This is a genomic window from Pseudomonas gregormendelii (assembly GCF_017114825.1).
GTDB classification, from domain to species: domain Bacteria; phylum Pseudomonadota; class Gammaproteobacteria; order Pseudomonadales; family Pseudomonadaceae; genus Aquipseudomonas; species Aquipseudomonas gregormendelii.
The window spans coordinates 1-55,131 of record NZ_JADEVO010000003.1; the positions used below are offsets into that span (position 1 = coordinate 1).

General features: G+C 58.9%; 55 protein-coding genes, 2 tRNA genes and 3 pseudogenes. 39 read left to right on the forward strand and 21 right to left on the reverse strand.

Annotated features, from left to right (window positions below):
- Positions 1-53 precede the first annotated feature (53 nt).
- Complete coding sequence (locus IMW75_RS03025) at positions 54-671, forward strand: TPM domain-containing protein (protein WP_205891840.1); 618 nt, start codon at positions 54-56, stop codon at positions 669-671.
- Between the two features lie 97 nt (positions 672-768).
- The gene (locus tag IMW75_RS03030) at positions 769-1,983 is read left to right on the forward strand and encodes a class I SAM-dependent methyltransferase (RefSeq protein WP_205891841.1); all 1,215 of its coding nucleotides are present in this window, start codon (positions 769-771) and stop codon (positions 1,981-1,983) included.
- Positions 1,984-2,086: 103 nt separating this feature from the next.
- Here the strand turns inward: IMW75_RS03030 and IMW75_RS03035 are convergent, their stop codons facing one another.
- Positions 2,087-2,977, reverse strand: coding sequence for a DMT family transporter (locus IMW75_RS03035; protein WP_205891842.1), 891 nt, complete (start codon positions 2,975-2,977; stop codon positions 2,087-2,089).
- A gap of 352 nt (positions 2,978-3,329) precedes the next feature.
- Between IMW75_RS03035 and IMW75_RS03040 the strand changes: the two genes are divergently transcribed.
- The 3 genes from IMW75_RS03040 (at position 3,330) to IMW75_RS03050 (ending at position 4,674) form a co-directional block, all read left to right on the forward strand.
- Positions 3,330-3,911: a DJ-1/PfpI family protein gene (locus IMW75_RS03040; protein ID WP_045060259.1), complete on the forward strand. Its 582-nt coding sequence runs from the start codon at positions 3,330-3,332 to the stop codon at positions 3,909-3,911.
- A gap of 14 nt (positions 3,912-3,925) precedes the next feature.
- Positions 3,926-4,231, forward strand: a complete 306-nt coding sequence (locus tag IMW75_RS03045; protein ID WP_045060258.1) for a ribbon-helix-helix domain-containing protein — start codon at positions 3,926-3,928, stop codon at positions 4,229-4,231.
- Between the two features lie 98 nt (positions 4,232-4,329).
- Positions 4,330-4,674, forward strand: a complete 345-nt coding sequence (locus IMW75_RS03050) for a YegP family protein (RefSeq protein WP_045060257.1) — start codon at positions 4,330-4,332, stop codon at positions 4,672-4,674.
- A gap of 75 nt (positions 4,675-4,749) precedes the next feature.
- Here the strand turns inward: IMW75_RS03050 and IMW75_RS03055 are convergent, their stop codons facing one another.
- Positions 4,750-5,769, reverse strand: coding sequence for a DUF4917 family protein (locus IMW75_RS03055; protein ID WP_205891843.1), 1,020 nt, complete (start codon positions 5,767-5,769; stop codon positions 4,750-4,752).
- Positions 5,770-5,925: 156 nt separating this feature from the next.
- Here IMW75_RS03055 and yiaY point away from each other — a divergent pair, with 156 nt between their 5' ends.
- The 4 genes from yiaY (at position 5,926) to IMW75_RS03075 (ending at position 9,980) form a co-directional block, all read left to right on the forward strand.
- On the forward strand, positions 5,926-7,074 hold the full coding sequence (yiaY, locus tag IMW75_RS03060) for an L-threonine dehydrogenase (protein ID WP_045060255.1): 1,149 nt from the start codon (positions 5,926-5,928) through the stop codon (positions 7,072-7,074).
- Positions 7,075-7,301: 227 nt separating this feature from the next.
- The gene (locus IMW75_RS03065) at positions 7,302-7,940 is read left to right on the forward strand and encodes a LysE family translocator (protein ID WP_205891844.1); all 639 of its coding nucleotides are present in this window, start codon (positions 7,302-7,304) and stop codon (positions 7,938-7,940) included.
- Positions 7,941-7,959: 19 nt separating this feature from the next.
- Positions 7,960-9,309, forward strand: coding sequence for a sensor domain-containing protein (locus IMW75_RS03070; RefSeq protein ID WP_205891845.1), 1,350 nt, complete (start codon positions 7,960-7,962; stop codon positions 9,307-9,309).
- Between the two features lie 167 nt (positions 9,310-9,476).
- Complete coding sequence (locus IMW75_RS03075; RefSeq protein WP_122837792.1) at positions 9,477-9,980, forward strand: DUF4142 domain-containing protein; 504 nt, start codon at positions 9,477-9,479, stop codon at positions 9,978-9,980.
- A gap of 48 nt (positions 9,981-10,028) precedes the next feature.
- Here IMW75_RS03075 and IMW75_RS03080 read toward each other — a convergent pair whose 3' ends face one another.
- Positions 10,029-10,439 (reverse strand): low affinity iron permease family protein, encoded by a 411-nt coding sequence (locus IMW75_RS03080; RefSeq protein WP_045060251.1) that lies wholly within the window; start codon positions 10,437-10,439, stop codon positions 10,029-10,031.
- A gap of 179 nt (positions 10,440-10,618) precedes the next feature.
- On the opposite strand from IMW75_RS03080, the gene IMW75_RS03085 reads away from it, so the two are divergent.
- Complete coding sequence (locus IMW75_RS03085) at positions 10,619-10,765, forward strand: hypothetical protein (protein ID WP_205891846.1); 147 nt, start codon at positions 10,619-10,621, stop codon at positions 10,763-10,765.
- A gap of 75 nt (positions 10,766-10,840) precedes the next feature.
- Positions 10,841-11,611, forward strand: coding sequence for a trans-aconitate 2-methyltransferase (gene tam / locus IMW75_RS03090; RefSeq protein WP_205891847.1), 771 nt, complete (start codon positions 10,841-10,843; stop codon positions 11,609-11,611).
- Positions 11,612-11,810: 199 nt separating this feature from the next.
- Here tam and IMW75_RS03095 read toward each other — a convergent pair whose 3' ends face one another.
- Positions 11,811-12,539: a class I SAM-dependent methyltransferase gene (locus IMW75_RS03095; protein ID WP_045060249.1), complete on the reverse strand. Its 729-nt coding sequence runs from the start codon at positions 12,537-12,539 to the stop codon at positions 11,811-11,813.
- Positions 12,540-12,822: 283 nt separating this feature from the next.
- On the opposite strand from IMW75_RS03095, the gene IMW75_RS03100 reads away from it, so the two are divergent.
- The 3 genes from IMW75_RS03100 to IMW75_RS03110 are packed head-to-tail and all read left to right on the forward strand — an operon-like array spanning position 12,823 to position 16,934.
- Positions 12,823-13,677 (forward strand): SH3 domain-containing protein, encoded by an 855-nt coding sequence (locus tag IMW75_RS03100; protein WP_205891848.1) that lies wholly within the window; start codon positions 12,823-12,825, stop codon positions 13,675-13,677.
- An 8-nt stretch (positions 13,678-13,685) separates the two neighbouring features.
- Positions 13,686-15,707, forward strand: coding sequence for a hypothetical protein (locus IMW75_RS03105; RefSeq protein WP_205891849.1), 2,022 nt, complete (start codon positions 13,686-13,688; stop codon positions 15,705-15,707).
- A 21-nt stretch (positions 15,708-15,728) separates the two neighbouring features.
- The gene (locus IMW75_RS03110) at positions 15,729-16,934 is read left to right on the forward strand and encodes a hypothetical protein (RefSeq protein WP_236695846.1); all 1,206 of its coding nucleotides are present in this window, start codon (positions 15,729-15,731) and stop codon (positions 16,932-16,934) included.
- A gap of 153 nt (positions 16,935-17,087) precedes the next feature.
- Here IMW75_RS03110 and IMW75_RS03115 read toward each other — a convergent pair.
- From IMW75_RS03115 to IMW75_RS03140, 6 genes and pseudogenes are all read right to left on the reverse strand, one after another.
- Positions 17,088-17,161, reverse strand: a tRNA-Gly gene (locus IMW75_RS03115).
- A gap of 165 nt (positions 17,162-17,326) precedes the next feature.
- The gene (locus tag IMW75_RS03120; protein WP_045058799.1) at positions 17,327-18,211 is read right to left on the reverse strand and encodes an alpha/beta fold hydrolase; all 885 of its coding nucleotides are present in this window, start codon (positions 18,209-18,211) and stop codon (positions 17,327-17,329) included.
- A 314-nt stretch (positions 18,212-18,525) separates the two neighbouring features.
- Positions 18,526-19,218, reverse strand: coding sequence for a pseudouridine synthase (locus IMW75_RS03125; protein ID WP_205891850.1), 693 nt, complete (start codon positions 19,216-19,218; stop codon positions 18,526-18,528).
- A 32-nt stretch (positions 19,219-19,250) separates the two neighbouring features.
- Positions 19,251-19,469 carry a cysteine-rich CWC family protein gene (locus IMW75_RS03130; RefSeq protein WP_045058797.1) on the reverse strand — a complete coding sequence of 73 codons (219 nt, stop codon included), beginning with the start codon at positions 19,467-19,469 and terminating at the stop codon, positions 19,251-19,253.
- Complete coding sequence (locus IMW75_RS03135; RefSeq protein WP_045058796.1) at positions 19,462-20,961, reverse strand: sensor domain-containing diguanylate cyclase; 1,500 nt, start codon at positions 20,959-20,961, stop codon at positions 19,462-19,464. Before IMW75_RS03135 ends, IMW75_RS03130 begins: the two co-directional genes overlap by 8 nt.
- Positions 20,962-21,133: 172 nt before the next feature.
- Positions 21,134-21,435 (reverse strand): annotated as a pseudogene (locus IMW75_RS03140) (allophanate hydrolase-related protein); the annotation flags it as partial.
- 151 nt (positions 21,436-21,586) lie between these two features.
- Here IMW75_RS03140 and IMW75_RS03145 point away from each other — a divergent pair.
- Positions 21,587-22,030 (forward strand): hypothetical protein, encoded by a 444-nt coding sequence (locus IMW75_RS03145; RefSeq protein WP_205891851.1) that lies wholly within the window; start codon positions 21,587-21,589, stop codon positions 22,028-22,030.
- A gap of 341 nt (positions 22,031-22,371) precedes the next feature.
- Here IMW75_RS03145 and IMW75_RS03150 read toward each other — a convergent pair whose 3' ends face one another.
- On the reverse strand, positions 22,372-23,484 hold the full coding sequence (locus tag IMW75_RS03150; protein WP_045058787.1) for an enoyl-CoA hydratase/isomerase family protein: 1,113 nt from the start codon (positions 23,482-23,484) through the stop codon (positions 22,372-22,374).
- Positions 23,485-23,616: 132 nt separating this feature from the next.
- On the opposite strand from IMW75_RS03150, the gene ung reads away from it, so the two are divergent.
- Positions 23,617-24,309 carry a uracil-DNA glycosylase gene (ung, locus tag IMW75_RS03155; protein WP_045058786.1) on the forward strand — a complete coding sequence of 231 codons (693 nt, stop codon included), beginning with the start codon at positions 23,617-23,619 and terminating at the stop codon, positions 24,307-24,309.
- Here ung and IMW75_RS03160 read toward each other — a convergent pair.
- The 4 genes and pseudogenes from IMW75_RS03160 to IMW75_RS03175 form a co-directional block, all read right to left on the reverse strand.
- A pseudogene (locus tag IMW75_RS03160) lies at positions 24,306-25,339 on the reverse strand (AbrB family transcriptional regulator). The gene ung and the pseudogene IMW75_RS03160 sit on opposite strands and share 4 nt — an antisense overlap.
- Positions 25,332-26,846: a tripartite tricarboxylate transporter permease gene (locus tag IMW75_RS03165; protein WP_205891852.1), complete on the reverse strand. Its 1,515-nt coding sequence runs from the start codon at positions 26,844-26,846 to the stop codon at positions 25,332-25,334. The pseudogene IMW75_RS03160 and the gene IMW75_RS03165 overlap by 8 nt, the downstream one beginning before the upstream one ends.
- 1 nt (position 26,847) lies before the next feature.
- A complete protein-coding gene (locus IMW75_RS03170; protein ID WP_045058783.1) occupies positions 26,848-27,306 on the reverse strand; it encodes a tripartite tricarboxylate transporter TctB family protein in 459 nt (152 codons plus the stop codon).
- A 56-nt stretch (positions 27,307-27,362) separates the two neighbouring features.
- Positions 27,363-28,340, reverse strand: a complete 978-nt coding sequence (locus IMW75_RS03175; protein ID WP_045058782.1) for a Bug family tripartite tricarboxylate transporter substrate binding protein — start codon at positions 28,338-28,340, stop codon at positions 27,363-27,365.
- 378 nt (positions 28,341-28,718) lie between these two features.
- On the opposite strand from IMW75_RS03175, the gene IMW75_RS03180 reads away from it, so the two are divergent.
- Together IMW75_RS03180 and IMW75_RS03185 are read left to right on the forward strand one after the other, a co-directional pair.
- Positions 28,719-29,390: a response regulator gene (locus tag IMW75_RS03180; protein WP_045058781.1), complete on the forward strand. Its 672-nt coding sequence runs from the start codon at positions 28,719-28,721 to the stop codon at positions 29,388-29,390.
- Entirely contained in the window at positions 29,383-30,768 is a 1,386-nt protein-coding gene (locus IMW75_RS03185; RefSeq protein WP_205891853.1) for a sensor histidine kinase, read from the forward strand. Before IMW75_RS03180 ends, IMW75_RS03185 begins: the two co-directional genes overlap by 8 nt.
- A gap of 38 nt (positions 30,769-30,806) precedes the next feature.
- On the opposite strand, the gene IMW75_RS03190 is transcribed toward IMW75_RS03185, so the two are convergent.
- Positions 30,807-31,628: an HDOD domain-containing protein gene (locus IMW75_RS03190; protein WP_045058779.1), complete on the reverse strand. Its 822-nt coding sequence runs from the start codon at positions 31,626-31,628 to the stop codon at positions 30,807-30,809.
- Positions 31,629-31,666: 38 nt separating this feature from the next.
- Positions 31,667-32,608: a CAF17-like 4Fe-4S cluster assembly/insertion protein YgfZ gene (gene ygfZ, locus IMW75_RS03195; RefSeq protein WP_205891854.1), complete on the reverse strand. Its 942-nt coding sequence runs from the start codon at positions 32,606-32,608 to the stop codon at positions 31,667-31,669.
- Positions 32,609-32,757: 149 nt separating this feature from the next.
- Between ygfZ and IMW75_RS03200 the strand changes: the two genes are divergently transcribed.
- Together IMW75_RS03200 and IMW75_RS03205 are read left to right on the forward strand one after the other, a co-directional pair.
- Positions 32,758-33,012 carry an FAD assembly factor SdhE gene (locus tag IMW75_RS03200; protein WP_045058777.1) on the forward strand — a complete coding sequence of 85 codons (255 nt, stop codon included), beginning with the start codon at positions 32,758-32,760 and terminating at the stop codon, positions 33,010-33,012.
- Positions 32,996-33,445: pseudogene (locus tag IMW75_RS03205) on the forward strand (protein YgfX); the annotation flags it as partial. The gene IMW75_RS03200 and the pseudogene IMW75_RS03205, both read left to right, overlap by 17 nt.
- Here the strand turns inward: IMW75_RS03205 and nadB are convergent.
- Positions 33,417-35,033, reverse strand: coding sequence for an L-aspartate oxidase (gene nadB / locus IMW75_RS03210; protein WP_205891855.1), 1,617 nt, complete (start codon positions 35,031-35,033; stop codon positions 33,417-33,419). The pseudogene IMW75_RS03205 and the gene nadB sit on opposite strands and share 29 nt — an antisense overlap.
- A 559-nt stretch (positions 35,034-35,592) precedes the next feature.
- Here nadB and rpoE point away from each other — a divergent pair.
- From rpoE to IMW75_RS03230, 4 genes are all read left to right on the forward strand, one after another.
- The gene (rpoE, locus tag IMW75_RS03215; protein ID WP_007944079.1) at positions 35,593-36,174 is read left to right on the forward strand and encodes an RNA polymerase sigma factor RpoE/AlgU; all 582 of its coding nucleotides are present in this window, start codon (positions 35,593-35,595) and stop codon (positions 36,172-36,174) included.
- 31 nt (positions 36,175-36,205) lie between these two features.
- Positions 36,206-36,793 carry a sigma-E factor negative regulatory protein gene (locus IMW75_RS03220; protein ID WP_045058775.1) on the forward strand — a complete coding sequence of 196 codons (588 nt, stop codon included), beginning with the start codon at positions 36,206-36,208 and terminating at the stop codon, positions 36,791-36,793.
- An 8-nt stretch (positions 36,794-36,801) separates the two neighbouring features.
- On the forward strand, positions 36,802-37,758 hold the full coding sequence (locus IMW75_RS03225; RefSeq protein ID WP_205891856.1) for a MucB/RseB C-terminal domain-containing protein: 957 nt from the start codon (positions 36,802-36,804) through the stop codon (positions 37,756-37,758).
- Between the two features lie 181 nt (positions 37,759-37,939).
- Complete coding sequence (locus IMW75_RS03230; protein WP_045058773.1) at positions 37,940-39,373, forward strand: DegQ family serine endoprotease; 1,434 nt, start codon at positions 37,940-37,942, stop codon at positions 39,371-39,373.
- 77 nt (positions 39,374-39,450) lie between these two features.
- Here IMW75_RS03230 and IMW75_RS03235 read toward each other — a convergent pair whose 3' ends face one another.
- Positions 39,451-40,884, reverse strand: coding sequence for a M48 family metalloprotease (locus IMW75_RS03235; protein ID WP_045058772.1), 1,434 nt, complete (start codon positions 40,882-40,884; stop codon positions 39,451-39,453).
- A gap of 98 nt (positions 40,885-40,982) precedes the next feature.
- Between IMW75_RS03235 and IMW75_RS03240 the strand changes: the two genes are divergently transcribed.
- Entirely contained in the window at positions 40,983-41,222 is a 240-nt protein-coding gene (locus IMW75_RS03240) for a sulfurtransferase TusA family protein (protein WP_205891857.1), read from the forward strand.
- 32 nt (positions 41,223-41,254) lie between these two features.
- On the forward strand, positions 41,255-42,325 hold the full coding sequence (locus tag IMW75_RS03245) for an AI-2E family transporter (protein ID WP_205891858.1): 1,071 nt from the start codon (positions 41,255-41,257) through the stop codon (positions 42,323-42,325).
- Between the two features lie 89 nt (positions 42,326-42,414).
- Here the strand turns inward: IMW75_RS03245 and IMW75_RS03250 are convergent, their stop codons facing one another.
- Both IMW75_RS03250 and IMW75_RS03255 read right to left on the reverse strand, forming a co-directional pair.
- Positions 42,415-42,888, reverse strand: coding sequence for a peroxiredoxin (locus IMW75_RS03250; RefSeq protein ID WP_045058769.1), 474 nt, complete (start codon positions 42,886-42,888; stop codon positions 42,415-42,417).
- A gap of 11 nt (positions 42,889-42,899) precedes the next feature.
- Entirely contained in the window at positions 42,900-43,460 is a 561-nt protein-coding gene (locus IMW75_RS03255) for a glycine cleavage system transcriptional repressor (protein WP_045058768.1), read from the reverse strand.
- A 326-nt stretch (positions 43,461-43,786) separates the two neighbouring features.
- Here IMW75_RS03255 and dapA point away from each other — a divergent pair, with 326 nt between their 5' ends.
- The 13 genes from dapA to IMW75_RS03320 all read left to right on the forward strand — a co-directional run bounded on the left by dapA (position 43,787) and on the right by IMW75_RS03320 (position 54,257).
- Positions 43,787-44,665 carry a 4-hydroxy-tetrahydrodipicolinate synthase gene (gene dapA, locus IMW75_RS03260; RefSeq protein ID WP_045058767.1) on the forward strand — a complete coding sequence of 293 codons (879 nt, stop codon included), beginning with the start codon at positions 43,787-43,789 and terminating at the stop codon, positions 44,663-44,665.
- A 17-nt stretch (positions 44,666-44,682) separates the two neighbouring features.
- Positions 44,683-45,798 (forward strand): outer membrane protein assembly factor BamC, encoded by a 1,116-nt coding sequence (bamC, locus tag IMW75_RS03265; RefSeq protein WP_045058766.1) that lies wholly within the window; start codon positions 44,683-44,685, stop codon positions 45,796-45,798.
- Positions 45,799-45,802: 4 nt separating this feature from the next.
- Complete coding sequence (locus IMW75_RS03270; RefSeq protein WP_045058765.1) at positions 45,803-46,561, forward strand: MBL fold metallo-hydrolase; 759 nt, start codon at positions 45,803-45,805, stop codon at positions 46,559-46,561.
- 28 nt (positions 46,562-46,589) lie between these two features.
- The gene (purC, locus tag IMW75_RS03275; protein WP_008034929.1) at positions 46,590-47,303 is read left to right on the forward strand and encodes a phosphoribosylaminoimidazolesuccinocarboxamide synthase; all 714 of its coding nucleotides are present in this window, start codon (positions 46,590-46,592) and stop codon (positions 47,301-47,303) included.
- Positions 47,304-47,386: 83 nt separating this feature from the next.
- Positions 47,387-47,476: transfer RNA gene (locus tag IMW75_RS03280), tRNA-Ser, on the forward strand.
- A gap of 1,080 nt (positions 47,477-48,556) precedes the next feature.
- Complete coding sequence (locus IMW75_RS03285; RefSeq protein ID WP_205891859.1) at positions 48,557-49,084, forward strand: hypothetical protein; 528 nt, start codon at positions 48,557-48,559, stop codon at positions 49,082-49,084.
- Positions 49,081-49,299 carry a hypothetical protein gene (locus tag IMW75_RS03290; RefSeq protein ID WP_205891860.1) on the forward strand — a complete coding sequence of 73 codons (219 nt, stop codon included), beginning with the start codon at positions 49,081-49,083 and terminating at the stop codon, positions 49,297-49,299. The genes IMW75_RS03285 and IMW75_RS03290 overlap by 4 nt, the downstream gene beginning before the upstream one ends.
- Positions 49,296-49,490, forward strand: coding sequence for a hypothetical protein (locus IMW75_RS03295; RefSeq protein ID WP_205891861.1), 195 nt, complete (start codon positions 49,296-49,298; stop codon positions 49,488-49,490). The genes IMW75_RS03290 and IMW75_RS03295 overlap by 4 nt, the downstream gene beginning before the upstream one ends.
- Positions 49,480-49,740: a hypothetical protein gene (locus IMW75_RS03300; protein WP_205891862.1), complete on the forward strand. Its 261-nt coding sequence runs from the start codon at positions 49,480-49,482 to the stop codon at positions 49,738-49,740. Before IMW75_RS03295 ends, IMW75_RS03300 begins: the two co-directional genes overlap by 11 nt.
- On the forward strand, positions 49,740-50,105 hold the full coding sequence (locus IMW75_RS03305) for a hypothetical protein (RefSeq protein WP_205891863.1): 366 nt from the start codon (positions 49,740-49,742) through the stop codon (positions 50,103-50,105). The genes IMW75_RS03300 and IMW75_RS03305 overlap by 1 nt, the downstream gene beginning before the upstream one ends.
- Positions 50,102-52,303, forward strand: coding sequence for a tape measure protein (locus tag IMW75_RS03310; protein ID WP_205891864.1), 2,202 nt, complete (start codon positions 50,102-50,104; stop codon positions 52,301-52,303). The genes IMW75_RS03305 and IMW75_RS03310 overlap by 4 nt, the downstream gene beginning before the upstream one ends.
- Positions 52,304-52,582, forward strand: coding sequence for a hypothetical protein (locus tag IMW75_RS03315; protein WP_205891865.1), 279 nt, complete (start codon positions 52,304-52,306; stop codon positions 52,580-52,582).
- 457 nt (positions 52,583-53,039) lie between these two features.
- Positions 53,040-54,257, forward strand: coding sequence for a hypothetical protein (locus IMW75_RS03320; protein WP_205891866.1), 1,218 nt, complete (start codon positions 53,040-53,042; stop codon positions 54,255-54,257).
- Positions 54,258-55,131: the final 874 nt, after the last annotated feature.

The following is a 55,131-nucleotide window of genomic DNA, read 5'->3' on the forward strand; positions in this document are numbered from 1 at the left end:
CAGTAATGCCATATCAGAAACGCTCGCTCAATAAGTGAGCGAGCGTTTCTGATATGGCATTACTGAATGAACACGAACAGCGCAAGGTCGCCGAAGCGATCGCGCGGGTGGAGCGCGAGACCGACGCCGAACTGGTCACCGTGCTCGCCGCTCGTGCGGACGACTATGCCTACATTCCACTGCTGTGGGCCAGCCTGCTGGCCCTGGTGGTGCCGGGTGTCGTGCATTACCTGACCGGCTGGCTGACCCTGCACAGCCTGCTGCTGGTGCAATGGGGGAGCTTTATCGTGTTGTGCCTGCTGTTCCGCATCCCGCGCATCACTACCCACCTCATCCCTCGGTCGGTGCGGCATTGGCGTGCATCGAACCTGGCGCGCCGACAGTTCCTGGAACAGAACCTGCACCATACGGTGGGCAGCACCGGGATGCTGATTTTTGTCTGCGAAGCCGAGCGTTATGTGGAAATCCTGGTGGATGAAGGGATCTCCAGTCGCCTGGATAACAAGACCTGGGACGCGATTGTCTCGACCTTTACCCACCAGGTGAAAAAGGGTCAAACCTTGCAGGGGTTCGTGACCTGCGTCGAGGCCTGTGGCGAGTTGCTGAAGGTGCATGTGCCGGTTACCCATGCCAGGAACGAGTTGCCCAACCGTCTGGTGGTATTGGGTTAGGTTTCAGGACCTGTGGCAAATAACCCCGTGCCCAAAGCGGCCATCCCCCTTAAAATAGCGGCATTCCCTGTTTGCTCCGCCTGAGGCTGTTTCTGCCATGTCCATTGTTGCCACCCCCGCCAGCCTCGCGCCGGATCACCACGCGCAGTTCATCGACTTGCTGCGTTCAAGCCTGGAGCAGCATGCGTTTATCAAGTTGGTACTGGCCAAGTACGTCGGTGACGAGCCGGATTTGCAGCGCGTGATCATCAAGCAGCTGACGGTAAAGGATCAGCCGTGCCTGTCTTTTGTCTACCGTTACAAGACCCGCGATATCACCAGGAACCTGGCGCTGGGCGAGGGCGTGGCCAGCATTGGCGCTTTGCTGCCAGCCTCGTTCAAGAATGCCCACTTGCTGTCGGTGACTGACGAAGCCCAGCTCGAATACAGTAAAAAGGGCAAGAGTTCGCTGTTCAAAAGTAAACCCCAGCAACTGCGCGAAGTGCCGTCCGCCGAGCACAACCGCGAGAAGAATCGTTTTCTGGACCTCAGCCGGCCGTTCCTTGCCGACCTCGGCGTGACCAACGGGAAACACGAACTCATCCCGGCGATGTCGCGTAAGTGGAAGCAGATCAACAAGTTCATCGAGGTGTTCAGCCACGCCCTCACCACCTCGCCACTTGCGCTGGACAAGCCGGTTCGGGTCGCCGATTTTGGCTCAGGCAAGGGCTACCTGACGTTCGCGATTCACGATTACCTGCGCAACACGCTGCACGCCGAGGGCGAAGTGACTGGAGTCGAGCTGCGCGAAGACATGGTGACCCTGTGCAATGCCGCTGCTGCCAAGCTCGAGCATCCGGGGCTGGTGTTCAAATGCGGTGACGTGCGCAGCGTGGCGCCGAGCGAACTGGAGGTGATGATCGCCTTGCATGCGTGTGACATTGCCACTGACTACGCGATCCATACCGGCATTCGGTCGGGCGCCTCGATCATCATGTGTTCGCCGTGCTGCCACAAACAGATCCGCCTGCAGATTCAGAGCCCGGCTTTACTCAAGCCGATGTTGCAATACGGGCTGCATCTGGGGCAGCAGGCGGAAATGGTCACCGACAGCCTGCGTGCGCTGTTCCTGGAAGCCTGCGGTTATGAAACCAAGGTGTTCGAGTTCATCTCGCTGGACCACACCAACAAAAACAAGATGATCCTGGCAGTCAAGCGCGCCGAGCCCGTGGACCCGGCGCAGTTGCTGCTGAAGATCCAGGAGCTGAAGGACTTCTACCATATCAGCGAGCACTGCCTGGAAACCTTGCTGCGGGCTGATGGTTACCTCTGAAGGGTGACCATGCCTGTAGGAGCAAAGCTTGCTCGCGATGGCGATGGCGATGGCGATCTCGATATCGTGAGCAAGCGTTGCGCCTGCTCCGGGCGGCGAGGCCTCATGAGGTCTCGATGCGGGCAGGTTTGACTGCAGTCTTGCGTCCCAGCATGACCGTCACAATCACCCCGCCAGCAAACACCCAGGTGATCGGCTCAACGTGTTCGCCGAAGAACAACGCAGAAAAGGCAATGGTGAAAAAGATCTGCAGCAACTGGATCTGACTGACCCGGGCGATCCCGCCCATGGCCAGCCCGGCGTACCAGGCGAAAAAACCGATGAACTGCGAAAACAGTGAAACGTAGCCGAAAGCCCACCAGGTCCTGGCGGAGATCTCGCCCTGATGTTGCAGCGCCAGGTAAAGCACTGGTCCGATCAACAGCGGCGTCGACAGCACCAGCGCCCAGCAGATCACTTGCCAGCCGCCCATTTCCTTGGCCAGCCGGCCTCCCTCCGCATACCCCAGGCCGCCCACGGCAATCGCACCCAACATCAGCAAGTCACCGGCCTGGATGCTACCCGCGCCGCTGATCAATGCATAACCGAGCACCAGCGCGCTGCCCAGCGCGGCGCAGGCCCAGAAGGCTTTTGACGGCCGCTCGTGGGACAACCAGGCGGCGTACAGCGCCACGCACAAGGGTTGCAGCCCGTTCACCAGCGCCCCGTGGGATGCCGGCAACGTTTGCATCGCCCAGGCCGAAAGCACCGGAAAGCCCAGAATCACCCCGGCGATTACCAGCGTCAGGCCTTTGATCTGTTTCCAGGTGGGCCATTTCTCTCGCTGCCACAGCAGAAGCAGCGCCGCCGGTACTGCCGCAAACAGGGCTCGCCCCAGGCCGTTGAGCAAGGGATGGATTTCCTGCACGACGATCCGTGTGAAGGGCAGGGTGAGGCTGAAGATCACTACGCCTAGCAGGCCGAGGGCCATGCCGGTGTTTTCGCGCGAGGACATGATGGGGACCGGGATCAGGGTTGATGGAGCGTGGCTTCATCTAGCCACAATCCACCGCGCCTGGACGGTTACAGATAGGCACAGAGTTGGGTGTACAGTTCGGGTAATCCCCGAACGTAGGAGTTGCCGAAGGCTGCGATCTCTTGATCTCGATCTTGATCTTGCGTCCCCTCCGACACCGCCAAAAGATCGCAGGCTACGCCAGCTCTTACGCCGTCCGCATACAACCGCAGCCGCAGCTACAGCCCGAACCAACCCATCCCAACGCCATGCCGTAGTAGCAGGTTATTACCCACCCCTACAGATAAAGACTACCTTCAATACTCCCCTGTACCCCCAAGGAGTGCCCCTTATGGCGGCCAAGAAAATTCTGCTGCTGGTCGGCGATTACGTCGAAGACTACGAAGTGATGGTGCCGTTCCAGGCATTACTCATGGTCGGTCACACGGTGCATGCGGTGTGCCCGGACAAGAGCGCCGGCCAGACCGTGCGCACTGCGATTCATGACTTCGAAGGCGACCAGACCTACAGTGAAAAACCCGGCCACCTGTTCGCCCTGAACTTCGACTTCGCCCAGGTCAAGGCACAGGACTACGACGCGCTGGTCATTCCCGGCGGCCGCGCTCCGGAATACCTGCGCCTCAATGAACAGGTCCTGGATCTGGTGAGAGCGTTTGACCAGGCCGGCAAGCCGATCGCTGCCGTGTGCCACGGTGCGCAACTGCTGGCCGCCGCCGGGGTGCTTGAAGGCCGCGAGTGCAGCGCCTATCCGGCCTGTGCTCCGGAGGTGCGCCTTGCCGGAGGTACGTTCATCGATATCCCGGTGACGCAGGGCCACGTTCAAGGCAATCTGGCCACTGCGCCCGCCTGGCCGGCGCACCCGAGCTGGCTCGCGGGTTTTCTCGGATTGCTGGGCACCCAAATCACGCTGTAACGAGGGACATTGCGATGTGCGAGCTCTACGTCAAAGCCGATCCGATCCTCTACGAATCGCGCTCCCGCTCGCTACGCATTTGCGGGGTGGTGACCACGCTGCGCCTGGAAAACCAGTTCTGGGACATCCTGGGCGAAATCGCCGAAGTCGACGGCATGACCACCAACCAGTTGATCGCCAAGCTGTATGAAGAGGTGATGGACTACCGCGGCGAGGTGGTGAATTTTGCTTCGTTTCTAAGGGTGAGTTGCACGCGGTATCTGAGTCAGCGGCGGGGGCAGGCGCCGGAGTTATCGGTGGTGCGCGCGGCGGTGAAGTAGCGTTAACCGCGTCGCCGCCATCGCGGACAGGCGACAAAAAACCTCGGCTGGTCTTTACTCTGAAGCGCGAAACCTCTCAATTGCCCAGGAGCACCAGCATGTCCGGATGGTACGAAGTGAGCAAAAGCAGCAGTGGCCAGTACAGATTTGTCCTGAAGGCCGCGAATGCCGAAACCATTCTGACCAGCGAGTTGTACACCACCCGCGCCGCTGCCGACAAAGGCATTGCGGCAGTGCAGAGCAACAGCCCGCTGGAAGAACGCTACGAAAGGAAGACCACCAAAGACGGCCATCCTTACTTCAATCTAAAGGCCGGCAATCACGAGGTCATCGGCAGCAGCGAATCCTACGCCAACGCTTCGGCACTGGAAAAAGGCATCACCAGCGTCAAGGCCAATGGCCCGAGCACGGTGATCAAGGACAAGACTCTGCCGGTGCTCTGATCACCCTCCCTCAAGCCTGACACACATCCCCCGGTGGGAGTGAGCCTACTCGCGATGGCGTCGGCCGCCCCAGCGCTATACCTCCACCGGTACGGTGAGCTTGGGGCTGCCCAACGCATGCGTCTTGGCATCAAAAAACCGCAACGCTGACCCCGTCCCCTCGAACACCCTCGCGTAATGCCGCTTCTGGTGCTGGATAAACGCCTTGCTGCGCGGATAAATCGAAATCGCCACCACCTTGGGTTGCGCCTGGCGCAGCGCCTGGATGATGTGGTTGTCCTGCTCGCCCAACGCATGCCCGAAAATGCACAAACCCTCGCCATGCCCCAGTAGCTGGTCATAGCAGAACGACAGATAGTCCGAGCTGCGGATGGTCCTGAGCTTGTCCTGGGACTGTCCCTCATTCACGAACAGTGGCACGTCGTCCAGGGTCTTGATCGTGTTGTTGATGGCAAAGCTGCCCAGCAACGTGCCCTCGGTCGTCATCAGTTTGCGCGCCGTGCCGTCCTGGTTGCGCACCAGGTGCAGGCCGCCGTGCAGGTACAGCAAGCGGGTTTTGTCCGTGGCCGCGGCACTCAGGTCAAAGCGTGGTTCGGTGCCCTGGAACAGGTCGCTGATCGCATCTGGCTGGTGCTGGATCGCCCAGTGGTTGAGCAGATCATAGTTGGTGGTAAACACCGTCCGGTATCGGCCCAGCTCCTGACTGATGGCAGCCAGTGTGGCAGGCACGATCAGGCGCCAGGGAATATGCACCGCATGCACAGTGTTGATCAGCGCTTCCTTGATCGCATAGTAGCGATTGCGCGGGGCGGCGGAGCTCACCGCCAGGGCCTTGTTTACCCGGCTGGTGGTTTTCAGCGCGCTGAGGACCTGTTCGAAACTGCGTGTCTGCAACGCGTCAAATACGCTCAGCTCGGATTGGCTCAAGGGTTTTTCTTCAACCGTGCGGGCGTTTTCAAACAGCGAGTCATAGCCAAAATCATCCCACACGGCGCGACTGGCGCCATTGCCCACCAGCAGGCCATCAAGCGAGGCGGTGGCGCGCAAGGCATTCCAGTCTTCAAGTTGGGCATCAACATCCTGGAAATCGGTCATTGCGGTGAGAGTCTCGAAGCAAAAGGTCTGATGGGCGGTGACTTTATCACGACCCGACGTTGAGCCAGATCAAGTTAGCGCATCGCCGATGGGTCGATCCTGTGGGTACCCGCTGGGTCGGTATCACCGGTTCGGCTCCTGTCAGGAGATTCGCTCATGAGCAGCACATTTTTTATCCCCGCCGTGAACATCATGGGCATCGGCTGCCTTGACGAAGCCATGGTTGCCATTGGCAAGTACGGGTTTCGCAAGGCCCTGATCGTCACCGATACCGGGCTGGCCAAGGCCGGCGTCGCCGGCATGATCGCCGGGAAGCTGGCGCTGCTGGACATCGAATCGGTGATCTTTGACGGCGCTAGGCCGAACCCGAGCATCGCCAACGTCGAACTGGGCCTTGGTCTGCTCAAGGAAAGCCGGTGTGATTTCGTGGTGTCGCTGGGCGGCGGTTCGCCCCATGACTGCGCCAAGGGCATCGCCCTGTGCGCCACCAACGGCGGGCAGATCCGCGACTATGAAGGCGTTGATCAATCCAGCCAGCCGCAACTGCCGCTGATCGCCATCAACACCACTGCCGGCACCGCCAGCGAGATGACCCGCTTCTGCATCATCACCGACGAATCCCGTCACGTGAAAATGGCCATCGTCGACCGCAACGTTACACCGCTGCTGTCGGTCAACGACCCGGCGCTGATGGTCGCGATGCCCAAGAGCCTCACGGCAGCCACCGGCATGGACGCATTGACCCACGCCATCGAAGCCTACGTGTCGACCGCTGCCAACCCGATCACCGATGCCTGCGCGCTCAAAGCCGTCACCCTGATCAGCAACAACCTGCGTCTGGCCGTACGCGACGGCAGCGACCTGGCGGCCCGGGAAAACATGGCGTACGCGCAGTTCCTCGCGGGCATGGCGTTCAACAATGCGTCCTTGGGATTCGTCCACGCCATGGCCCACCAGTTGGGCGGTTTTTACGACCTGCCCCATGGCGTTTGCAATGCCGTACTGCTGCCTCACGTGCAGAGCTTCAACGCGCTGGTCTGCGCCGACCGCCTGACCGATGTGGCCCACGCCATGGGCGCCGATATCCGCGGCTTCAGTCCGGAGGAGGGCGCCCAGGCCGCCATCGCCGCGATCCGCACCCTGGCGCGTGACGTCGAGATCCCCGCCGGCCTGCGCGACCTGGGTGCCAAACTCAGCGACATCCCGATCCTGGCTACCAACGCCCTCAAAGACGCCTGCGGCCTGACCAACCCGCGCCCAGCGGATCAGCGCCAGATCGAGGAGATTTTCCGCAGCGCGTTTTAAGTTGTTTTTCGGGCGGGTGCAGGGGCTCGCAGAGCCCCTGCACGTTGTGGGGGGCAGAGCTTGCTCGCGATGACGGGCTGGTGCTCAAAACTTTTATCGGCTGATTGACCACTATCGCGAGCAAGCTTGACTCCCACAGGAGAGCGTATCGACGAAGAATACATTGGCTGCCCCAAGACCTGAGATAGACTGGCGTGCAGTCACCCCGTCGTTCAAAGGATTTACCGATGACCCCATCGTTGCTCATGGCCGTTCTCGCCTCGGGTTTTATCTACGGCATTACACCGGGGCCCGGTGTGTTGGCGGTGTTTGGCATCGGTGCAGCGCGAGGGCGGCGGGCCGGGGCAGGTTTTTTGTGTGGGCATTTGCTCGGGGATGTGGTCTGGTGCAGTACAGCACTGATCGCCATAGTGGGTGCGCGGGAGATCGGCAGCACCGCGTTCGACGTGCTGGGCGTGCTCAGCGGGCTGTATCTGTTCTGGCTCGGATGGCGCGCAGTGCGTGCCAGGCGTGGCAGTGGCGAGGCGCCCCAAGGCGCGGCGCGGCAGCCGTTCTGGCACGGCATTATGTTCGGACTGACCAATCCCAAGGCGTATCCGGTGGCGGTTGCAACATTCACCGCGCTGTTGTCCAGCCGGGCAGAGTTGCTCAACTGGTCGATGCTGCCCTGGTTGATCGTGCTGAGTTTTCTCGGCGGCCTGGTAGCCTACGCTATCCTCATTGGCATCGTCGGTACCCGTCAGGTGCGGACCTTGTACCAACGCCATGAGTTATTGATCACCCGGTTGTGTGGCGTGATGTTTATCGGTTTCGCCATCAATGCCCTGGCGCATGCATTGCCCGGGCTGGTGACTGACAGGACTTGAGGCGAATCGCCGGAGCATCATGGCAAGCAGAAATTCCGCGCCCCTGGCGAGTTACATCGATTTGCTGCTGGACGCGGTTTGCGCCGTCGACAAGCAAGGCACCTTCGTGTTCATCAGTGCGGCCTGCGAACAGGTATTTGGCTATACCGCCGACGAGCTGATCGGTCAGCGGATGATCGACCTGGTACATCCCGCCGATCGGCAGCGCACGCTCGACGCCGCCCGGGAAATCATGGGCGGCGAGCCCAAACTCAACTTCGAAAATCGCTACGTGCGCAAGGATGGCCGCGTCGTGCACCTTCTCTGGTCGGCGCGCTGGTCTGAAGTCGATCAGCTGCGCATCGCCGTGGCCCGAGACATCACCGGGCGCAAGCAGGCCGAGTCCCGACAAGCCGCGCTGTACGCGATTTCCGAGGCCGCCCACGCGGCTGAAGATTTGCTGGCATTGTTCAAGCGCATCCACTCGATCATTGGTGAATGGCTGCCGGCGCTGAATTTCACCGTGGCCCTGTGCGACGAGCATGGCGCACCGTTGCAGTTTCCTTATCACGTCGACGAAGCAGGGTGTTCGCCCGATCTGCCGGGAGCGGTGACCGAGCGTCTGTGCACTGAGGTCATTCGAAGCGGCCAGCCGCTGTTGCTGACACCCGGGCAACACACTGCGGCGGCAGGCTTTGAAGCGCTGGTGTCGAGCCAGGATTCGCCGTGCTGGCTGGGTGTGCCGCTGAGCTCGCAGAACGGCACCATCGGCGCCGTACTGGTCAAAAGCGGCCCGGACGGCCTGCGTTATACCGAACAGGACCAGGAACTGCTGCATTTCGTCTGCGCCCAGGTCGCAACAGCCATTGAACGCAAGCAACTGCACGCGCGTTTGCATCACATGGCTCGGCATGACGCCCTGACCCAGTTGCCCAACCGCACCCTGTTACGCGAGCGCCTGAAAACCGCGCTGACAGCGGCGCATCTCAATGACGGCCGAATGGCCTTGCTGTATGTCGATCTGGATCGCTTCAAGGAAGTCAACGATACCCACGGTCACGCCATTGGTGATCTGCTGTTACAGGCGGTCGCCCATCGACTCAAGAGTTGCGTAACCGGTTCGGACACAGTGGCCCGTATGGGCGGAGACGAGTTCGTCGTGCTGCTGCACCGTATCGATGCCGGGCAAGACCCCGAGCGGGTGGCGGCTAATATACGCCAGGTGCTCGCTCAGCCCCTTCGCCTTGACGGACATGGTATGAGCATCCAGACCAGCATCGGCATCGCGCGTTACCCCGAGCATGGCAGCGAAGAGTCGCAGCTGCTGCGCCATGCTGACGAAGCGATGTACGGCGCCAAGCGTAGAGATCGCCGTCGCCTGGATGTCTGAGCCTGATCGCTCTGTATTGGCCACCGTTCGTCGCACTGGCGTCAGCTTTACTAAACCTTTCAAGCTCTTGAACTTCCTATGTGATGCGGGCTGCTGTCTGCCGCAGTCATCACCCGGAGGCGGGAGCGAAAGCTCGCGCTTGAATTCTTCAAGAGGAGGGCGCGACCATGAGCCGGATGGCCACCCGTTTACGCACTATCAGTTTTGCCACGTTACTGGGGTTGTTTGCCACCCATGCCTTCGCCCAGTCACCCGCCGAATTCATCAACGATGCGTCGGCCAAAGGCATGGCCGACATCGAGGCCAGCCGCCTGGCGCACCAGAAAACCGAATCCAAGGAGGTCAAGGACTACACCATCGTGGTGATCAACGACCGCACCACCGCTAACCAGCATCTGGCCAAGATAGCCAAGCAGCTGGACTTGCCGGTGGCGCCACGGGAAGTGGTGGTGGATAAAGCCAAGGCCCTGATGCCCGAGGTGCAGGACGGCGCTTCGTTCGACCAGGCCTATGCGGCCAGTCAGGTGAAAACCACTGAAGAAGCCATCCAGCAACTGCAGCAACAGGCGCAGTCCACGCAGGTGCCGGAAATCAAGGCGTTTGCCGAAGAGACTCTGCCCAAGTTGCAGAATCACTTACAGATGGCCAGGGCCCTGCAAGCCAGTCGATAGCTTCCAGTAACGCAAAACGGCGCCCATCACAGGCGCCGTTTTTTTTGCTCAGCATTCGTTCAGGTCTTGTTTGCGCTTGTTCGCCGCAGCCAGCCCTTCGAGGGCGTGGACGTCTTTTTCGCCCATGGCCCGATAGTGTTTGCGCAAGGCTTCCAGCTGTTTCAGGTCGAGCAATTCGAGGCCCAACATGGCGTTTTGCGCTTCCTTGTTGACCCGCAGCAACTCGTCGATTTTCAGGTGGAGAATGTCGGTGTCGCGGTTTTGCGTGTTCTGGATCAGGAACACCATGAGGAAGGTGATAATCGTGGTGGACGTATTGATGACCAGCTGCCAGGTATCGTTGTAGCCAAATATCGGACCGCTCAAGCCCCAGAGGAATATCAGGATCAAGGCCGCCATGAACGTCTTGGGGCTGCCGGCCCACAGAGCGAGCTTCTGCGAGATCTTTGCGAATTTCATTGCCGGATTCCTTATTGGGGTGCACTTGAATTTGTGACAGCACCGGCACATGGAAAATTCTGCTTACATTTTACTCGAGTCAAAAAAAGCCACGCTCGACGTTGATCGCGGTGACAGTCGCAACCTTTGCCCGCTCTGGAGAGTCACTAGTTAAACCCCATTAGAGTTGGAGCCCCCCCATGAACATCCTGCGCACTCTCTGCTTTTCCTGCTGCCTGTTCGCCCTGCAAGGCTGCTTCGATAATTCCGATAACGAAACCCGGGACAACACTGATGGCACCAAGTCTTCGGTGCAGATGCAGGACAAGGAGGCAGCGGACAAATAGGTCCGTGCTATTTTTGTGGGTGCGAATTTGCCGTGAAGCTTGTGCCTGGCCCTTTCGCACCTACAGGAGAACGCAATGAGTTGGTCTGCCAGACAATACGTCGCTTTTGAAAATGAGCGCACGCGTCCCGCCCGCGACCTGCTGGCCGCGCTACCGCCAGGGGATGTGCATTCGGCCATCGATATCGGCTGCGGTCCGGGCAACTCCACGGAGCTGTTGGTGGAGCGCTTTCCCCACGCCACATTGCGCGGGCTGGACAGTTCCAGCGACATGATCGAAGCCGCACGCAAGCGCTTGCCCCAAGTGCGGTTCGATGTTTCCGACATCGATCAGTGGAGCGAGACGGGTCCGTTCGATGTGATTTTCGCCAATGCAGTGTTGCAGTGGTTGCCTGATCACGCCTCATTGTTGCCCGCGTTGGTGGACAAACTGGCGCCGGGCGGCAGCCTGGCGGTGCAGATGCCCGACACGCTCAACCAGCCATCGCACCGCTTGATGCGAGAGGTGGCTGCGACGGGGCCGTGGGCAAAAAAACTGGCCGGGGCTGCCGCGCAACGCACCGAGGTCGCCAGCGCCAGCGATTATTACGCCGTGCTGCGCCCGCACTGTTCACGGGTCGACGTCTGGCTCACCACCTATCATCACCCATTGGCTGCGGGGCCTTCGGGGGTCGTCGAATGGTTCAAGGGCAGTGGTTTGCGTCCGTTTCTCGAGCCTCTGAATGAGAAAGAGCACGATGCTTTTCTGCAGGAGTATCTGGCGGGCGTTGAGCAGGCTTATCCGGCGCTGGAAGATGGATCAGTACTGCTGCCGTTTCCGCGGTTGTTTATTGTCGCGACCCGGTAGTGCGCCAGGTTCTCCGGACCTGAATCCACTGGGACCAAATCTGGATCTGAATCTTGTTGCAGCAAATCTGGAGCTGAATCTTGTGGGAGCAAAGCTTGCTCGCGATTGCGTAGTGTCAGTCGACATCAATGGTGGCTGTCAGTGCGCAATCGCGAGCAAGCTTTGCTCCTACAGGGGCAGTCGTGATTCGGCGCGCTCGTCAGCGCTCCACCGCCACCAGCATCATCATCGGTCTCTCTCGTTCTTCCGCGAGCGCCGGCAGCGCCACCACATCGGCGTCGCTCGGGCCCCATTCATTGACGTGGCTGATGCTGAATCCCGCTGCGATCAGCGTGTTCAGCAACGTGCCGACGGTTCGATGCTGCTTGATCACGCCATCGGCCAGCCAGTTAGTGACCCGTTCGCCTTCGCGTTGATAACTGTCCACCGGCCAGCGCTTGTGGCCCTCGCTGTCCGTCAGCCAGCCGGGGTTGCGCGGCGCCATGAAGATCGGGTGTTCAATCGAGAAGACGAAACGCGAGCCGGGTTTCAGCGCTGCGTGAATCGTGGCGAATAGCGCTGGCAGATCCTTGATGTAGTGCAGCGCCAGCGAGCTGTAGGCCAGGTCGAATTGCGCGGCTGGCAGGTCGAGGTGTTCCAGGTCGGCGCGGGCGTATTGCACGGTGGCGCCGCTGGTGGTCTGACGGGCCCGTTCGAGCATTTTTTCCGAGACGTCGAGCCCCAGCACACGGGCTGCGCCTTGTTCACTGGCCCAGCGGCAGAACCAACCATAACCGCACCCCAGGTCCACCACCTTCAGGTCTTTTAGGGGTGGCAGCAGTGCTTTGAGGGCAGGCCACTCCGGCGCGGCATCCAGGCCACCGACCGAGCGGCCCAACTGGCTGTAGGCCTGGAAAAATTCGAGATCGTCGTAGATGTTTTGAGTCATGTTCGAAGTGCTCTGTCGCGTTGGTGAGCACGAGCGGCTGGTGCATCCGTCGGCGAGATGGCAATATGCTACATCTGCTGGCGCAGACCCTTTCAATCAGGGTTGTACGCCTGTATTTCTGACAAGGATCAGTTGGATGTCTGCCGTACCCGTGGTTTGCAATGCCTTCCGTTTACTCCGCCACCCTACGTTAAACGCTCTGTTTCCGAACAGCGCGGCGCAGTCATTTCGCCTGAAAAAAATTCCGTCCCCCCAGTGAACCTGAAAGAAAGGGAGCTTCACCGTGCGTAAAAAGTTTGTCGTCGCCGTCCTCGCAGTGTCCATCGCCGCCGCCTCCGGTTGTGCGCAATTGGGCATTAACAAGCAGCAGGCTGGTACTGCAGTTGGCATGGTAGCCGGCGCAGTCGTTGGCTCCTTTATCGGCAACGGCAATGGCAAGGTTGTCGCTGTCCTGCTGACCAGCGCCATCGGCGGTTTCATCGGCAACAAGATCGGTTCGATGCTCGACGACCAGGACAAGCAGGCCCTGGCATTGCGTACCCAGGAAGCCTTGAGCCTGCCGGCCAATGATTCGGCTAAAGCGGTGTCCTGGACATCCGGCCATTCCGGCGCGACCGCGCAGATCGTGCAGGGCAAGGAGTACACCGAGACCAAGACGGTTGAAGTAAAGCGCGCGCCAAAGATCGCCGCAGTTCCGTCGATGAAACTCATCAACGAGCAATACCTGACCAAGAGCAGTTCCAACGTGCGGGCCGCGCCCAACAAGACGGCAGAGAAGGTCGGCGGGCTCAAGGCGGGTACCGAGTTCACTGCAGTGGGTTCTACCGGTGACTGGATTCTGGTCGGGCGCAAGGGCGTGACCGTGGGCTACATCAGCAAAGATCTGGTCTCGCCCAAATCTGCAGCCGTGGTCCGCAGCGTGAAACCGGCGGCCAATCTCGACGAGATGGACGTGGCCGCCGACACCGAGACCAAGGCCTTCGATCTTGACGCTATTGCTGCCCTGCCGACCCAGCAGGTCGCCGCAGAAACTGCCTGCCGGCCGGTCACCGTCAGCCTCAAGGCGGCAGACGGCAAGAGCGAGCAGGAACAGAACACGTTCTGCAAACAAGCCAACGGCACCTGGGAACTCATTTAAGGATCTCCATGAAAAACCGCGCACTCGCACTCGCTGTGATGAGTGCTTGCGGCCTCGCGCCGCAAGCATTTGCACACGAGATTGCCTTCTCGAAAACCGAGCAGATCCACGTTGTCGTCAACGGCGAAGCCACCACCTGGTGCCAGCCGGAAATCGCCATCACCATGCAGCGTCCCACCTGGGATGATCAGAAGCCATTGAATGGGCTATTGAGCAAGTTGCCTTTCATTCTCGGCCAGGAGTGTCCCCAGGCTAAAGTCAGCTGGAAAGCGGTCGATGCCAAGGGCGTGGTTTACGCCTCTGGCGCGGGCAATGCGAGCAATCTGGGCATAGCGACGCTGGCAGTTGCGCCTGCTCCGGTGGTTGCGGCTGTTGCTGCACCGGCGGCTCCTGCTGCTGCCGCTCCCGCTCCCGCTCCCGCTGCCGTTCCCGCTCCTGCCGCAGCGCCTGCACCAGCGCCGGTCGCACCCGCGCCTGCTGCGGTTTCACCGGTCGTTGAAGCGCCAGTGGTGGCTGCACCACCAGCGCCAGCCGTAGCACCTGTTGCGCCGGCCCCTGTTGCCCCAGCTGCAGTGGTTGTTGCACCAGCTCCTGCTCCTGTTGCTACTCCTGTTGCTGTCCCAGCACCAGCACCAGCACCAGCACCAGCCCCGGCTGAACCTGTCGCTGTTGCACCGGTTCCCGCACCGGCCCCAGCCCCACAAGCAGCCCCGCCAACACCCGTAGCCCCCGTCGCACCGCCTGCAGCAGTCGCTGCCGTGCAGTCCGCAGACCTTGGCCGTGCGCTGGTCCTGGCCAACAAGAATCTCGTCGGCATCACAGATGCCAGCGGCTGCAAATGGTTGATCAGCAAAAGCGCTATCGACGAAAACGACTCCAGCTTTGCCTTCGCCTCCACTCCAGCGATGCCCTGTGGCATCTCCGGTTATGCCGAAGGTGCTTTCGACAAGTTGCGCTGGTCGATCCCCAACACCTATCGCGGGGACACCTGGTCGCGCACCTACGTGCACCCGAGCGGGTTGATGTTCAATCAGTCCATCAGTGCCGCCGTCAAAGGCAAGTCGCTGTCATTCCTCAGCAACAACGCCGACCAGGCGCTGTTCCAGCTCGGCGAAATCCCGGCGCGTGGCATGAAGGTGTACCTGGCTTACCAGCGCTCCACCTATCGCATCCTGTCGCCGTTCAGCAGCGACCCGTACTACGTGGCGATCACGGCGGACGAAAGCTTCGCCCTCGATCCGGCGGAGTACAAGCGTGCGGTGCTGGAGGTGTATCAACTGGTGAAAGCAACCTCGCCCACCACGGTCGACCTGTCGAACCTGTTCATCGCCAAGAACCTGGAAACCCTCTACCCGGCGTCCGGCTACTCCAACGACGACAAGGACAAGATCGTGCGCAATCGCATGGGTGAGAACCGTGGCGAGTTCTACTTCGATGCGCGTGAAGGCACCAACTACGCCCAGCGTCGTGAGGAGACTCGTCTGCGTGAAGCCCGTCGCCAGCAGCAGCAGATGGCTGAACTGCACAACCGCGTACTCGCCCGTTACGAGCAGCTCAAGGACGGCATGACCGCGTTCAAGGGCCGCGAGACCGAAGCGCTGGCGCAGATGGCCGGGATCAAGGTGACGTTCGCCGCACCCATGACCCTGCTCGATCCGTCGTCCTCGACCTCGGCGGTGCCGATGATGATTCACGTCACCGGCAAACGCGGCGACTTCTATGAAATCGACTTCCCGCGCAAGGGCCGGGTCCAGGCCGATGTAGAGCTGGAGGATCAGTGGTACGTGATCCATGCCGCGAACATGACGCCTTACCTGCCCCTGGAAGACGGCCGTGCGATTCCAACGTTCCGCGTATACGCCGTTGGCGATCCAGAGGCTTGCAAGCAGGATCACTGCGCCGACCGCGTGTCGTTTGGTGCCGTGCTGGCCAAGGAATTTCCAAACGCCGGCATCGACTTCAGCTGGACGCCTGAAGTCTCCGAGCGCTACGTGACAGCTTGGCAGCAAGCTTCCGCCCAAATTCAGTAAGGCACCGCCAATATGAAATCGATGAACAAGAAACAAATCATCATCGCCGCCGCGGTCGCCGGCGTGGTGATCCTCGGCATTGTCGGCTCGATGCTGTCCAGTGCCGGAAAAAAGGAAACCCTGGGTTATTACGACGAACTCAAGGAACAGTTTTTCCTTGAGAACGTGCTGAACGAAGGGGACGTATCCTATTCGTTCTGGTCCGGCAACCTCACTGTGGAGGCCCCGGAGATCCGCCTGGTCGCCGCCAATACCAATGGCGCTGACAAATTCCTCAAGAGCATGATGGGCATGCTCGCCGGTCTCAACGCCAATACGGCGGAAAGCGGCCTGGCCGCCTGGTCCCGCTACCTGATCACCTCCACCACCGGTGGCGGCAAAGCGGGTGGCGTGTACCTCAAGGCCGATGCCCTGAAGGTCAGTCGCTCCGGCGACAGCAAGGACGGCGAGATCCACGTCCAGTTGCTGGGCCTGGACCTGAGCAATCCCTACCTCTCGCAGAAAGGTGGTGACGTAGTACTGGTGTCGGAGGTGGCAGACGAAATCCAGCCGCGGGCCGAGGTCGATCAGTACGGTCGCGTCGTCAGCTCAAACTTCTCGTGGGGCAGCAACATGGTCGCCCGCCTGCCGTTTACCGGTGCGTTCATCAGCGCTGCTACCGGCGATATCGGCACCAAGGTCGACCTGGATTTCACCCTCAAGCGCTCCGATGACGGTGAAGGCTCGATGAAATTCGTGGTAGTACACCGCAACGACGGCAGTGAAGTCGGGCGCATCGTACGCGAGGCTTCATTCGCCTCGATACCGCCGCTGGACGACGTCCAGGAACAGCTCAAGGCGGCGTTCAGCGGCTTCATCGTCGGCGCCTACAGCACCTCCACCGGGCAAACCGTCATCGCCGAAGCCGTGGGCAACTTCGCGCGCAAAGCCAAGGTGGCCAGCTACTCGCTGACCTACAAGGGCTTTGATGAACTCAAGGATGGCTTCGACGAATACCAGGCCGCGACCAAGCAGAAGGAGTTCGCCGGTTACTGCGCAGCGGCCGGCCTGTCAACGTTCCAGAACGACTTCGGCGCCAAGGCCAAGCAGCACAGCGACTCGGAATGCGCGATTGCGCAAAAGCTGGTTGCCGATGGCAAGTTCAAGGAGGCGTACAGCTTCAAGGAAGACAAGTCGTTGTTCGCGGGGTTGTTTGTGAGCAAGAGCTATACGCTTGAGACGGACTGATTGAGCTGGGTGCTGCGCTTGGGCGCCTGGTTCTCCAGGTGTCCGGGTGTGGTGCCGGGGAATCTGTGGAAATAAAAAAACCGGCCATCAAGGCCGGTTTTTTTCTTTACGTGCATCTCCCGTCAAAACAACAACGCGAGTGCGAAATCCGAGTGGAGCGGGTGAAGGGAATCGAACCCTCGTTATCAGCTTGGGAAGCTGGAGTAATGCCATTATACGACACCCGCTCAGAGCGGCTGACTTTGTACCAGATGTGCGCGCGGAAATGAAGTTTTTCTTTAAGTGCAAGGCTTTAGTACAGGTGAAACCGTTCAAAAAAACCATACGGCGGTCAATCGCGGGCAAGCCTTGCTCCTGCACAGCGGGAGGGGCTTGCTCGCGATGACTCTGTTTCAGATTGCCAGTGCATGGTGATCCTGGACGTAGTGGTAACGGGTTCGGCTTTCATGTTGCGCGGGTTTGAGGAAGCCGAGCAGGGCGTTGCGGCTGTCGCGGCAGGCAGCCTTGTGTTCCATGTCGAGGAAGTGGCCGGTCGCCTCCAGCGTGGTAAAGGTGCTGTGCTGCACGTGGTTGGCGAACAGTTGCGCGCCGTCGGCGGCGGTGTATTCGTCCCATTCGCCATTCATGAACAGCACCGGCACCTTGATCTTCTCTGACGCCTTGAGGAAGCACTGGCGGTCACTGTTGAGCAGGTCGCTGATGTGGAAGTGCATCTGCCCGTACTCGTGCTCGGCCAGGCTGCTGACGTGGCGGTAGTTGAAGCGCTTGAACAGCGTTGGCAGGTGCTTGCCGATGGTGCTGTTGACCAGGTTGCCGACACGGTCGCCGTCACGGCTGCCGAGGTAGTCGATGCCGCGCTCGAGGTAGTCGAGCATGTGCGCATTGATCTCCGGGGAGAACGAGCTGATCACGGCTTTTTCGATGCGCCGTGGCTGCTGCGCGAGTGCCACCAGGGTGGCGGCGCCGCCCCAGGAGAACGACAGTACGTGTTCGGCGGCGAAGTGATCGATCAGCTCCAGCAGGATCTGCCCTTCGACTTCCTTGGTCAGCAATTTCTCGTGCAGGTTGTGGGCCTTCGACTTGCCCGCGTAGGGCTGGTCGTAGCAGACCACGTTGAACTGCGGATGCAGGTTTTTCACGGTTTGTGCAAACGACGCAGTCGTGGCCATCGAGCCGTTGACCAAGATGATGGTCTTCTCTGCGGCGTCTGCGCGATAGAACTCCGTGTAAACCCGATACTGACCTTGTATATCCAGCACAGCGATTTCTGGCCTCATGTCATAAGACTCCTGGCAAGCGGGTATGCGCGCAAATGAGATTGCACGAGCTTTGTGACAGGTAGGCATATGCCTGGAATTTTGCTAGGCCCATGTCGATCCGGTAAGGCAGGTCGACGGGTATTATTATTGGCGGGCAGTTTGCTGGTCTGAGGCGGAACCTGAGGGTTCACTAACCGGCAAAAAGTTTCTTAGAAGTATGTTGTGACTCATCAGTCACATTTCGGCTGACGACCTGATTCAAGCAGGGGCGAAGGCATCGCGCAAGTACCTTTGGCAAATTGTTCGACAACTTCTGCTCAGCGGTAGCCCGCTTAGATCATTTCGATCTCTTGGGCACTCAGCGGGCGGTATTCCCCCGGGTTCAACGAGCTGTCGAGCACCAGCGGCCCCATGCGCTCGCGGTGCAGGCGCAGCACTTTGTTGTCGAAGTGGCCGAACATGCGCTTCACCTGGTGATACCGACCTTCGACGATGCTCAGGCGTGCCGACCTGGGGCCAAGCACCTCCAGGTTGGCGGGCAGGGTGGTCAGGTCTTCGAACGCGAAGTACAGGCCCTCGGTAAACTTGCGCGCATATTCGGGGCCGATCAGTTGCTCGGTCTCGACGTAATAGACCTTGGGCAGTTTGGTCTGGGGCTGGGTCAGGCGCCGCGACCAGCTGCCGTCGTTGGTGATGAGCATCAGGCCGGTGGTGTTGAAGTCCAGGCGACCGGCGATGTGCAAGTCCTCCTTGTCCGGCTCGTGGATCAGGTCGAGGACGGTCGGGTGCTCCGGGTCGCGGGTAGCGCTGACGCAGCCAGGGGGTTTGTGCAGCATGTAGTGACGCACGGGCTTGCCAGGCTGTAACACCTCACCATCGACTTCGACCCGGCTGAATTCGCGGACTTCGGCGTGCGGGTCGCTGACGATACTGCCATCGATGCGCACGCGTTTTTCCACCAGCAACAGGCGCACCTGCTTGCGGTTGAAGCACGGCAGATTGCTGAGAAAACGGTCTACACGCATGACGGGGCGTCGGCAGGAAAAGGCCGCGTATCTTACGTGATCGGCCGGGCGCCTGCTTGCAGTTGCGCCTCGACGCCGGCGCAGCGGGGGCACAGGCAGGTGGCGTTGCGCAGTTCGGCGGGCAAGGCTTCAAGCACTGCCGGGTCGATGCTGACGCCGTAGCACCAGCAGGCCCGTGCGGCGGTGCGCGGGTCGGCCAGGGTGCAATCGTTGGGCGCACCGCAGGCCGGGCAGGTATCTGGTTTATTCATGAACGGTGTGTGGACTGCTTGAGTGGGATAGCACGCAGGTGCGGTTGCGGCCGGTTTGCTTGGCCCGATACATCGCATGATCCGCCCGGGACAGCAATGTGTGCAAGGTGTCGTCAGGTTGCAGGGTGGTGAGGCCGATGCTCACGGTCAGCTTCAGCGAATGACCGTTATAGGCATAGTCCTGCTGCTCGACGTGCCGGCGGATTTTCTCGGCGATCATCTGGCCAGTCTCGCCATCGGTGTCTTTGAGCAACACAATGAACTCTTCGCCGCCCCAGCGGCAGACGATGTCGGAATGGCGCAGGCAGCTTTCCAGGTCCCGGGCAAAGCCGATCAGTACCTGGTCGCCGGCGAGGTGGCCATAGGTGTCGTTCAACGCCTTGAAATGGTCCAGGTCGAGCAGCAACGCGGTCAGCGGTTTCGGCTCGCGCTGCGCTTCATGCATGGCTTGCGCGGCCAGCAGATCGAAGCCGCGTCGGTTGGGCAGGTCGGTCAGGCTGTCGAGGGTGGCCTGGGCGTGGATGCGGCGCTGGTAGCGCTTGATCACACGGTTCAGCAGGGCCAGCACGATCAGGGTGACGAGCAGGCAGATCAGCAAATTGAGGTACAGCGAATGACGAATTTCGCTCAGTGCGCCGTCTTCGCGCTTTTCGACGAACAGGTACCAGTTGAGCTCCGGAATAAACCGCACGTTGAGGAAATGGCCCTCGCCCTGGACCGAGTACTCGTAGCTGCCGCTGTTGGGTTTGGGCAGTTGGCTGACGAGGCTCTTCATGCTGTCGAGTTCGCTCAGGGTCTGCCCGATGTGCGCGCCTTGAGGCCCGCCTTCTGCGCCGGTCAGCACCAGGCGGCCGAAGGTGTCGACGAAGTACACGCTGCGTTGATAGCGCTGCTGGTAGCGGTCGATCAGCTTGATCACCGCATCGACGGTCAGGCCGACGCCTGCTGCGCCGATGAATCGGTTGTTGTAGTCATAGACCTTGTAGTTGATGAAGAAGGTCAGGTTGTCCTTGTTGGCCAGGTCCGGATCGACGTTGATCTCGTAGGGCTCGGCCATGTCGCGCACGCGAAAGTACCAGGCATCGCGGGGCTCGGTGACCTTGATCTGCTTGAGCACGCCTTTGGCGTGGTAGTAGGTGAGGCTGGCGTTGGAGACGAAAAACGCGGTGTAGGCACCGTAGTGCGTCATCACTTCATTGAGGTAGCGGGTCATCTGCTCGGGGTTCTGCTCGCCGTCCACCACCCAGTCTCGCATGAAGGTGTCGCGGGACATCATCGAGGAAATCAGGATCGGCCGGACCAGGTCTTTCTGGATTTCCGAATAGACGGTGTCCGATGTCAGCGGCAGCTCGGTGTTGACGATGCTGTCGCGGATCGACGCGCGCGAGGCGTAATAGCTGAGCAAGGACGTGGCCAGGAAGCCGGCGCCGAGCAAGGCAATCAGGGTGAAAACCAATGAACGTTGCGAATACAGCGGCGAGCGAAGCGGCATGGCAATTCCGTTGGCAATGATCCGGTGCAAAACATTCTAAAGGCACTGCGGGGAAATAACTTTGGGATTTGCAGGGTGAATTGGTAAGGATCAGGACGGGTGGTGGCAGGGAGGGTGTCATCGCGGGCAAGCCTTGCTCCTGCAAGAGCGGGCTTGCTCGCGAAGCGTGAGGTCACTGCCGATCTGTCAGATACGCACGCCATCCGCCACAATGGCTGATGTCGAATGCGCCTTCCAGGCCATAACTTTCACAGATAAATCCGCTCTCCCAACGGCCATCTGCCAACTGCACTTTACCCAGGCCCAAAGGCGCCGGGATGCCGGTGAGGAACGAGCCCAGTTCGCTGCTCGGCAACTCCCAGACCTCCACCGCAATGGCTGAGCGCCGCCCACCACCAGCCTGGCGCGATCATTGCGGGCGACCGGGGTTGGTGCAGGTGCATCGTCGAAATGCTGGAAGGCCTGGGCCATAGATGACGAACCTTTCATCGGCGAGATGTTTCAACGTATTGCAAGGCCGCACCAGATTCCGGAATCGATGTCTGATCTATCGACAGTCACCGAATAATTGACTGTCGCCTGCCAGCGTCGCTGGTGTGGCTCACTCGCGGTCCAGGAGGCCGCCATGCTCTCTCGAATAAAACTGCGAATTCTTCTGATTGCTGCGTTGGGATTGTCAGTGGGCGCCTGCGTGCCCTATTCCGATGGAGGAGGCAGCTACTACAGTTCCGAGGTCTACACCTCGCCCGCGCCTGCCTACTATTCCGGCGGCACTTACTACTCGGGAGGCGGCGGTTATTACACCCAGCCGCGCCGCTACTACGCACCGCCTGCGCGGTATTACCAGCCGACTCCGCGGCATTATTACCAGCCACGGGTCTACCAGCCGGCACCGCGTTATTACCACTCGTCACCACGGGCCGATTATCGGGCTCAACAGCGGCACGGCTGGGATGGACCTAATCGTGGCGGCGGCAACAATGACTATCGCGGCGGCGGACGCCACGGTGGGCGTGGCGACCATAATGGTCGCGGTGATCACGATGGCCGCGGTGGCCGCAACCGCTGAAGCCCCGATGGGGCGGATTGCCGGCAACGGATTGCCGGCAATCTACGATGTATCTGATACACCGCCAGCTGTATTACATGCGACTGATACACCGCCATCTGTATTGCTATGCGTCTGATACACCGCCCCCCGTGTCACATGCGTCTGATATACCGCCATCTGAATGGCTGCGCATCGGATACACCACACCCGTAGGAGCTGCCGAAGGCTGCGATCTTTTGATCTTCTGCGTCAAAATGGGCGCCGAAGGCAAAAGATCGCAGCCTTCGGCAGCTCCTACGGGTTAAACGGGCATACCAGCGTTGCTGGCACCGCCAGAAAATCGGCTCCTGCAATTGTTTTCAGTATTCCGAGAGATCCGCCAGCGGATGGCGCCCTTCCCAAACCTTCTGGAAATGCGCATCGACTACCGCCTCCGGCACATTATTGATATCAGGCCAGTGCCAATGCGGCTTCTGGTCCTTGTCGATCAATCGCGCCCGCACCCCCTCACTGAATTCCGGATGACGGCAGCAGTTCAGGCTCAGGGTGTATTCCATCTGGAATACCTGCGCCAGCGACATGTGCCGCGCGCGGGCAATCTGTTCCCACACCAGGTGCGCAGTCAGCGGCGAGCCTTCGCTCATGGTCTTGGCAGCCCGGCTGAGCAGCGGGTCGCTGTGGTCGCTCTGCTGGCTGATGGCTTTCCAGGCACAGCGCACGTCACTGACATCCAGCAGCTCATCGATCTGCTGACGGCGCGGTAACCATTGCGCCTCGGGCATCTGCGCCAGGGCTTGCTGTTGCAAGGCCTTGAGCAGGCTGTTGAGCTGCATGGCGGTCTGTTCCTGCCAGTTGATCTGCAACAGCCCTTCCAGTAACGCTTCCTGTTGCTCATCGAGCAGGAAGCGGTCAGCGAGGTCGAGGTCGATCGCATCGCGAGCATTCATGTGCGCGCCTGTCAGCCCTAGAAACAGGCCGAGCTTGCCCGGCAGGCGCGACAGGAACCAGCTGGCGCCAACGTCCGGATACAGGCCGATGCTGATTTCCGGCATTGCCAGGCGGCTGCTCGGCGTAACAATGCGCAGGCTTGCGCCTTGCAACAGGCCCATGCCACCACCGAGTACGTAACCATGGCCCCAGCAGATCAGTGGCTTGGGATAAGTATGCAGGTTGAAATCGAGGCGATATTCCGCCGCGAAAAAATGCGCGGCCAGGGGCGGTACTTCGCCCGGTTGCGCGCGGCAGGCTTCCACCAGGCTGCGCACCTCGCCACCGGCACAGAACGCCTTCGCACCGTTTCCGCGCAACAGGACGCAGACGATTTGCGGCTCCTTGGCCCAGGCGTCCAGTTGCTGACTCAATGCGTTGATCATCGGCAGGGACAGGGCATTCAGGGATTTTTCGGCATCCAGGGTGGCCACGCCGATGCGTGCGCCGTCGGTACCGGTGAGTTCTTCGAAGTGCAGATTCATCGTGACCTCGATCAGGAATTTGAGCGTTCAGTATGATCGCTGTGCAGGAAAGTGCCGGATCTGCGTCAGATCAATTGACAAGTGTGAGCGGCCTTCTTAGGGTTCCCCCCATTGTTTTTGCCGGGTGTAACCATGACTGCTGACGACCGTATCAAACTCGAACCGAGCTGGAAGGAGGCACTGCGTGCTGAGTTCGACCAGCCTTACATGGCAGAGTTGCGCAATTTCCTGCAGCAGGAGCGGGCGGCGGGCAAGGAGATCTATCCGCCTGGCCCGATGATTTTCAATGCGCTCAATTCGACGCCCCTGGATAAAGTCAAAGTCGTGATTCTCGGGCAGGATCCGTACCACGGCCCAGGTCAGGCCCACGGCCTGTGCTTCTCGGTGCAACCGGGCGTGCCGGCGCCACCATCGCTGGTCAACATCTACAAAGAGCTCAAGCGCGACCTGAACATTGATATCCCCAACCACGGCTATTTGCAGAGCTGGGCCGATCAAGGCGTGCTGATGCTCAACACCACCATGACGGTTGAGCGCGCCAATGCCAATGCGCACAAGGACAAGGGCTGGCAGTTTTTCACCGACCGGATCATTGAACTGGTCAGCCTCCATCAGCCGCATCTGGTGTTCATGCTCTGGGGCGCCCATGCCCAGAGCAAGCAGAAGCTGATCGATGCGACCAAGCACCTGGTGCTGACATCGGTGCATCCGTCGCCTTTGTCGGCCTATCGCGGGTTTCTCGGTTGCGGGCACTTCAGCCGTACCAACAAGTTTCTGGAACAGAACGGCGAAGCGCCCATCGAGTGGCGGTTGCCGCCGGTCTAATCAGGATTGCGATTCCAGTACTTGAACAACGGCTCCGCCAGAAACAGCACAAACAACAACCGCATCACCTGCATCGCCGTCACCAGTGGCACCGACAGCTGCAGGGTCTCGGCAGTCAGGCTCATCTCGGCAATCCCGCCGGGCATCATCCCCAGGGTCAGCGAACGCAAGTCCAGATGGGTCAAGGCACTGAGCCCCAGTGCCGCCAGTGTCGCGATCAGCATGGTCAGCACGGTGGCTATCAAGGTGCGGCCCATGAACGAGGGTGCCCGGCGGAAAAATTGCCGGTTGAAGTGGCAGCCCAGTCCGCTGCCGATCAGCCATTGGCCGATCTGACTGCCACCATCGGTAAACCGATGTGCAGGTCCCAGCCAATGCTCACTGCCGAAGTGACCAGCAACGGGCCGAAAAGCCAAGGGTTGGGTTGGCGCAGAAAATCCCAGACCCAGGCGGCCATGGCGCCTGCCGGAAAGAGCAGGGCCAGCCACCACCAGCTGACAGCCGCCGGATGGAAAACCGGTGCGCCGTCACCCAGCAGATACTTGAATGCCGCTGGTACGCACAGCACCACTACCAGCACTCGCAGACTCTGCCCTGCAGCGACACGGCTCAACACTGCGCCATTGCGCGCACCGAGGTTGACCATTTCGCCGGAGCCGCCGGGCATGCTGGAAAAGAACGCGGTGGCGCGATCTTCGCCCGTCCGGCGCATCAGCCAGACGCCGACCACGGCGGACAGACTGGTGACCAGTGCGCCAAAAAATATCAGGCCGAAGTGGCTCAGCACCTGCTCCATCACCACCGGGGTGAAGTGCAGGCCGATACCAATGCCGATGATCCACTGGCCGCATTTACGCCCGCCAGGGATCTCTGCCAACTGCCACGGCGTCAGGCAGCGCACCAGGATGATCGCCAGCAGCGAGCCGACCATCCACGGCAGCGGCCAGCCCACCAGACTGGCGAGGTAACCGCCCAGCGCGCCAACCAGCGGCGTACCCCACCAGGCGTTGAGGGGTGCTCGATCAGGCATCGGCGACTGCGCGACGAGCGACCGAACGTTTGCGCCAGATCCGCAGCAACGGCATAAACAGCATCAGCGCCGTGAGTATCCAGACGCCAAAGGTGATCGTGCTGGACCAGAGGATTTCCAGCGCTCCGTTGGAGATCGACAGGGCGCGACGCAGGTTCTGCTCCATCAAACCGCCGAGGATGAACCCCAGCAGTACCGGCGACAGCGGGAAGTCCAGCTTGCGCAGGATGTAGCCGAAGATGCCGATGCCGATCATCAGGAACAGGTCGAAGGTGGTGGCGTGCACCGCGTAGACGCCGATCCCGGTAATGATGGCGATCACCGGCACCAGTGCCCAGTTCGGCACGGCAAGGATGCGGGTGAATATGCGGATCATCGGGATGTTGAGGATCACCAGCATGATGTTGGCGACGAACAGTGACGCGATCAGCCCCCAGACGATGTCTGGCTGTTGCTGGAACAGCAGCGGGCCTGGGGTGATGTTGTACAGCGACAGGGCGCCGATCATCACGGCCGTGGTGCCTGAGCCGGGAACACCCAGGGTCAGCATCGGCACCAGCGCGCCGCAGGCCGAAGCACCGATGGCCGTTTCCGGTGCCGCCAGGCCGCGCATGTCGCCCTGGCCGAACGTACCCTTGGCCCCGGCAATGCGTTTTTCGGTCATGTAGGCCACGGCGCTGGCGAGGGTGGCCCCGGCACCTGGCAGCACGCCCATGATGAAGCCAAGCAGGCCGCACCGGATGTTCACCGCGAACACCGCCGACGCTTCCTTGAAGTTGAACATCATGCGCCCGGTGGCTTTTACCGCTTCCTGGCCGCGGTGGGTTTTTTCCAGCAGCAGCAGGATTTCGCTGATGGAGAACAGGCCCAGCACCAGCACCACGAACTGAATGCCATCGGTCAGGTGGATGTTATCCCCGGTGAACCGGTACACACCGCTGTTGGCGTCGATGCCGACGGTCGACAGGAACAGGCCGATCAGTGCCGCAATAAACGTCTTCAACGGTCGGTCGCCAGCCATGCCGCCGAGGCAGACAATCGCGAATACCATCAGGACGAAGTATTCCGCCGGGCCGAAGGCAATCGCCCATTTCGCCAGCAGCGGCGCGAACAGCACCATGCCGCAGGTGGCGATGAACGCGCCGATGAAAGAACTCCAGGCTGACAGCGAAAGTGCCACGCCGGCCAGGCCCTTGCGCGCCATCGGGTAACCGTCGAGGGTGGTCATCACGGTGGAGGCCTCACCCGGGATGTTCAGCAGGATCGAGCTGATCCGGCCGCCGTATTCGCAACCCAGGTACACCGCCGCGAGCAGGATCAGCGCCGACTCCGGCGGCAGGCCGAGGGCGAACGCGATCGGGATCAGCAAGGCCACGCCGTTAATCGGGCCCAGGCCCGGCAACAGGCCGACGACGGTGCCTATCAGGGTGCCACACAGTGCAGTCACCAGGTTGTACGGGCTCAGCGCGACGCCGAACCCCTGGCCCAAATAGCCAAAAGTATCCATATCAGTTCTCCAGAACGTCGAGCAGGCCCAGGGGCAACGGCACGTCCATCAACTTGTCGAACAGCAGGTAGAGACCAACGCTCATCAGCGTCGTCACCACGATGCTCGGCCACCAGCGACCGCCGTACAGGCGAGCCATCGGGATACCGATCAGGATGCTGCTGAGGATAAAGCCCAGCGGTTCGAACAGGCCGGCGAAGATCAGCAGCAGCACGATGCAGATGCCGATCTTGTTCAGGGTTTCGCGGTCGAGTTTGGGGTCATCGTCGCTGTGCACGATCGGCGTCGGACGGAACAGCATGTACAGCAGGCCCAAGCCCATCAGCCCGAGCATCAGCAGGGGAAAGGCCCGTGGGCCGACCGGCTCGTAGGAAAAAGCGGCCTGATATGGCCATGCCATCAGTGCCAGGCCGACGCAGGCCAGCAACAGCACCGCAGCAAAAATGCGTTGTAAGAGCATGGGAAACTCCTGGGCTGCGACCCCGGGGCGGGGTCGCAACCGCTAGACAAGGACGATCACTGGATCAGGCCGAACTCTTTGGCCAGCACTTTGTAGTCCGCGACCTGCTGCTTCACGTAGGTGTCCAGCTCGGGGCCGGTCATGGCGAAGGGGAAGAGTTCACGCTGATCGCGCAGCTTGGCGAACTCATCGGACGCCAGCAGTTTGTCGAAGGCGTCTTTCCACCAGGCGTAATCCTCGTCACTGACCTTCGGCCCGAGGTAGAAGCCGCGAACCACTGGCCAGACGATGTCGTAGCCTTGCTCCTTGGCGGTCGGAATGTCTTTCATTTCCGGCTCGTCCAGGCGCTTCTCGGAGAACACCGCCAACAGGCGCATGTCGCCGCTCTGGATGTGCGGCATGGAGTCGGAGATGTCGGTGCTGCCGACCTGGATATGCCCGCCCAGCAACGCCGTGGCGATTTCACCGCCACCTTCGAGGGCCACGTAACGCAGGTCGCGCGGGTTGATCCCGGCGGCCTTGGCGATCAGCGCGGTTTGCATCCAGTCCTGGCTGCCCACGGTGCCGCCGGAGCCGATCACTACCTTGCTCGGGTCTTTTTTCAGCGCCTGTACCAGGTCGTCGAGGGTCTTGTAGGGCGAATCGCTTTTCACTGCGATCGCGCCATAGCTGGTACCGACCGCCGCCAGCCAGCGCACCGCGCTCTCGTCGAAACGACCAAACTTGCCCTGGGCCAGGTTCAGCAGGGAACCACTTGACCACGCCACCAGCGTGCCGGCATCGGCCGGGCGCTGGGCAACCACCGCGTTGTACGCCACTGCGCCGACTCCGCCGGGCATGTAGGTCACGCGCATCGGTTTGCTCAGCAGTTTCTGGTTCACCAGGGCGCTCTGTACCAGCTTGCACGTCAGGTCAAAACCGCCGCCGGGCGAGGCGGGGGCGATGCATTCCGGGCGCTTGGGCTCGGCCATGATTTGTCCAGCAAAGAGTATGCAGCTGGCGGCGAGGGCGAAACGGCGCAGTGATCGATTCATAGGTGTCTCCAGGGGAGTTATTGTTTTTGGAATGATTCAGGCGAAGCAATTTCGCACCATGCAAATGGTGTTGATAAGCGTTGGGGAGCGAAGGATGGGACGAGACAGGTCAGCCTGGCGGCGTGTAGACGGCATGGTGCAGTACCTCGTTTATTGTTCTTATTGGCGAAAACGCTTCATGGCGTTTTTCGGGAGCTACATTTCAAAGCAAGGGGGATGGTTTGCAGTCGAAACCATCCGTCGGCCGACTTTAACGGGCCAACCTTTCGCCAACCTTTCAGCGTGCTTTCACGGTTTTGCTGCTTCACAGCGCCGGATCGGGCTGTAAACTTCGCGCCAAAGAATGGCGTCGACCATCCCTGAATGAGGTAAAGATCCATGCGTGTTCTGCTCGTCGAAGACCACTTGCAGCTTGCCGAAAGTGTCGCCCAGGCGCTGAAAAGCACGGGGCTGACCGTGGACGTACTACACGATGGCGTGGCCGCAGACCTGGCACTGAGCAGCGAGGACTACGCCATGGCGATCCTCGACGTCGGGTTGCCACGCATGGATGGCTTCGAGGTGTTGGCGCGCCTGCGCTCCCGGGGCAAGAACCTGCCGGTGCTGATGTTGACGGCCCGTAGTGACGTCAAGGATCGGGTGCATGGCCTCAACCTGGGCGCCGACGATTATCTGGCCAAGCCCTTTGAGCTGACCGAGCTTGAGGCACGGGTCAAGGCCCTGCTGCGCCGCAGCGTGCTGGGTGGCGAGCGCCAGCAGACTTGCGGTGTGCTCTCCTATGACCTGGACACTCGACGCTTCACCCTCGCCGAGGAATTACTCACCCTGACCTCCCGTGAACAGGCGGTGCTCGAGGCGCTGATTGCCCGGCCGGGGCGGGTGATGAGCAAGGAGCAACTGGCCTCCCAGGTATTCGGCCTGGACGAGGAAGCCAGCCCCGACGCGATCGAAATCTACGTGCACCGCCTGCGCAAGAAACTCGACGGCCAGTCGGTCGCCATCGTGACCTTCCGCGGCCTCGGGTACTTGCTGGAAAGCCGCGATGCATAAGCCCAGCAGCCTGCGCTGGCGGTTGTTGTGGAACCTGGCGCTGTTGCTGGTGGTGTTGATGCTGGCCAGTGGATTGAGCGCTTACTGGAATGGTCGCGAGGCCGCCGATACGGCCTATGACCGCACCTTGCTGGCCTCGGCGCGAACCATCGCGGCGGGGGTCTCCCAGGTCGACGGCACCCTCAGCGCCGACGTGCCCTATGTGGCGCTCGATACCTTCGCCTACGACAGCGCCGGGCGAATTTTCTACCTGGTCAACGACATCAACCAGAAACTGATCTCCGGCTACGAAAACCTTCCTCCACCGCCCCCGGGTACCCCGCGCACCGACGATTACCCGGCGCTTGCGCGGTTCTACAACGCCAAGTATCAGGGCCAGAATGTTCGCGTGGTCAGCCTGCTCAAGCCGGTCAGCGAGCCGAACATGAACGGCATGGCGGAGATTCGGGTCGCGGAAACCGATGAAGCCAGGGTCGACATGGCCCGCAGCCTCGCGGCGGACACCCTGCTGCGCCTGGGCATGCTGGCAATCGGAGCGCTGTTGATGGTGTGGTTTGCCGTCAGCGCTGCGCTGCGGCCCCTGGAACGCTTGCGCACTGCCGTGGAAGAGCGTCAGCCGGACGATTTGCGGCCACTGCCACTGGTGGAGGTTCAGCACGAATTATGGCCGCTGGTGCGCGCGCTCAACCATTTCACCGAACGCCTGCGCGGGCAGTTCGAGCGCCAGGCGCAATTTATCGCCGATGCCGCGCACGAATTGCGCACTCCGCTGGCGGCGCTCAAGGCACGTCTGGAACTGGGCTTGCGGGCAACCGAACCGCAAACCTGGCGCAGCACCCTGGAAACCGCAGCCCAGGGCACCGACCGCCTGACCCATCTGGCGAACCAGCTGCTGTCACTGGCCAGGGTGGAGAACGGCGCCCGGGCGATCGCCGAGGGCGGTGCGCAGTTGCTCGATCTCAGCCAACTGGCCCGGGAGCTGGGCATGGCCATGGCGCCTCTGGCCCATGCTCGCGGGGTGGCGCTGGCCCTGGAAGCAGACGAACCGGTGTGGTTGCGCGGCGAACCCACGCTGTTGAACGAGCTGCTGAGTAATCTGGTAGACAACGCGCTGGCCCACACGCCATCGGGCGGCAATGTGATTCTGCGGGTCACTGCGCCGGCGGTGCTGGAGGTCGAGGACGATGGACCGGGAATTCCCCTTGAAGAGCGTGAGCGGGTATTCGAACGATTTTACCGACGCAATCAGCAGGTCGCCGGGTCGGGACTGGGCCTGGCGATTGTCGGTGAGATCTGCCGTGCGCACCTGGCACAAATCAGTCTGCACGATGGCGAGCACGCGGGCTTGAAGGTTCGGGTGAGTTTCGTCGCGGGATAAAGGTTGCGCAGTGGCCCCAGGGTTACTGAGCACAAGGCTCAGTAAAACATCGACCGCGACTCTTCCAGATCCCTGCACAGCGTCTCGTTCTGCGGGTCAATCCCCATTTTCCGGAACGCCGGCACTTCAAGGGCATCGACTCGCGAGAGCGGGTGATTGCTGTTCTTGTGGCAGTACAAGCTGGCCACCTGCACCAGGTCGACATAGTCCAGGCGTTCGGAATCGCGCTGCAGATCCAGGTACAGCCGGGGAATCTGCACCAGCTTCTCGGGAAAATCCCAGACCTTGAGCAACTTTTCGCCGATCAGCGGATGGATCTGGTCGATGACGTGATTGAGGCTCACTGCGTCGGCCAGCAACTCATTGTGATCTTCGGCATACGTCAGGATCGGCAGCACGCCGATCTGGTGCACCAGCCCGCCAAGAGCGGCCTGGTCCGGCTTGAGTTGGGTGTAGCGACGGCACAGCGCATAGCTGACGCCGGCGATTTCCAGGCTCTTGTGCCAGACTTCGCGCATTTTCTGCTCGACCACCTCGGAACGGGCGTTGAAGATCTGCTCCATGACCAGGCCAATCGCTAGGTTGCTGCTGTAGTTGACGCCCAGGCGGGTGATCGCCGTGTGCAGGTCAGTGACTTCCTGAGTGGCGCGCAGCAACGGGCTGTTGACCACCTTGATCAGGCGCGCCGACAACGCCGTATCGCGGCCAATCACCTTGCCGAGGGCACTGACACTGATTTCCGGGTCTTCGGCAGCCTTGCGAATCTGCAAGGCCACTTCGGGCAACGTAGGCAGAACCAGGTCATCGTTGTCGATGGCCGCAACCAAATCCTGTTGGACCTTTTCCGCCAGCTTGCTCATTTCGTCTATCCAGGAGGGTATTGCGAGAGGTGCTGCCTTCAGCGCTGGATTTCGCGGTCGCGATCCAGCTCGTAAGGCAGGTCAAGCAAGGTCATGGCAGGCCCTTCGAGGCTGCCCAGGTGAACATCACCACCTTCCGCTGCTTCGGCCTGCAATACTGCCAGTAGTTCAATGTCTTGGCCTGCCTGTGCCGCGATCACCACTTCGCCTATGGCGCTGGCGTGGCTGGGGGAAAACAGCGGCGCGCCGGGCTCCGGCAATGCATCGCCAGTCAGCTGCAGGCGATACAGGCGGCGCTTTAGCTTGCCCAGGTACTGCATGCGCGCGACGATTTCCTGGCCGGTGTAGCAACCTTTCTTGAAACTCACCCCACCGATGGCTTGCAGGTTCAGCATCTGCGGGATAAACAGCTCGCGGGTGCCCGCCATGACCTGGCCAATCCCGGCGCGAATCTGGCCCAGCAGCCATTGATTGAGTTCGCCTTCAGCCAGTACGGCAGCCAGCTGTTGCTTCACGGCAGCGGCCTGATTGGCAGCCACCCAGAGTTCGGCGCGGTCAGGCGAAACCCTGATGGCGACGAGACCGCCGTGGCGCGCGACACTGTCGGTGACTGCCGGCAGGTCTAGACCCAGCGCGTTCAGTGCAGCGTCGCCATGCTCCAGGCCAAAGCGGACCCAGGCGGCGCTTTCGTCGGTCAATTTGGATTTGGAAAACACGGCGTATTTTTTAAGGTCCGCCAACTGCGGCTCCAGCAGTTCGCTCGCCATGGCCATGAGCACGCCGTCTCCTTCCAGCAGGATGCGGAAACTCGATTGCATCCGGCCTTTTTGCGTGCAGCGCGCGCCCAGGCTGGCCTGGGTATCACTCAGGTAGTTGAGGTTGCAGGTCAACTGGCCTTGCAGGAATTTACTGGCGTCCGCGCCTCGGACCGCGAGTACGCCTTCGTGAGACAGGGTGCAGAAAAAAGCAGAATCGGCCATGAGTCATCGCAGGGTAAAGAGTCTGGAGGACATCATAAGGGTGTGCCCTCGAAATGGGTAGTTTACAAAAGCCTGATCGCGCCCGACCAAAGCCGAGTGTCCCGCCGGGCACGGGGCTGTATACTTGCGGCCTATTTGAGGAGCGCTCCATGGTCGAAAATGTTGAACTCAATCGCCTCTACTGGCACAGCCGCCGCGGCATGCTTGAACTTGACGTGTTGCTGGTGCCCTTCGTCAAAGAGGTTTATCCGCATCTGAACCAAGTCGACCGCGACTGCTACGTCCGGTTGCTCGAGTGTGAAGACCAGGACATGTTCGGCTGGTTCATGGAACGCGCTGAATCGGAAGACCCGGAGCTGCAGCGCATGGTCCGGATGATCCTGGATCGTGTCCAGCCCAAGTAACCTGTTTGAATGCCGCTGGCACGCCTCACGGCAGCTGCTGGCGGCCTATCTGCTGGCGCAGCTGCTCGCGCTGGTTTCGTTGTTCCTGCTCTCCATTCCACTCTGGGCCACTGCGCTTGGGGTGCTGCTGTGCGTGGCCCACGGTGCGTGGGTCTTGCCTAGGCAGATTCTGTTGAGTCATCCCCAGGCGTTTCGCGGGCTGCGTCGAGATGCCGATGGCTGGCAGTTGTGGAATGAGGCCAGGGGCTGGCAGCCGGTGCAGTTGCGCCCGGACAGCCTGGCGCTGCCACTGATCGTGGTGTTGCGCTTTCGCCTGCGAGGCGAGAGAAGGGTCCGATCAGTGTGCGTACCCCGGGATTCGCAGGCGGTAGATGTGCACCGCCGCCTGCGGGTGCGGTTGAGGTTCAGTCGACGTAGGTGGGCGGCACCAGAACAGTGTCCAGCGCCACCGGCAACAGGTTCGGGTAGTCGAGCGTGTAGTGCAGGCCGCGGCTTTCCTTGCGTTCCATGGCCGAGCGGATCATCAGCTCGGCCACCTGGGCCAGGTTGCGCAACTCGATCAGGTCCCGGCTGACTTTATAGTTGCTGTAGAACTCGTCGATCTCATCAAGCAGCAAACGTACCCGGTGCTGGGCGCGCTGCAGACGCTTGTTGGTGCGCACGATGCCGACGTAGTCCCACATGAAACGGCGCAGTTCATCCCAGTTGTGCGCAATGATCACGTCCTCGTCCGAATCGGTGACCTGGCTGGCATCCCAGACCGGCAGGTCGATCGGGATCGACACTGCAGGCAGCTGTTTTAGAATGTCCGCCGCCGCTGACCGTGCGTACACAAAGCATTCCAGCAGCGAGTTGCTGGCCATGCGGTTAGCGCCGTGCAGCCCGGTGAAGCTGGTTTCGCCGATGGCATACAGGCCTGGGACATCGGTGCGACCGTGCTGGTCGACCATCACCCCGCCGCACGTGTAGTGCGCAGCCGGTACCACGGGGATCGGCTGTTTGGTGATGTCGATGGAGAATTCGAGGCAGCGTTCGTAGACTGTCGGGAAGTGGCTCTTGATGAACGCTTCCGGCTTGTGGCTGATGTCCAGGTAGACGCAGTCCACCCCCAGGCGCTTCATTTCATGATCGATGGCCCGTGCCACGATGTCCCGGGGCGCGAGTTCGGCACGCGGGTCGAAACGCTGCATGAAACGTTCGCCGTTGGGCAGTTTCAGGTGCGCACCTTCGCCGCGCAGGGCTTCGGTCACCAGAAAGCTCTTGGCTTGCGGGTGATACAGGCAAGTGGGATGGAACTGGTTGAACTCCAGGTTGGCCACCCGGCAGCCCGAGCGCCACGCCATTGCAATCCCGTCACCGCAGGCGCCATCGGGATTGCTGGTGTAGAGATAGACCTTGGCGGCACCGCCAGACGCGAGGATCACAAACCGCGCACCGTAGGTGTCGACTTCCCCGGTGCCGCGGTTGAGCACGTAGGCACCCAGGCAGCGATCGCCGGCCAGGCCCAGGCGTTTTTCGGTGATCAGGTCGACCGCCACCCGCTGTTCCAGCAGTTCAATGTTCGGTCTTTGCCGGGCCTGGGCGAGCAGGGTGCGGAAAATTGCAGCGCCGGTTGCATCGGCGGCGTGGATGATGCGCCGATGGCTGTGACCGCCTTCGCGGGTCAAATGGAATTCAAATCCGCCATCTTCAGTGCCCGACTGCTCGTCACGGGTAAAGGGCACGCCCTGGTCGATCAGCCATTGAATGGCTTCCTTGCTGTGCTCGACGGTAAAACGCACGGCATCTTCATGGCACAACCCGCCGCCGGCGTTGAGGGTGTCATCAACGTGGGATTCGACAGTATCGGTATCGTCCAGCACTGCAGCGACCCCGCCCTGGGCCCAGAATGTCGAGCCGTTTGCGAGGTCGCCCTTGCTCAAAACGGCGATGCGCAAATCACCAGGCAAGGTCAGCGCCAGGCTCAAGCCTGCAGCGCCGCTGCCTATTACCAGAACATCGTGTTGAAACTGTTGGCTCATTTCAGAATTCCGCACAAAGCGACCCGAGTCGGGGTTGGCGCAAGACTCCGCAACGGCAAGTCAAGGCAGCCACACAGCCCACTAGTATATAGAGGGGGGGAGCGGCACAATAGCCGAGGCGGCATGGCATTGTGAAACTACGATGACAGGAAAAGTCGGACGCTTCGTCGGATGGTTTTTTCACCGGTTCGGCGACAGCATGACTGTATCGTGGATTTAACAGTCGTTTTCTGCTCGAATTCGCCCATTGCTGTTGGTGCAAGGCTATAAATAATTGGAACTTTTGCCAAAGTGCCAAGATCAATAGACCGTTGCCCGATTAAAGGGACAGTGTCGGCTTCAGTGCAGGATCTGTGTTCAGAGGCCTGCCACGTGAATCCGGCGACAAGATTATTCGCGCAGCCGGGTTGACCCGCGCTGCGCTTTTCGTGCGTGCCAAATCAGAGCCCGCAGGAAACTTGCTTGGAGGGGGAGAACTTTTGCGAAAAGCCCGAGTCTATGTTTGCAAGTCTGGTCGTTTAGTTATGCAAGCCTCCTTCGAGCTTATCGAGGAGTGTTCATGCTAACCCAGGAAGAGGATCAGCAGCTGGTCGAGCGCGTTCAGCGTGGCGACAAGCGAGCTTTCGATCTGCTGGTGCTGAAGTATCAGCACAAAATTCTCGGGTTGATCGTGCGTTTCGTGCACGACACCCATGAAGCCCAGGATGTGGCACAGGAAGCCTTTATCAAGGCGTACCGTGCACTTGGTAATTTTCGCGGAGACAGCGCGTTTTACACGTGGCTTTACCGCATCGCCATTAACACGGCGAAGAACTATCTGGTTTCACGCGGCCGCCGGCCGCCGGATAGCGATGTCAGTTCCGAAGATGCAGAGTTCTACGATGGCGATCATGGCCTGAAGGATCTCGAGTCCCCAGAACGCGCATTGCTGCGGGATGAGATCGAAGGCACCGTCCATCGGACCATCCAGCAACTGCCAGAAGATTTGCGTACGGCCTTAACTTTACGTGAATTCGATGGTCTGAGTTACGAGGACATTGCAGCAGTCATGCAATGTCCGGTGGGTACCGTGCGCTCCCGGATTTTTCGCGCTCGGGAAGCCATCGATAAAGCCCTGCAGCCGTTGTTGCAGGAAAACTAAAGACAGCGGCGACAGCCAAGAGAGGAACGCCATGAGTCGTGAAGCCCTTCAGGAATCGCTGTCCGCAGTGATGGATAACGAAGCGGACGAACTGGAATTGCGTCGGGTGTTGAATGCCTTCGACGATGTTGAAACCCGTGAAACCTGGGCTCGTTATCAAATCGCTCGGGCAGTCATGCACAAGGATCTGCTGCTTCCACGCCTGGATATTGCGGCGGCCGTCTCGGCAGCCTTGGCTGACGAAACCGTACCGGCAAAAGCCACCCGTGGTCCATGGCGTAGCCTGGGTCGCCTGGCAGTAGCTGCCTCCGTGACCGTGGCCGTTCTGGCCGGTGTTCGCCTGTATAACCAGGACGAGATCGCCGGTGTGGAATTGGCACAGCAGTCCAACCAGCCTGGCTTGGCCGTTCCTCAGGTCAAAGGCCCAGCGGTATTGGCAGGCTATAGTGAAAGTTCTGAAGCGAATGGCCCTATGGCCAATGGCGTGCTGCAAGGTCAGCCAGGCTGGCACGACCAGCGTCTGCCGACCTACCTGCGCCAACACGCTCAGGAAGCTGCGTTAAAAGGTACTGAAAGCGCACTGCCATACGCTCGTGCAGCAAGCCTGGAAAACCGTTAAGGAGGATCATGCGCGCCATACCTCTACTTTCGCTTCTGCTCAGTGGCTGGTTCATTGTTCCAGCCCACGCGGATGAAGCCCAGGACTGGTTGACACGGCTGGGCCATGCCGAGCAGACGCAAAGCTTTAACGGTACTTTTGTCTACGAGCGTAACGGTAGTTTTTCTACCCACAACATCTGGCATCGTGTCCAGGATGGCAAGGTCCGCGAGCGTCTACTCCAGCTCGACGGCTCGGCTCAGGAAGTCGTACGTGTTGATGGGCGTACTCAATGCGTCAGCGGCACCCTGATTGCAGGGCTTGGGGAATCCTCCAAGTCTGCTGCTCGTGCACTTGATCCACAAAAGCTCAAGAACTGGTATGAAATTGCCGTGATCGGCAAATCGCGTGTGGCTGGGCGTCCAGCAGTGATTGTTGCGCTGACGCCGCGGGATCAGCATCGCTACGGTTTCGAGCTGCATCTTGATATGGAAACCGGCCTGCCACTCAAATCATTGTTGTTGAATGATAAGGGGCAGTTGCTGGAACGCTTCCAGTTCACCCAGCTCAATACTTCCGACGTACCTTCCGACAGTGATTTGCAAGCGGGCGCCGACTGCAAGATGATTGTCGCTGATGGCGACAAGACTTCTGCAGCGAACGTTGCGCAAGCCTGGCGTTCGGATTGGTTGCCGCCTGGGTTTGAACTGGTCAGCAGCTCTGCACACAAGGATCTCCAGACGAAGACTCAGGTCAGCAGCCTGATGTATGACGACGGCCTGTCTCGATTTTCGGTATTCCTGGAACCTCTGAACGGTGCAACCGTGACTGACACACGCACGCAGTTGGGGCCTACTGTGGCGGTTTCGCGGCGCTTGACCACGCCTGAGGGCGAAATCATGGTAACGGTCGTCGGTGAGATTCCGATTGGCACCGCTGAGCGAATCGCGCTGTCCATGCGCACTGATGCCACTGCAGCCAAGTAGTGAGTCGATAGCGAAATGTTTCGTGAGCATTTCAGTTTGCAAAACACTCCACAATTTTTTATAGGTCACAGCCTCTCGGCTCTGGCCTTGTTTGTTGTTCCCGGAACAAAAATACCGGCGTATCTTTCCCGGTGTTCCTTGCTCCATATCGCTTAATCATGCTCGTTGTAACGGGAGCCGTATGTCGATACCACGCTTGAAGTCTTACCTTTCCATTGTCGCCACTGTGCTGGTGCTCGGGCAGGCCGTCGCCGTACAGGCGGTCGAGTTGCCTGACTTTACCCAACTGGTCGAGCAAGCCTCGCCCGCTGTGGTCAACATCAGTACCACGCAAAAATTGCCGGACCGCAAAGTATCTGCCGAGGACATGCCCGACCTCGAAGGCCTGCCGCCCATGCTGCGCGAGTTTTTTGAACGCGGCATGCCGCAGCCACGCTCGCCGCGCTCGCCAAGGGGCGATCGCCAGCAGGCGCAATCCCTGGGCTCGGGGTTCATCATCTCGTCTGACGGCTACATTCTCACCAATAACCACGTGATCGCCGATGCCGACGAGATTCTCGTGCGGCTTGCCGATCGTAGCGAACTGAAAGCCAAGCTGGTCGGCACCGATCCACGTTCCGACGTGGCCCTGCTGAAGATCGAAGGCAAGGACCTGCCCGTTCTGAAACTGGGCAAGTCCCAGGACCTGAAGGCGGGCCAGTGGGTGGTTGCCATCGGTTCGCCGTTCGGCTTTGACCACACCGTGACCCAAGGCATCGTCAGCGCCATTGGTCGCAGCCTGCCGAACGAAAACTATGTGCCATTCATCCAGACCGACGTGCCGATCAACCCGGGTAACTCCGGTGGTCCGCTGTTCAACCTGAACGGTGAAGTGGTGGGGATCAACTCGCAGATCTACACCCGCTCCGGTGGCTTCATGGGCGTTTCGTTCGCCATCCCGATCGATGTGGCCATGGATGTGTCCAACCAGCTGAAAAGCGGTGGCAAGGTCAGCCGCGGCTGGCTGGGCGTTGTCATTCAGGAAGTGAACAAGGATCTTGCCGAGTCGTTTGGCCTGGATAAGCCGGCCGGAGCACTGGTTGCGCAGATCCAGGATGACGGCCCTGCTGCCAAGGGCGACCTGCGGGTCGGCGACGTGATCCTCACCATGAACGGTCAACCGATCGTCATGTCTGCGGACCTGCCGCACCTGGTGGGCGCGCTGAAGGCAGGTTCCAAGGCCAACCTCGAAGTGATCCGTGACGGCAAACGCCAGAATGTGGAACTGATCGTTGGCGCGATCCCGGAAGAAGGCAAAGAGCTGGAGACCCTGGCTAAATCCGGCGTCGAGCGCAGCAGCAATCGCCTGGGTGTCTCGGTAGCCGAGCTGACTGCCGAGCAGAAGAAAACCTACGACCTCAAGGGTGGCGTGATCATCAAGGAAGTCCAGGACGGTCCTGCTTCGCTGATCGGCTTGCAGCCCAATGATGTGATCACTCACCTGAACAACCAGGCGATCGGTTCCACCAAGGAGTTCACCGAGATCGCCAAGGCGCTGCCGAAGAACCGTTCGGTGTCGATGCGAGTCCTGCGTCAGGGTCGTGCCAGCTTCATCACCTTCAAGCTGGCGGAATAACACCGGTTGTTGGCTGAATGAAAAACCGCCTCGAGAGAGGCGGTTTTTTTATGTGCGCAGATTGATGCTCGGGCCGCTTAGCCCATCATGTCCTTGACCATTCGTTCCTGTTCCATCAGCTCACGCTGACGCGCATCGATGCGCGACGACAGCGGGAAGTTGCTGCCTGCCTTGCGCTTGGCGAAATCCAGTTGCTGGATGGCCTGGCGATAGTCGCCCACCAGTGCAAAGTACTCGGCACGCGCCTGGTGCAGGCCGATGATGTTGCCCGACAGGCCGCGGGTTTCTGCCACCTGGTACCACACGTCCGGATCATCAGGGCGGGACTTGAGCAGGCCTTCCAGCGCCTTCTCGGCGTCGGCTGCGCGGTTCTGTTTGAGCAGCAGGTCAACGCGCACCTGGTTGAGCGGGTAGTTGCCGGGGTACTGGGTAAGCATCCGGTCTACCCGCGCCTGGGCATCCGCCAGGCGATTGTTGGTGATGTCCAGGTCCACTTGCGCCAGGTTGTAGATGATCTCGTTGGGCGACTTGGCCAGCAGCAGCTTGAGGTTCTCCCGCGCTTCGTTCAGCTGGCCGCCCTTGATCTGGGCGATTGCCAGGCCATAACGGGCAACGTCGCTTTTCGGATTCTCTTCCAGCTGAGCACGAAAACGCTTGGCACCCAGGCCCGGGGTTTCTTCGTAAACCAGTTGCACGCGGGCACGAATCAGCTGGTAGCGCAGCGTATCTTCGATGCCGCCGGCTTTAGCCTGCTCGGCCCGGTTACGGGTATCGGCGATGCGCGATTCGGTGACCGGGTGAGTCAGGAGGAATTCCGGGGGCTTGGCGTCGAAGCGGTACTGGCGCCCCAGGCGCTCGAACATGCTGGGCATCGAGCGCGGGTCGTAACCGGCTTTTTCCAGATTGAGAATGCCGATGCGGTCGGCTTCCTGTTCGTTCTGGCGGGAAAAGCGGCGCTGTTCCTGGATCGCCGCCGCCTGGCTGCCAGCAATTGCGGCGATCCCGGCATCGCCGGCACCGGCTGCAGCGATCACGATCCCGGCCAGCAGCGCGGCCATCATGGGCACCTGCATGCGCTGTTGCGCTTCAACGCCACGGGCGAAATGGCGCTGCGACAAGTGAGCCAATTCGTGCGCGAGGACCGAGGCGTATTCGCCTTCGGTCTGGGCATTGAGGAACAGGCCACCGTTGACCCCGATAATCCCGCCGGGCGCCGCAAAGGCGTTGAGCTGCGGACTGTTGATCAGGATGAACTCCAGGCGCCGGTCATTCACCTGGCTGGTTTCCACCAGGCGATAAACGCTGGATTCGACGTAATCCTTGAGCTGCGGGTCGTTGAGTTGCGAGACCTGGCTGCGCAACAGGGCGAGCCAGGCGCGGCCCAGCTGGTATTCCTGTTGCGGCGAGACGATGGCAGAACTGGCGTCGCCGAGTGACGGCAGGTCGTCGGCGAAGCCCGGTGAGGCGAGCAGGCAAGCGAGCGTCAGCAGGGTAGGGCGCAGAAAGGTCATGCACAAAGCCTTAGTCGACAAAGACCTTACTGTAGCCGGACACTTGCCTTCGGACCAGATATTCTAAGCCGTTCAACCGCCAGACCTGGAGTGATGCAATGACTGAAGCTGTAGCCCATGATGCCGAGCTGGACGCCAGCGGCCTGAGTTGCCCGTTGCCGCTGCTCAAGGCCAAGCTCGAACTCAATCGCCTGGCCAGCGGCGCAGTGCTCAAGGTCATCGCCACGGATGCGGGGTCGCAGCGCGACTTTCGCATCTTTGCCCGATTGGCCGGTCATACGCTGCTTCGCGAAGAAGATGAAGCAGGCGTGTACCGCTACTGGTTGAAAAAAGCCTGAATTGCGTTGGGTTCGTTTCTTAAGGATTTTTGATGTTCAAAGTGTTACGCGACTGGATTCAGCGCTATTTCTCCGACGAAGAAGCCGTGGTGCTGGCGGTGCTGCTGTTCCTGGCATTTACCGCAGTCCTGACCCTGGGCGGGATGCTCGCGCCTGTGCTTGCAGGCATGGTGCTGGCTTATTTGATGCAGGGCCTGGTGGTGACGCTCGAACGCCTGCGCGTACCCGGTGGCGCCGCGGTGGGCCTGGTGTTCGCGCTGTTCATGGGTGTGTTACTGGTGTTTATCGTCGTCGTGGTGCCGTTGCTCTGGCACCAGCTGATCACCCTGTTCAACGAGCTGCCCGGCATGCTCGCCAAATGGCAGTCGTTGCTGTTGCTGCTGCCGGAACGCTACCCGCATCTGGTATCGGACGAGCAGGTGTTACGGGCGATTGAAGTGGCACGGGGCGAGATCGGCAATTTCGGCCAGTGGGCGCTGACGTTCTCGCTGTCCAGCCTGCCGCTGCTGGTGAACATCATGATCTACCTGGTCCTGGTGCCGATCCTGGTGTTCTTTTTCCTCAAGGACCGGGAAATGATCGGCGAATGGGTCCGCGGCTATCTCCCTCGGGAGCGGGCGCTGATCACCCGCGTGGCCCATGAAATGAACCGGCAGATTGCCAATTACATCCGCGGCAAGGTCATCGAGATTTTCATTTGCGGCGGCGCGACCTACATCGGCTTCGTGGTGCTGGGCCTTAACTACGCAGCGCTACTGGCGTTGCTGGTCGGCGTCTCGGTGGTTGTGCCCTACGTCGGCGCCGTGGTGGTGACGGTGCCGGTCTTGCTGATTGCGCTGTTCCAGTGGGGCTGGAGCGATCAGTTCATCTACCTGATGGCAGTCTACGGCATCATCCAGGTGCTGGACGGCAACGTGCTGGTGCCGCTGCTGTTCTCGGAAGCGGTGAACCTGCATCCGGTGGCGATCATCTGCGCGGTGTTGTTGTTTGGCGGGTTGTGGGGCTTCTGGGGGGTATTCTTTGCAATTCCCCTGGCGACGCTGTTCAAGGCCGTGCTGGATGCGTGGCCGCGCAAGGAGCCGGTGGTGGCGCCGCTGCTTTAGGCTGTAAAAGATCGCAGCCTGCGGCAGCTCCTACAGGATTTCGCAAATTTCTCTGTAGGAGCTGCCGAAGGCTGCGATCTTTTCAAGGGTCACGCTTTATTCAAGGCCTGAGCCGCCGCCAACACCGCATCCACATGCCCCGGCACCTTCACACCACGCCACTCCTGGCGCAGCACACCGTCCTTATCAATCAGGAAAGTGCTGCGATCCACCCCCATGTACTCCTTGCCATACAGCTTCTTCAGCTTGATCACATCAAACAGCTGGCACAGCGCTTCTTCCTTGTCGCTGATCAGCTCGAAGTTGAAAGCCTGCTTGGCCTTGAAGTTCTCATGGGACTTGAGGCTGTCGCGGGACACACCGAACACTTCGGTATTGGCCGCCTTGAACGCCTCGAGCTGATCACGGAAGCCCTGGCCCTGGGTCGTGCAGCCTGGCGTGCTGTCCTTGGGGTAGAAGTAGATCACCACCTGCTTGCCCTTGAGACTGGCGAGGTTGACGGTTTGCCCGCTGGTGGCGGGTGCTTCGAAGTCGGCAACCGGTTGGTCGATGGCAACGGCCATGAAAAGCTTCCTTACATTGGGTTCTGTGGGCGCCACGGTTCAATCAGTGCGTCCAGGTTCAGCGCATCGGCGAAATCCAGGAACTGATCGCGCAACCAACTGATCTGCACGCCGGCAGGCAGGGTCACGGTAAATGTGGCGTTGAGCATGGTGCCGCCGGTCTGAGGCGCCTGATAAGTGTCGCAGGTCAGGTTTTCCAGCTCGACGTTATGGTCCATGAAGAACTGGCAGAGCTCGTTGATGATGTCCGAGCGATAGGCGGAGCTGACGTAGGCGACGTACGGCAGGGCCTGAGGACGATTCTCCAGGGCTGCGCTGCGCACTACGTTGACGGTGAAGGCATGCTTCTTGGCCAGGCCCGACAGGCTGCCTTCGAGGCGAGCCAGGGCGTCCCAGCTGCCGGAGATCTCGAGGACCAACGCACTGCACTCGCCATGACGGGTCAGGCGAGAAGTGACCACGGCGCAGCGATTTTCATGGCTGGCGCGGCACAGGACGTTAGTCAGCTCCATAGGGTTGGCGCCGAGGGCACTGATGACAAGGAATTGTTCGCGAACTGTGGGGGTGGACATGCAGCATTCCTAAAGCGATGAGCGGTCGATACCTCAACGGGCTTTTTTACCGTGCACGAGCCTGCGGATGCGAATTCAGAAAACCCGATGGCAGGTTGCAACACGCTCTATTGAGGCAAGAGCGAAGGGTGGCAACGCTGGATCGGGGCTTATGATGCCGAAAATGGAGGCTGGAACCCGGCGTACGAGCTTATCAGTACCGATCAAAGTCTGAAGGGTAGCGAAAAGCGGCGCCAAGGGGAATGGCAGCAGCGCAGTACTTCGCTTGTACAAGCATCTTGGCGCCAGTACCATTACCGCTCTCTTTTTCCGGCAGGAGCGGTTGCATGATTGCGGGCAGTATGGTGGCACTGGTCACACCCATGGATGCACAGGGTCGTCTCGACTGGGACAGCCTGAGCAAACTGGTGGACTTTCACCTGCAAAACGGCACCCACGCCATCGTGGCGGTCGGCACTACAGGTGAATCGGCCACCCTTGACGTGAACGAGCACATCGAAGTGATTCGTTTCGTGGTGAAGCAGGTTGCGGGGCGCATTCCGGTGATCGCCGGTACGGGCGCCAACTCGACGCGCGAAGCCATCGAGCTGACCACCAACGCGAAGACCGCGGGTGCCGACGCCTGCCTGCTGGTGACGCCGTATTACAACAAGCCGACCCAGGAAGGCCTGTACCAGCACTTCAAGGCCATCGCCGAAGCTGTCGACATCCCGCAGATCCTCTACAACGTGCCTGGCCGCACCGCGTGCGACATGCAGGCCGACACGGTGATTCGCCTGTCGACCGTGAAGAACATCATTGGCATCAAGGAAGCCACCGGCGACCTGTCTCGTGCCAAGGCCATCCTCGATGGCGTGAGCGAAGACTTCCTGGTGATCTCGGGTGATGATCCGACCGCCGTCGAACTGATCCTGATGGGCGGCAAGGGCAACATTTCGGTGACCGCCAACGTGGCCCCGCGCGCCATGGCCGACCTGTGCAATGCCGCTCTGAAAGGTGACGCCGTCACGGCCCGCGCCATTCACGAAAAGCTGATGCCACTCAATAAAACCCTGTTCATCGAATCCAACCCTATTCCCGTGAAATGGGCGCTGCATGAAATGGGCTTGATGCCGGACGGTATCCGTCTGCCGCTCACCTGGCTCAGCACTGCCTGTCACGAACCGCTGCGGCAGGCCATGCGCCAGTCCGGCGTCCTGGTTTAATTGAGGAAGTACTACGCATGAAGCGATTGGCCGGACTTTCCGCACTAGCCGTGATCATCTCCAGCACCAGTGGCTGTGGATGGGTCTGGGGCCCGGAAGGTTATTTCCGTGACCGTGGTAGCGATTACCTGGAAGCGCAACAGACTGCACCGATGCAACTGCCACCGGATGTCACCACCGCCAAGCGCCTGGACCCGTTGCTGCCGATCCCGCGCAACGTGGCCGATGACTCCGTCAAGGGCGAGTACGTCGTGCCTCGTCCGCAACCGCTGACCGCGGCGGCTGACGCCAGTGCCTACTCGTTGCAGAAGAGTGGTGATACTCGCTGGATCGTCGCGCAGAATCCACCGGCAGAAGCCTGGCCAGTGGCCGTGCAGTTCTTCCAGGACAACGGCTTCCGCCTGGACGAACAGCGCCCGCAAACCGGCGAATTCACCACCACCTGGCAGCATTCCGACGAACTGTCCGCCGCCATGGCCAAGCGCCTGAGCGCTGCCGGTGTCGGTAGCGACAGCGAAACCCGCGTGCGGGTGCGCATCGAGCCGGGCGTGCAGCGCAATACCAGTGAAATCTACGTGGTCAGCGCCGAACGTCCTGCGGGCAGCACTGCCGATGTCGAGTTCACCAACCGTTCGGTCAACACCGGCCTGGACGCGGCACTGGTCGACGACATGCTCGCGAGCATGAGCCGTATCTCCGAGAAGGGCGGTTCGGTCTCCATGCTGGCTTCGCGTGATTTCGATACGCCAAGCCGCGTCAGCCTGAGCGAAGACGGCAGCGGCAACCCGGTCCTGAACATCGGCAACGACCTGGACCGCGCCTGGTCGAGTGTCGGTCGTGCGCTGGAACAGGGCGAATGGCGAGTTGAAGACATCAACCGCAGCCTGGGCCTGTACTACATCAACCTGGCTGAAAAGGCCGAGAAGAAAGACGACAAGCCTGGTTTCTTCAGCAGCCTGTTCGGCAGCGCGCCGAACAAGGAAGAAGTTGAAGCCCGCGCCGAGCGTTATCAGGTTCGCCTGAGCAAGGTGGGTGAAAACGTCCAGGTCACCGTCGAGAAGAACATCAACACCGTGGCGCCAGCTGATGTGGCGCGCAAAGTGTTGAGCGTGATTCAGGACAACCTGGGCTGATCTCATGCGTTTTGCCGTTCTCGGCAGCGGTAGCCAAGGGAACGGCACGCTGATAGCCAGCGCTGATACGTATGTGCTGGTGGATTGTGGTTTCTCCCTGCGGGAAACCGAAAAACGCCTGTTGCGCCTGGGTGTGAACCCGGCGCAGCTGAGCGCGATACTCGTGACCCACGAACATGCCGACCACGTGCATGGCGTGGGTTTGCTGTCTCGGCGCTACAATCTGCCGGTCTACCTCAGTCGCGGTACCCTGCGCGGGATGCGCAAACCCATTGAACCTGCTGGCCTGCTGGCCGGCGGCGAGCAACTGCAGATCGGCGCACTGAGCATCGGCGTCATTGCCGTGGCCCATGATGCACAGGAACCGACGCAGTACGTGTTCAGCGATGGTGAGCGGCGCTTCGGCCTGCTGACCGACCTGGGGTCGTACTGCAACAGGGTGCTGGATGGCTACAAAGACCTCGATGCATTGATGATCGAGTCCAACCATTGCCGTGACATGCTGGCTCGCGGTCACTACCCGTACTTTCTCAAGCAGCGGGTGGGCGGCGAACTGGGACATTTGAATAACCACCAGGCGGCATTCCTGGTGTCCGAGTTGGGCTGGCAAGGCCTGCAACACCTGGTCCTGGCCCATCTGAGCAGCAAGAACAACCTGCCGCAGCTGGCCCGGCAATGTTTTGTCGACACCCTCGGGTGCGACCCGGACTGGCTGCAACTAGCCGATCAAGATTCAGGGCTCGACTGGCGACACATCGCCTAGCCCACCTACTTAGCAAGCGGAGCCCATCATGGAAAAACGTGAAGAACTCTACCGCGGCAAAGCCAAATCGGTTTTCAAGACCGACGACGCTGACCGCTTGATCCTGCTGTTTCGTAACGACACTTCGGCGTTCGACGGCAAGCGCATCGAACAGCTCGACCGCAAGGGCATGGTGAACAACAAGTTCAACGCCTTCATCATGCAAAAACTCGAAGCCGCCGGCGTGCCGACCCAGTTCGACAAGCTGCTGGGCGACAACGAGTGCCTGGTGAAAAAACTCGACATGATCCCGGTCGAGTGCGTCGTGCGTAACTACGCCGCCGGCAGCCTGGTCAAGCGCCTGGGCGTCGAAGAGGGCATGAAGCTCAACCCTTACACCTTCGAACTGTTCCTGAAGGACGACGCCAAGGGCGACCCGTTCATCAACGAATCCCACGTGGTGGCTTTCGGTTGGGGCACCGCCGAGCAACTGGTTCGCATGAAAGAACTGTCGCTCAAGGTCAACGAAGTGCTGAGCAAACTGTTCGACGACGCCGGCCTGCTGCTGGTCGACTTCAAACTGGAATTCGGCGTATTCAGCGACGGCTCCATCGTCCTGGGCGACGAGTTCAGCCCGGACGGCTGCCGCCTGTGGGACAAGGCCACCGGCAAGAAAATGGACAAGGACCGCTTCCGCCAGGGCCTCGGTGACGTCATCGAAGCCTACGAAGAAGTCGCCAACCGTCTGGGTGTACCGCTTTAATCGACGCAAGCATCTGATACCACAGAAATATTTCGCTTAGGGGCTTCGCATCCGGCGAAAGTGTTGTTATGATGCGCGCCGTTGGAGAGATGCCAGAGTGGCCGAATGGGACGGATTCGAAATCCGTTGTACCTTCACCGGTACCTAGGGTTCGAATCCCTATCTCTCCGCCATACATAGAAAAGCCCCATAGATCAAGGTCTTGGGGCTTTTTGCATTCTGGGATTCTACGTAACTATTCTACGTAAAATTCTTGTCGATACGGCCTCGCATAACGCTTTCTCAGCTCTCCTTGTTCGCCTGCATGGCCTTCCCCTTGGTCACGCACCTAAAGCTCTTAATGGCTTCTGTAGGGTGCCTAGCGTTGAATTGGTGGAAGGGGAGATGTTGCCAGTGATCGACACGCCAAAGGGTATCGCACAGCTCATCGCCAACCTTGAGAAGTGACACACCACACCACTCGCGACCTTCGTCGTCTATTCCATATGCGACAGTTCATGTCTTAAACGCGACAAAGGATGAAAGGTAGTTGACCGTGTGTCGTATATGTGTTGACAGGTGTGAATTGTCGTGGTATCCTTAGCATGAGTAGAAGAAGTTTTTATTGATGATGAGTGAAACGCTTGTTTGAAATTAAATACAGGCAAGTAACGTGCCAGCTATTGACTTTGGCCAAAAACGTGTTATAGTGGAGCACATAGATAGAGATTTAATTCTTCTTTCCGCGACACCCCCTCCGATACATCCGCAACACAATCAAATTCTGAATCATCAAGACCGAGCCGGGTTTCCGCGTTCAGTTTCGTTGTGGCTAAGGGTTTTACCCTCATCAGCGCTCGCAAGTGCAACGGCCAATACTTGTAGACCGGGGTTGGTTACCCCCTCAATCGCTGACAGGGCGGTTCGGTCGAACTCTGTCAACTAATTCGCAATACAACTCATGTAACTTAGAGTGACTCGTGCATTCAATAGCCGGACAAGTTCCGGCTAATTTTTGCATAAAATCCTATCTGTGACCTGCAACTAATCCCCAACACAACTGTGACAACTTCAATTCAGGAGGTGGCCCCCCTATGGCCCTAGTATTCCAACACTGTGAAACGTGTGGCACCCGCTACGCCAGTCGAACAGTACGTTCTAAACATTGTTCTCAAGCATGCCGTCAGCGCGCCTGTAGAGCAGCCAAGCAAGTAAACGCAGTACCAGTAACACCGGCAACACCACAACTAACTAAAAATGAAGGAAGCAACACCATGAGTAAACAAACACCTGAAACACCAAAACAATCCCAACTTTTCCAGCCAGATCCAGAGCATCTAAAAATGCTCCAAGACTTCGCCGTTGAACGCTATAAGCAAGACATTCAGTGCGATATTGAAGGTCGTGAATGTATCGGCGCTCTTGAGCAATTCGACATTGAGCATTTGCACTGCGCCTTGGACAAGTATCACGAACTCGTTTCAGCTGGCTACACTCCGAGCGATAAATACTTACCGGTGTCCGTGCCGGGGCCATTCGCTTTAATCATCATGTATTTGCTAAAGCCTGAGGAAGTGCAAGAGGCTGAGATTTCCGCGATCAGAGCTAACATCGAAGCTGCATACTTAGAGCAATTATCCACAGATAAAAATCTCGCCATCGAAAAAGAAATCGAGTCTCAACTTGCCTCCGAACGTCGCAAGGTTCAACAAGCCAAGCTTGAATCCGAAGCTAAGGCTGAACAAGCAATGAGAGATCGTGTTCGTGCCGAAGTGCTGGCTGCTTTGGGAGGTGGTCAATGACAGACTCTCGTGATGTTCTTGAATATTTAGAAAATGAACTAAAGCGTCGTTATAACGCAGCGCAGGAGTTGTACGAAGCAGGCGGTAGCGACGTACTTTCAGACGCTTGCCTAGAAAAACATCGTCTTTTCGGCCTAATCTTGGACCACGCTGCCAAGTGTGCTGTTCTCATGCGAGATTTGGAAATCGCATTGGGACTTGGGGCTCCTGAATGAAACGCAAATTAACCCTGCACAAAACATCAGAGACAACATTGCTCACCGAGTCAGAACTAAACCAGATGCTCGATGAGTTTCTTGCTGGTCAACTTACCGTACAAGCACAATCAAATGAACAGGGTGGAGACCGAGTTAGTCTCCGTCTTGCACTTGAACAACACGAACGAGGAACAACAAATGACCAATAAGATCGATCCAAGCACACTGTCAGGCACAGAGTTACTACTTCGTCAAACTCACTGTCCAGATACACTTGCCACAAGCTCTCCAGAGGCCATTACAGAGGCTGTAACTAAGGAGGCGCTACCAGAAGATGAAGAAGCTCCCGAAGAGGCTGTAATCGCATTTAAAGCAGCTCTGGAACTACTTGCAGCAAGAGAGCGAGCCACTCAGTTAGTTGCACTCGCTAAACAAGCTCAGAAGAACAAAGGAAAATAATGGAACAACTTGTTACACAGGAACAAACTCTGAATAAAGAGTCGATTGAATACTACACCGTTTACCGCGTTGCACACCCCGCAAGCGTTTCATCCTTCCTTGGTCTTGCCCACGCCTATGTACAGCGCCGTAGTGGAGCCAACTTTGCCCACCATTGGTTCGTTGTTAGTGCCAGTGCAACGGTTATTGCTGTAAGTGGTAGTCGCAACGCTCTTACTCTTTTTGCCGAATACATCAACTCCCACGTTCGCTACTTGTCTGGGTTTGAAGTTGTATATCACGGGTGGGGTCTTAAAAAGTTTAATACTGTTGTGGATGATCTTTATGCTCGCCGTTTGAGTCTTCGTGAAGGAGTTAGTCGATGAGTCCAGAAATCATTGCAAAACTAGTTGGTCTCTTAGAGTTCAAGGTTGATCTTTCTGGTCTGCAACGCTTCGAGCGTGGACTAACTCAGGCTCGCCAAAAGATGATGTCTCTAAGTCGTGAGGCTGATGCTCTGCAAGCGAAGCTTGGCAAGAAGTTTGGAATTAAACTTGATACCGCTGGACGGGATAAACTGGACAAGTCTGTACGTGCAAGTTTGGATCGAGAGTTGAAACTTGAACAAGGTTTGCAACGCACCAAGCGAGCAACATTCGCTGCTGAGCTGGCTGGAATGAAACTCACCAGTGCGGGCAACAAGGAAAACGCTGCACTACAGAACCAAGCGACCCGTGAGAAAATTGCACAGGCCGTACTCGACTCTAAGAGTGCCAAGGCTGCCCAAGAGCGTCTAAAAATAGCTGGCCTTGAGAGCAAACAAGCTCAAACTCTGGAAGCTCACAAACTACGCCAACAGCGTGTGCAAGCTGTACTCGCTACCCAACAACAGCGCACCGTTTTATTGCAACAGAGACAACACGCTGGTATGACTGCCATGCAGCGTGCAGAGTTTGCTTTGCAACAGTCTCGTGTACGTGCCCAGAGAGCTACAGAACGTTTTCAGGCTACACAACTGGCCCAGAAGGTGCGTGCAGACCGCCAGACCACACGCACCCAGCAACAGACCGAGAAACACGGTTGGGCTACACAAAGACAGGCTGCATGGGCGGCTAAACAGGCCGAGCCTAAGGCCCCTGCAACGTTTATGGGGCTTGGTACAGCGGGCTTGGCCGTTGGTGGCGTAGCCGCTGGTTTCGCTGCTGTAGTTGCCGCTGTAGGTGCTCTGAGTGATCGTCTAACAAAGACACAGAGTCGAGTGTCTGACTCCCAGTCTTGGGCGAATACAGTTGAACAAGCCGCTGGCAAGAATCCACTAAACAAGGATTTTGCCCGGTCTGAGTTTCTTCGTATTTCTGAGAAGTACGGCACAAGCGTTGATCTTGATGCGGCGAAAGAATACAGAACTTTCTTACTGCATCAAATGGCTACCGGTAAATCAATTAGCAAAGCCACTCAGATGTACGAAACGCAGATGTCGGCATTCCGTGGCGCTGGTATGTCGAAGACTGAAATGCAACGTGCCAACATCCAACTTACGCAAGTAAGGGCCAAGGGCAAAGGCGACACAGAGGACGTTAACACGTTCTCAGAAGCCGCACCGCTGCTAGTTGATCCAATCAAACAAGCTTGGGCAGAGCGTAACAAACACAAACTTGATGCCAATCTTGAAAAAGACTTTCGTGCTAGTTTCAAAGTGGGAAATCTGAAAGCTGTAGACTTCGAAAGAGGGCTTGAGATTTTCAATCAGCAAAACCAGCCAGCAATTGCAAAACAGTCTGCATCGATTGATAGCAACCAAACCCGTCTTGAGAATGCCCAGTTGCTGCAACAACTTGGATTAGATCAAAGTCCAGAGTTGATTGGTGTAATCAACGACCGTATCAAATCGGAAATTGAACTAACCGAAGCGATGAAGCCTTTGAAAGAAGCTGCACTATCTGCTGACATCGCACTAAACAAGATGGCTGCTTCATTCTTTAGATTTGCATTCGGTAAAGATGACACGCCTCAAGAGACAGCGAAGAAAGTTGATGTATTCTCACCGGATCAGCCCGCTATTGACCCGAGTGTGATGGGTGGTGGTCCTAAGCCGAACACCGGTGAGAAAGTGAAAGATCCAATTAGCATGCTATACCGCTGGCTCACCAATACGCCGGATTATTCAGAGGGCGAGGCTAATAAAATGGAAGCTCTCCGCATGAATACTTTGGGCATGCAATTTCCAAAGTTGGATTTAAGTAAGTTGACCATCGAACAGCCAAACGTTGCCGACGGTGAGTATCGCCCATTCCGTCTACCGCCGCCAGTTACAGCAGCCGACATCATGCAGGATGCCACTCAACAACAACTCCAAAAACAACCAACTTGGCCGGGTTCGCTTCCTGCGAATGAACTTGAGAATTACGGTTCGCCAGCTGGCTCTAAGGTTGAGTCGTCAGTGCACAATGAAACGCACAACGATATCACCGTTAACATCCAAGCTCCTGTTGGATCTGATGAGCAGGTGATTGGACGTGTTGTGCGCGATGAACTTGGCAAAGCTTTGCAATCAGCCCGTAGCGGTCAAACGGAGGTTGAATAAATGAACGGCACTATCAGGGCGATCTTGGCTGGTGCATTTTTACAGATACTGGTGGGCTCAGGGCTCACCTTTTATCTCTTCGATCACACTACTGATATGGCGCTACGTTACGCCCAAATGGCCGAGCGGAACGCTGAGAGTTACACCGACGCAGCAATACAGCTCCATTACAACAGGATGCAAATCCAGTTTTCAGAAGAGCGTGAATCTATGCGCGCCTATGTGCAAAAGACCATTGATTTGAAAATTAGCCAGGTGAGAAAACCACTAACGCCTTAGTACTGGAATCTGCAAGATTCAATACGCCCCCCAAGGCTCTACATCAATACTCTTAACCCCATTTTAGTGGACATCTAACGGTGTGCGTGAGCACACAATTCCATCCCATTCAACAGGAGGCACCAGTATGCCAACACCATACGAATTCAAATCATCAGGGGCAGCGCTCACCGCTGCCATGAGCCTGATAGGAAACACACGTAAGAAGTTCACCATCCGACGAATTACTAACCAGCTTGGTTTCACCCGTTGGGTAGTAACCCACCCGGACGGTAGTCCAGCCATTCCATATGAGGTGCTAATCGCATGAAGACTTTCACTTGCAGACATTGTAATGCCAAGTTCACCACAGACAAGTTCAAACCCTTCTGTTCCGCCGTATGCAGAATCGAAGCCACCGCCCTTAATCCAGCCAATAAACGAACAAACCAATCTAGCCCAGTGGGAGACACACCAGATGACAACAGCAACACCAACAAAGACCAATAAAAGCACTAAGGCTACACACCGCCCAACATGCAAACATTGCAAGGCTCGTTTCAGAACTACAAGCGCTGTTAAAGTCTACTGCACCACACAGTGCCAGAAAGAAGCTACACAAAAGAAGCGCCGAGTCTCCCGTATTGACCGTGCCACTAACAGCGCCTTTTTCTATCACTTGGCCTATGAGTGTGAACGTGCTGGAACCCTACAAATCTTGAGCTTCCATTCTGTTGAGTCGCTGGTAGCGCTGTACGAAGTCTACAAGCTCAAGCTAAAGGCCAACAAATACGGCACCACCAAGGATTATGAGATCAGCCACATTTGCCCTGTGAGAAGGGACAGCGACTCTATCGGCCTATACCACGCTGAAAACTTGGTCGTAGTGCCAACTAAGCTTAATCGTCAGCACGGCACTCAACATTTCGGCCATGGACTGAGTATCGCCTACAGCGCCCTACAACCAAAACACATGGTGGAGAAGGGTGCTTCTCGTAAGGACACCGTTGCACGAATCATCAAGTATCTGGGTGAAAACTTAGTAACCGAAGTTGTACGCGCTGCCAAGATCCAAACAACCCAGCGCCACAAGTTGATGGGTTGGCTACATGACCACCTTGACCCAACATTGCCAGAACAACGCACCCACCTGGATAATCTCGATGAGATGTCCACCATCGCGCTGTCAGCTCTCAAGCTCAAAATTGAAGGAAAGGAGGGGAGTGGATTCACCATCAAGACCACCATCCTCACGCCATCCGCTGTATTTGTGCAGGAACTTGAACGCCACTCTACACACCGCCCTGAGTTGATCGAAGTGCTGGATGTGCTGTGTAAGCGTGTAGCCCCTTTCACCGCGTTTCATCAGAGCAGAACCACCCTCAGCGAAGACGAGCAGCAGGCAGTTTTCAATGTGCTCCACGGCGCATCGGTGGAATCTATCCGCTACGTGCTAACCGACTACATTCAACGCATCATCAGTGCCAAGGATCACGCTGACCCTCTCACCGGGGCAGAGCAACGTATCCCGCCATGCACGCCCATCCGTTTCAATGTGCAGCGCCCCACCAAGGTGTTGGTGGCATTCAAGGATTTCGCCGCTGAGCTGGATGCCTACGATACACAGAACATCGTGCCAGTGTTATTCCCGGTGCATACGCTGGCGTATGAGTTCGATCCCGTCCCATGGGGGTGACTGTATGGGACGGCTACTTCTTTCGAAACGCAGATGTTATCTGTTCAAGCTCAGCCCAAGGTTGCGCTCCTTGTCCGGCGTAGCCACACCCAGCATGATGCTGGAACACCAGTTGCTTGTCTGACTCAGCCTGTTCCGCGTTGCACGTCTTGCAGGTGATAACGCCGGGTGACAGCCGCCACCGCGTGCTCCATAAAATCAAATCGTCGTTGGGTGACATGACATGCAAATCCTAACCTTGTTTCCCAATTGGTAACGATTGCTATTGAGAAGTTCCCCGGCGAAGCCAACGAGCTATCGACACTGAGGCTAATCGAATACACACGCCCACAGGAATCACTCCTGCTCTACCCGGAAAACATGAAGCTCACCATCACCATCAGCGCTACCCACGTCACTACAAGCGCCAAGGCGAAGCCGAGGATTTCATTCAGGGTCATAGGCGCAAACCGTTCACCAATTCATCATTGCGTAAGTCCACATCCAGCCAGCCCAGACAACGGAAAGTAACGCCAGAATTACAAGGAAGGCGCGGGTGCCCATACTTAACATCACTGGGTGTGTACGATTTTCCACGATGATACCGCGTCAGCAAAAGGCTGAGAATAACCCTCAGGGAAACCCCTACAAAACCTATCCCAAACCCGGTGCGCCTAACTCTCTCTATCAGGATGATAGGTGTGATAGATTCTCTCTAAGCGAGCATATCCGTGGCCTGTGCAGAATCTAGGTCAAGCTTGATTCGGTGATTCCATTCACCGCTGAGGTTTCTACGCCAAAACGACGAATTCACACCAGAAACACCGGATTCGCCTTTGTCATCCTCTTCAAAGTCGAATACACAAAATACAACCGGGGTCAACAGAAATTTGAC

Excerpts from the sequence above, each read along its gene's own strand:
- IMW75_RS03270 (WP_045058765.1), top strand. The coding sequence starts at position 45,803 with ATGCGTTTTGCCGTTCTCGGCAGCGGTAGCCAAGGGAACGGCACGCTG.
- purC (WP_008034929.1), top strand. The coding sequence starts at position 46,590 with ATGGAAAAACGTGAAGAACTCTACCGCGGCAAAGCCAAATCGGTTTTC.
- IMW75_RS03245 (WP_205891858.1), top strand. The coding sequence starts at position 41,255 with ATGTTCAAAGTGTTACGCGACTGGATTCAGCGCTATTTCTCCGACGAA.
- IMW75_RS03080 (WP_045060251.1), bottom strand. The coding sequence starts at position 10,439 with ATGAAATTCGCAAAGATCTCGCAGAAGCTCGCTCTGTGGGCCGGCAGC.
- IMW75_RS03055 (WP_205891843.1), bottom strand. The coding sequence starts at position 5,769 with ATGACCGATTTCCAGGATGTTGATGCCCAACTTGAAGACTGGAATGCC.
- IMW75_RS03125 (WP_205891850.1), bottom strand. The coding sequence starts at position 19,218 with ATGCGTGTAGACCGTTTTCTCAGCAATCTGCCGTGCTTCAACCGCAAG.
- IMW75_RS03075 (WP_122837792.1), top strand. The coding sequence starts at position 9,477 with ATGAGCCGGATGGCCACCCGTTTACGCACTATCAGTTTTGCCACGTTA.
- rpoE (WP_007944079.1), top strand. The coding sequence starts at position 35,593 with ATGCTAACCCAGGAAGAGGATCAGCAGCTGGTCGAGCGCGTTCAGCGT.
- IMW75_RS03040 (WP_045060259.1), top strand. The coding sequence starts at position 3,330 with ATGGCGGCCAAGAAAATTCTGCTGCTGGTCGGCGATTACGTCGAAGAC.
- tam (WP_205891847.1), top strand. The coding sequence starts at position 10,841 with ATGAGTTGGTCTGCCAGACAATACGTCGCTTTTGAAAATGAGCGCACG.
- IMW75_RS03320 (WP_205891866.1), top strand. The coding sequence starts at position 53,040 with ATGACAACAGCAACACCAACAAAGACCAATAAAAGCACTAAGGCTACA.
- IMW75_RS03310 (WP_205891864.1), top strand. The coding sequence starts at position 50,102 with ATGAGTCCAGAAATCATTGCAAAACTAGTTGGTCTCTTAGAGTTCAAG.
- yiaY (WP_045060255.1), top strand. The coding sequence starts at position 5,926 with ATGAGCAGCACATTTTTTATCCCCGCCGTGAACATCATGGGCATCGGC.
- IMW75_RS03050 (WP_045060257.1), top strand. The coding sequence starts at position 4,330 with ATGTCCGGATGGTACGAAGTGAGCAAAAGCAGCAGTGGCCAGTACAGA.
- ung (WP_045058786.1), top strand. The coding sequence starts at position 23,617 with ATGACTGCTGACGACCGTATCAAACTCGAACCGAGCTGGAAGGAGGCA.
- IMW75_RS03145 (WP_205891851.1), top strand. The coding sequence starts at position 21,587 with ATGCTCTCTCGAATAAAACTGCGAATTCTTCTGATTGCTGCGTTGGGA.
- dapA (WP_045058767.1), top strand. The coding sequence starts at position 43,787 with ATGATTGCGGGCAGTATGGTGGCACTGGTCACACCCATGGATGCACAG.
- IMW75_RS03045 (WP_045060258.1), top strand. The coding sequence starts at position 3,926 with ATGTGCGAGCTCTACGTCAAAGCCGATCCGATCCTCTACGAATCGCGC.
- IMW75_RS03230 (WP_045058773.1), top strand. The coding sequence starts at position 37,940 with ATGTCGATACCACGCTTGAAGTCTTACCTTTCCATTGTCGCCACTGTG.
- IMW75_RS03110 (WP_236695846.1), top strand. The coding sequence starts at position 15,729 with ATGAACAAGAAACAAATCATCATCGCCGCCGCGGTCGCCGGCGTGGTG.
- ygfZ (WP_205891854.1), bottom strand. The coding sequence starts at position 32,608 with ATGGCCGATTCTGCTTTTTTCTGCACCCTGTCTCACGAAGGCGTACTC.
- IMW75_RS03035 (WP_205891842.1), bottom strand. The coding sequence starts at position 2,977 with ATGTCCTCGCGCGAAAACACCGGCATGGCCCTCGGCCTGCTAGGCGTA.
- IMW75_RS03220 (WP_045058775.1), top strand. The coding sequence starts at position 36,206 with ATGAGTCGTGAAGCCCTTCAGGAATCGCTGTCCGCAGTGATGGATAAC.
- IMW75_RS03300 (WP_205891862.1), top strand. The coding sequence starts at position 49,480 with ATGACCAATAAGATCGATCCAAGCACACTGTCAGGCACAGAGTTACTA.
- IMW75_RS03135 (WP_045058796.1), bottom strand. The coding sequence starts at position 20,961 with ATGCCGCTTCGCTCGCCGCTGTATTCGCAACGTTCATTGGTTTTCACC.
- IMW75_RS03285 (WP_205891859.1), top strand. The coding sequence starts at position 48,557 with ATGAGTAAACAAACACCTGAAACACCAAAACAATCCCAACTTTTCCAG.
- IMW75_RS03200 (WP_045058777.1), top strand. The coding sequence starts at position 32,758 with ATGGTCGAAAATGTTGAACTCAATCGCCTCTACTGGCACAGCCGCCGC.
- IMW75_RS03105 (WP_205891849.1), top strand. The coding sequence starts at position 13,686 with ATGAAAAACCGCGCACTCGCACTCGCTGTGATGAGTGCTTGCGGCCTC.
- IMW75_RS03120 (WP_045058799.1), bottom strand. The coding sequence starts at position 18,211 with ATGAGGCCAGAAATCGCTGTGCTGGATATACAAGGTCAGTATCGGGTT.
- bamC (WP_045058766.1), top strand. The coding sequence starts at position 44,683 with ATGAAGCGATTGGCCGGACTTTCCGCACTAGCCGTGATCATCTCCAGC.
- IMW75_RS03305 (WP_205891863.1), top strand. The coding sequence starts at position 49,740 with ATGGAACAACTTGTTACACAGGAACAAACTCTGAATAAAGAGTCGATT.
- IMW75_RS03240 (WP_205891857.1), top strand. The coding sequence starts at position 40,983 with ATGACTGAAGCTGTAGCCCATGATGCCGAGCTGGACGCCAGCGGCCTG.
- IMW75_RS03150 (WP_045058787.1), bottom strand. The coding sequence starts at position 23,484 with ATGAATCTGCACTTCGAAGAACTCACCGGTACCGACGGCGCACGCATC.
- IMW75_RS03315 (WP_205891865.1), top strand. The coding sequence starts at position 52,304 with ATGAACGGCACTATCAGGGCGATCTTGGCTGGTGCATTTTTACAGATA.
- IMW75_RS03255 (WP_045058768.1), bottom strand. The coding sequence starts at position 43,460 with ATGTCCACCCCCACAGTTCGCGAACAATTCCTTGTCATCAGTGCCCTC.
- IMW75_RS03085 (WP_205891846.1), top strand. The coding sequence starts at position 10,619 with ATGAACATCCTGCGCACTCTCTGCTTTTCCTGCTGCCTGTTCGCCCTG.
- IMW75_RS03025 (WP_205891840.1), top strand. The coding sequence starts at position 54 with ATGGCATTACTGAATGAACACGAACAGCGCAAGGTCGCCGAAGCGATC.
- IMW75_RS03250 (WP_045058769.1), bottom strand. The coding sequence starts at position 42,888 with ATGGCCGTTGCCATCGACCAACCGGTTGCCGACTTCGAAGCACCCGCC.
- IMW75_RS03030 (WP_205891841.1), top strand. The coding sequence starts at position 769 with ATGTCCATTGTTGCCACCCCCGCCAGCCTCGCGCCGGATCACCACGCG.
- IMW75_RS03165 (WP_205891852.1), bottom strand. The coding sequence starts at position 26,846 with ATGGATACTTTTGGCTATTTGGGCCAGGGGTTCGGCGTCGCGCTGAGC.
- IMW75_RS03190 (WP_045058779.1), bottom strand. The coding sequence starts at position 31,628 with ATGAGCAAGCTGGCGGAAAAGGTCCAACAGGATTTGGTTGCGGCCATC.
- IMW75_RS03235 (WP_045058772.1), bottom strand. The coding sequence starts at position 40,884 with ATGACCTTTCTGCGCCCTACCCTGCTGACGCTCGCTTGCCTGCTCGCC.
- IMW75_RS03170 (WP_045058783.1), bottom strand. The coding sequence starts at position 27,306 with ATGCTCTTACAACGCATTTTTGCTGCGGTGCTGTTGCTGGCCTGCGTC.
- IMW75_RS03295 (WP_205891861.1), top strand. The coding sequence starts at position 49,296 with ATGAAACGCAAATTAACCCTGCACAAAACATCAGAGACAACATTGCTC.
- IMW75_RS03065 (WP_205891844.1), top strand. The coding sequence starts at position 7,302 with ATGACCCCATCGTTGCTCATGGCCGTTCTCGCCTCGGGTTTTATCTAC.
- nadB (WP_205891855.1), bottom strand. The coding sequence starts at position 35,033 with ATGAGCCAACAGTTTCAACACGATGTTCTGGTAATAGGCAGCGGCGCT.
- IMW75_RS03130 (WP_045058797.1), bottom strand. The coding sequence starts at position 19,469 with ATGAATAAACCAGATACCTGCCCGGCCTGCGGTGCGCCCAACGATTGC.
- IMW75_RS03175 (WP_045058782.1), bottom strand. The coding sequence starts at position 28,340 with ATGAATCGATCACTGCGCCGTTTCGCCCTCGCCGCCAGCTGCATACTC.
- IMW75_RS03095 (WP_045060249.1), bottom strand. The coding sequence starts at position 12,539 with ATGACTCAAAACATCTACGACGATCTCGAATTTTTCCAGGCCTACAGC.
- IMW75_RS03070 (WP_205891845.1), top strand. The coding sequence starts at position 7,960 with ATGGCAAGCAGAAATTCCGCGCCCCTGGCGAGTTACATCGATTTGCTG.
- IMW75_RS03180 (WP_045058781.1), top strand. The coding sequence starts at position 28,719 with ATGCGTGTTCTGCTCGTCGAAGACCACTTGCAGCTTGCCGAAAGTGTC.
- IMW75_RS03290 (WP_205891860.1), top strand. The coding sequence starts at position 49,081 with ATGACAGACTCTCGTGATGTTCTTGAATATTTAGAAAATGAACTAAAG.
- IMW75_RS03185 (WP_205891853.1), top strand. The coding sequence starts at position 29,383 with ATGCATAAGCCCAGCAGCCTGCGCTGGCGGTTGTTGTGGAACCTGGCG.
- IMW75_RS03225 (WP_205891856.1), top strand. The coding sequence starts at position 36,802 with ATGCGCGCCATACCTCTACTTTCGCTTCTGCTCAGTGGCTGGTTCATT.